General features: G+C 63.5%; 33 protein-coding genes (1 of these 33 cut by a window edge). 16 read left to right on the forward strand and 17 right to left on the reverse strand.

Annotated features, from left to right (window positions below; genetic code table 11):
- Window positions 1–275, reverse strand: partial view of an AAA family ATPase gene (locus EWM57_RS21130; protein WP_165370464.1) — the 5' end (the start) only. Its footprint begins 1,021 nt before the window's first position; 275 of the gene's 1,296 nt are visible here — the first part of the coding sequence; the start codon lies at window positions 273–275; its stop codon lies off the left edge, out of view.
- Between the two features lie 422 nt (window positions 276–697).
- Here EWM57_RS21130 and EWM57_RS09235 point away from each other — a divergent pair, with 422 nt between their 5' ends.
- The gene (locus tag EWM57_RS09235) at window positions 698–3,184 is read left to right on the forward strand and encodes a M1 family metallopeptidase (RefSeq protein ID WP_129920856.1); all 2,487 of its coding nucleotides are present in this window, start codon (window positions 698–700) and stop codon (window positions 3,182–3,184) included.
- Window positions 3,185–3,269: 85 nt separating this feature from the next.
- Here EWM57_RS09235 and EWM57_RS21780 read toward each other — a convergent pair whose 3' ends face one another.
- Together EWM57_RS21780 and EWM57_RS09240 are read right to left on the reverse strand one after the other, a co-directional pair.
- Entirely contained in the window at window positions 3,270–3,392 is a 123-nt protein-coding gene (locus EWM57_RS21780; RefSeq protein WP_262708238.1) for a hypothetical protein, read from the reverse strand.
- Between the two features lie 97 nt (window positions 3,393–3,489).
- Window positions 3,490–5,580, reverse strand: coding sequence for a sigma-54-dependent Fis family transcriptional regulator (locus EWM57_RS09240; RefSeq protein WP_129920857.1), 2,091 nt, complete (start codon window positions 5,578–5,580; stop codon window positions 3,490–3,492).
- Window positions 5,581–5,791: 211 nt separating this feature from the next.
- Here EWM57_RS09240 and EWM57_RS09245 point away from each other — a divergent pair, with 211 nt between their 5' ends.
- From EWM57_RS09245 to EWM57_RS09255, 3 genes are all read left to right on the forward strand, one after another.
- Window positions 5,792–7,117 (forward strand): TolC family protein, encoded by a 1,326-nt coding sequence (locus EWM57_RS09245; protein WP_129920858.1) that lies wholly within the window; start codon window positions 5,792–5,794, stop codon window positions 7,115–7,117.
- Between the two features lie 23 nt (window positions 7,118–7,140).
- Window positions 7,141–7,563, forward strand: coding sequence for a universal stress protein (locus EWM57_RS09250; protein ID WP_129920859.1), 423 nt, complete (start codon window positions 7,141–7,143; stop codon window positions 7,561–7,563).
- 61 nt (window positions 7,564–7,624) lie between these two features.
- Window positions 7,625–8,743 (forward strand): HlyD family secretion protein, encoded by a 1,119-nt coding sequence (locus tag EWM57_RS09255; protein ID WP_129920860.1) that lies wholly within the window; start codon window positions 7,625–7,627, stop codon window positions 8,741–8,743.
- A gap of 116 nt (window positions 8,744–8,859) precedes the next feature.
- Here the strand turns inward: EWM57_RS09255 and EWM57_RS09260 are convergent, their stop codons facing one another.
- Complete coding sequence (locus EWM57_RS09260) at window positions 8,860–9,231, reverse strand: four helix bundle protein (protein ID WP_129920861.1); 372 nt, start codon at window positions 9,229–9,231, stop codon at window positions 8,860–8,862.
- 81 nt (window positions 9,232–9,312) lie between these two features.
- Here EWM57_RS09260 and EWM57_RS09265 point away from each other — a divergent pair, with 81 nt between their 5' ends.
- Window positions 9,313–10,884 carry a DHA2 family efflux MFS transporter permease subunit gene (locus EWM57_RS09265; protein WP_129920862.1) on the forward strand — a complete coding sequence of 524 codons (1,572 nt, stop codon included), beginning with the start codon at window positions 9,313–9,315 and terminating at the stop codon, window positions 10,882–10,884.
- A gap of 552 nt (window positions 10,885–11,436) precedes the next feature.
- Here EWM57_RS09265 and EWM57_RS09270 read toward each other — a convergent pair.
- From EWM57_RS09270 to EWM57_RS09280, 3 genes are all read right to left on the reverse strand, one after another.
- Window positions 11,437–12,471: a hypothetical protein gene (locus tag EWM57_RS09270; RefSeq protein WP_207218290.1), complete on the reverse strand. Its 1,035-nt coding sequence runs from the start codon at window positions 12,469–12,471 to the stop codon at window positions 11,437–11,439.
- A gap of 99 nt (window positions 12,472–12,570) precedes the next feature.
- On the reverse strand, window positions 12,571–14,010 hold the full coding sequence (locus tag EWM57_RS09275) for a TonB family protein (protein WP_129920863.1): 1,440 nt from the start codon (window positions 14,008–14,010) through the stop codon (window positions 12,571–12,573).
- Window positions 13,979–14,395, reverse strand: a complete 417-nt coding sequence (locus EWM57_RS09280) for a BlaI/MecI/CopY family transcriptional regulator (RefSeq protein WP_129920864.1) — start codon at window positions 14,393–14,395, stop codon at window positions 13,979–13,981. Before EWM57_RS09280 ends, EWM57_RS09275 begins: the two co-directional genes overlap by 32 nt.
- Before the next feature lie 186 nt (window positions 14,396–14,581).
- On the opposite strand from EWM57_RS09280, the gene EWM57_RS09285 reads away from it, so the two are divergent.
- A complete protein-coding gene (locus EWM57_RS09285) occupies window positions 14,582–15,805 on the forward strand; it encodes an alpha/beta hydrolase family protein (RefSeq protein ID WP_129920865.1) in 1,224 nt (407 codons plus the stop codon).
- Window positions 15,806–15,899: 94 nt separating this feature from the next.
- Here EWM57_RS09285 and EWM57_RS09290 read toward each other — a convergent pair whose 3' ends face one another.
- The 3 genes from EWM57_RS09290 to EWM57_RS09300 form a co-directional block, all read right to left on the reverse strand.
- Window positions 15,900–16,286 (reverse strand): hypothetical protein, encoded by a 387-nt coding sequence (locus tag EWM57_RS09290; protein ID WP_129920866.1) that lies wholly within the window; start codon window positions 16,284–16,286, stop codon window positions 15,900–15,902.
- A 31-nt stretch (window positions 16,287–16,317) separates the two neighbouring features.
- Window positions 16,318–18,762 carry a penicillin acylase family protein gene (locus EWM57_RS09295; RefSeq protein WP_129920867.1) on the reverse strand — a complete coding sequence of 815 codons (2,445 nt, stop codon included), beginning with the start codon at window positions 18,760–18,762 and terminating at the stop codon, window positions 16,318–16,320.
- A gap of 137 nt (window positions 18,763–18,899) precedes the next feature.
- Window positions 18,900–19,718: a septal ring lytic transglycosylase RlpA family protein gene (locus EWM57_RS09300; RefSeq protein WP_129920868.1), complete on the reverse strand. Its 819-nt coding sequence runs from the start codon at window positions 19,716–19,718 to the stop codon at window positions 18,900–18,902.
- A gap of 346 nt (window positions 19,719–20,064) precedes the next feature.
- Between EWM57_RS09300 and EWM57_RS09305 the strand changes: the two genes are divergently transcribed.
- Both EWM57_RS09305 and EWM57_RS09310 read left to right on the forward strand, forming a co-directional pair.
- Window positions 20,065–20,979 (forward strand): DUF72 domain-containing protein, encoded by a 915-nt coding sequence (locus EWM57_RS09305; protein ID WP_129920869.1) that lies wholly within the window; start codon window positions 20,065–20,067, stop codon window positions 20,977–20,979.
- 70 nt (window positions 20,980–21,049) lie between these two features.
- Window positions 21,050–23,155, forward strand: a complete 2,106-nt coding sequence (locus tag EWM57_RS09310) for an IPT/TIG domain-containing protein (RefSeq protein WP_129920870.1) — start codon at window positions 21,050–21,052, stop codon at window positions 23,153–23,155.
- 91 nt (window positions 23,156–23,246) lie between these two features.
- Here EWM57_RS09310 and EWM57_RS09315 read toward each other — a convergent pair whose 3' ends face one another.
- On the reverse strand, window positions 23,247–24,194 hold the full coding sequence (locus tag EWM57_RS09315; RefSeq protein ID WP_129920871.1) for a 3-oxoacyl-ACP synthase III family protein: 948 nt from the start codon (window positions 24,192–24,194) through the stop codon (window positions 23,247–23,249).
- 161 nt (window positions 24,195–24,355) lie between these two features.
- Here EWM57_RS09315 and EWM57_RS09320 point away from each other — a divergent pair, with 161 nt between their 5' ends.
- Window positions 24,356–24,934 (forward strand): hypothetical protein, encoded by a 579-nt coding sequence (locus EWM57_RS09320; RefSeq protein ID WP_129920872.1) that lies wholly within the window; start codon window positions 24,356–24,358, stop codon window positions 24,932–24,934.
- Between the two features lie 8 nt (window positions 24,935–24,942).
- Here the strand turns inward: EWM57_RS09320 and EWM57_RS09325 are convergent, their stop codons facing one another.
- The gene (locus EWM57_RS09325; protein WP_129920873.1) at window positions 24,943–26,343 is read right to left on the reverse strand and encodes a carbohydrate porin; all 1,401 of its coding nucleotides are present in this window, start codon (window positions 26,341–26,343) and stop codon (window positions 24,943–24,945) included.
- A 169-nt stretch (window positions 26,344–26,512) separates the two neighbouring features.
- Here EWM57_RS09325 and EWM57_RS09330 point away from each other — a divergent pair, with 169 nt between their 5' ends.
- Window positions 26,513–26,989, forward strand: coding sequence for a nuclear transport factor 2 family protein (locus tag EWM57_RS09330; protein ID WP_129920874.1), 477 nt, complete (start codon window positions 26,513–26,515; stop codon window positions 26,987–26,989).
- A gap of 80 nt (window positions 26,990–27,069) precedes the next feature.
- On the opposite strand, the gene EWM57_RS09335 is transcribed toward EWM57_RS09330, so the two are convergent.
- Window positions 27,070–29,127, reverse strand: a complete 2,058-nt coding sequence (locus EWM57_RS09335) for a M13 family metallopeptidase (protein WP_129920875.1) — start codon at window positions 29,125–29,127, stop codon at window positions 27,070–27,072.
- A gap of 154 nt (window positions 29,128–29,281) precedes the next feature.
- Here EWM57_RS09335 and EWM57_RS09340 point away from each other — a divergent pair, with 154 nt between their 5' ends.
- Entirely contained in the window at window positions 29,282–29,716 is a 435-nt protein-coding gene (locus EWM57_RS09340; protein ID WP_129920876.1) for a hypothetical protein, read from the forward strand.
- Between the two features lie 70 nt (window positions 29,717–29,786).
- Window positions 29,787–30,191, forward strand: coding sequence for an alternative ribosome rescue aminoacyl-tRNA hydrolase ArfB (arfB, locus tag EWM57_RS09345; RefSeq protein ID WP_129920877.1), 405 nt, complete (start codon window positions 29,787–29,789; stop codon window positions 30,189–30,191).
- Between the two features lie 14 nt (window positions 30,192–30,205).
- Here arfB and mgtE read toward each other — a convergent pair whose 3' ends face one another.
- Window positions 30,206–31,588, reverse strand: coding sequence for a magnesium transporter (mgtE, locus tag EWM57_RS09350; protein WP_129920878.1), 1,383 nt, complete (start codon window positions 31,586–31,588; stop codon window positions 30,206–30,208).
- Between the two features lie 232 nt (window positions 31,589–31,820).
- Here mgtE and EWM57_RS09355 point away from each other — a divergent pair, with 232 nt between their 5' ends.
- The 3 genes from EWM57_RS09355 (at window position 31,821) to EWM57_RS09365 (ending at window position 35,514) form a co-directional block, all read left to right on the forward strand.
- On the forward strand, window positions 31,821–32,642 hold the full coding sequence (locus EWM57_RS09355; RefSeq protein WP_129920879.1) for a cyanophycinase: 822 nt from the start codon (window positions 31,821–31,823) through the stop codon (window positions 32,640–32,642).
- Window positions 32,643–32,778: 136 nt separating this feature from the next.
- Entirely contained in the window at window positions 32,779–34,026 is a 1,248-nt protein-coding gene (locus tag EWM57_RS09360) for an OmpP1/FadL family transporter (RefSeq protein WP_129920880.1), read from the forward strand.
- Window positions 34,027–34,050: 24 nt separating this feature from the next.
- Window positions 34,051–35,514, forward strand: a complete 1,464-nt coding sequence (locus EWM57_RS09365; protein WP_129920881.1) for an SGNH/GDSL hydrolase family protein — start codon at window positions 34,051–34,053, stop codon at window positions 35,512–35,514.
- 68 nt (window positions 35,515–35,582) lie between these two features.
- Here EWM57_RS09365 and EWM57_RS09370 read toward each other — a convergent pair whose 3' ends face one another.
- From EWM57_RS09370 to polA, 3 genes are all read right to left on the reverse strand, one after another.
- Entirely contained in the window at window positions 35,583–36,557 is a 975-nt protein-coding gene (locus EWM57_RS09370; RefSeq protein WP_129920882.1) for a YpdA family putative bacillithiol disulfide reductase, read from the reverse strand.
- A 56-nt stretch (window positions 36,558–36,613) separates the two neighbouring features.
- Window positions 36,614–37,033 carry a DoxX family protein gene (locus tag EWM57_RS09375; RefSeq protein WP_129920883.1) on the reverse strand — a complete coding sequence of 140 codons (420 nt, stop codon included), beginning with the start codon at window positions 37,031–37,033 and terminating at the stop codon, window positions 36,614–36,616.
- 137 nt (window positions 37,034–37,170) lie between these two features.
- Window positions 37,171–40,047 carry a DNA polymerase I gene (gene polA, locus EWM57_RS09380; protein ID WP_129920884.1) on the reverse strand — a complete coding sequence of 959 codons (2,877 nt, stop codon included), beginning with the start codon at window positions 40,045–40,047 and terminating at the stop codon, window positions 37,171–37,173.
- A gap of 85 nt (window positions 40,048–40,132) precedes the next feature.
- Between polA and EWM57_RS09385 the strand changes: the two genes are divergently transcribed.
- Window positions 40,133–42,434 (forward strand): delta-60 repeat domain-containing protein (locus EWM57_RS09385; RefSeq protein ID WP_165370465.1); only part of this gene is annotated, 2,302 nt, incomplete at its 3' end.

Here is a 42,434-nt window from a genome sequence, read left to right on the forward strand (position 1 = left end):
GCCAGGGTGGGGCGCTTGGTGGCAATGGTGAAGTCGAGCCGCTCGAGCACCTGATTGGTGGGCGCGCCGGCGGGCAGGGGCCAGGCGGCGTCGGGCTGCTGGGTGGCAAAGCGCCAGGCCTGCTGGGCCACGGCCCGCGGCGGGTAGCGCCGGCCCCGGTACACGAGGTCGTAGACGGTGCTGGCGGGCACGGCCAGGGCCGTGCGGTCGAGGTGGCGCAGGGCGCGCAGCACCTGCTCACGGCTGAGTTGGGAAGGGTCGAGGGAGGCCGGCATTCGGTTAAAAGTACGCGCAAAACCCCAGCAGGGTACGCAGAACTCCCGGCAGTACGCAAGGGCAGGTGAAAAAGCCGCCCGGACGACTGGGGCAGGCAGGGTCGGAGGGGAGAAAAGTTGGGTGCCGAAAATTTATTTAAGTCGGTACTTTGTTTTGCATAGTACTATAATATATATTTGTTCAGTTATTCAAGGTTGTCTTAACAACGTCGGAACCGCGGAAAAAGGGCGGTTTCGCCGCCGTAGCCTGCTTTCCCAAAAAATATAAAATTACTTTTAACCCGCTGCCGGGCAGCTTTTCCCTCCGCTCCGCCATCTATGGCAGCAGGCGGGGAGGCCCACCCGGTAGCCTGGCCGGAACCCTCCCTGCCGGCGCCCTACTTCGAACTCCTTACGCTCCTTCTTTCCTTCTTCCCTTCCGTATGAAACGAATTCTTACCGTTGCCGTGTGCGTGCTCAGCACGGCCGCCATGGCCCAGCAGGGGCCCTCGACCCCGGCCAATCCGGCGCTGAAAATCTACCGCGCTTCGGCCACCAAGGTCAACGACCTGGTGCACACCAAGCTCGACGTGCGCTTCGACTACGCCAAGCGCTACCTCTACGGCAAGGAATGGGTGACGCTCAAGCCTCACGGTTACGCCACCGACTCGCTGCGGCTGGATGCCAAGGGTATGGAAATTAAGTCGGTAGCGCTGATGAACGGGGAGCAGATGCAGCCCCTGAAGTACGACTACTCCGATGCCAACAACCTGCGCATCAACCTGGGCAAGTCGATGGCGCCGGGCACGAGCTATATCGTCTACATCGAGTACACGGCCAAGCCCGACGAGCTCAAAGTGCAGGGCAGCGCCGCCATCAGCGACGCCAAGGGCCTGTACTTCATCAACCCCGACAGCGCCGTGAAGGGCAAGCCGGTGCAGATCTGGACCCAGGGCGAAACCGAGGGCTCCTCGGCCTGGTTTCCGACCATTGACCGGCCCAACCAGAAAACGACCTCCGAAATCAGCATGACCGTGCCCAGCAAGTACGTGACGCTGAGCAACGGCCGCCTCGACTCCCAGAAGCCCGCCGGCGCGGGCCTGCGCACCGACACCTGGAAAATGGAGCTGCCCCACGCGCCCTACCTGTTTATGATGGCCGTCGGCGACTTTAAAGTGTATAAGGACACTTGGCGCGGCAAGGAGGTGAGCTACTACCTCGAGCCTAAGTACGCGCCCTACGCCAAGCAGATTTTCGGCAACACGCCCGACATGCTGGAGTTTTTCTCCAACCGCCTCGGCGTGGAGTATCCGTGGAATAAGTACGCCCAGATTGTGGTGCGCGACTACGTGAGCGGGGCCATGGAAAACACCTCGGCCACCCTGCACGGCGACTTCGTGCAGATGACCGATAAGCAGCTTCCCGACCGGGAGTATCAGAATGAGTCCGTTATTGCCCACGAGCTGTTTCACCAGTGGTTCGGCGACTACGTGACGGCCGAAAGCTGGAGCAACCTGACCGTGAACGAGTCGATGGCCGACTTCTCCGAGGGGCTCTACGCCGAGCACAAGTACGGCGCCGACGCGGCCGATTCGCATAAGCACCGCAACCTGCGCAACTACCTGCGCAGCCCCGCCGATGCCCAGAAGTACCTCGTGCGCTTCAACTACGCCGACAAGGAGGACATGTTTGACCTGGTGAGCTACCAGAAGGGCGGCGCCATTCTGGAGATGCTGCGCACCTACCTCGGCGACGACGTGTTCTTCGCCGGCCTGCAGAAATATCTCAAGGATAATGCCCTCGGCAACGGCGAGGCCCACCAGATGCGTCTGGCCATGGAAGCCGTGTCGGGCAAGGACCTGAACTGGTTCTACAACCAGTGGTACTATGGCGCCGGCCATCCGGTGGTCAGTATCGACTATGCCTGGGATGCCGCCAAAAAGGTGCAGTCCGTGACCGTGAAGCAGAACCAGCCCGGCCAGGTGTTTCAGCTGCCTTTCGCCATCGACTACTGGGTGAACGGCAAGGCCCAGCGCCAGCAGGTGATGATGACCGAAGGCACCCAGACCTTCTCGATGCCCCTGGCCGCTAAGCCCGACCTGGTGGACGTGGACGCCCAGAAAACCCTGGTGTGGCAGCAGACCGACAACAAGCCCCTGGCTTCGTTTGCCTACCAGTACGCCCACGCCCCGCTCTACGTAGCCCGGCGTGAGGCCCTGCTGGCCGCCGATGCCAAGCAAACCACCGACCCGGCCGCGCTGAAGCTGCTCGTGTCGGGCCTAAGCGACAAGTTCAACAACCTGCGCATGGTATCGGCCGAGCGACTCAAGCTCGACGACAAAGGCGTGGCCAAAGTGGCGGCCCCGGCCCTGCGCAAACAGGCCGCGGCCGAGAAAGACGTGCACGCGCTGGCCATGGAGCTGACGGCCCTGGCCAAGCTTAAGGATAAGAAGGACGAGAAGCTCTTCACCCAGCAGCTGGCTTCGAATCCGTCGTATGCCGTGCAGGCCGCGGCTCTGCAGGCGCTGGCGGCCGTGAACCCGAAAGCGGCGCTGCCCAAGGCTCAGGCGCTGGAAAGCACCGACCAGCCCAGCCTGAGCCAGGCCGTGGTGGGCGTGTACGCCAAAAGCGGCGGCGCCGCCCAGTGGAACTACGTTCGGGACCGGTTCGACGCGGCCCAGGGCCAGAACAAGTTTGCCTACTTTGAAGGCATGGGCACCATGCTCGGCCGCCTCGACGACCCCAAGGCTTTTGCCGAAGACGTGGAGCGCATCAAGTCCCTGGCCGTTACCTATAAGCGCTACGGAGTCGACCAGCCCGCCATCGGCATGATTCAGGCCGCGGTGGAAAGCCAGAAAGGCAGTGCCAACGCCGCCGCCAACCAGGCCACCGCGGAAAAAGCCGTAGCCGAAATTCAGGCGGCCAAGTAAGGCTGGCGAGTTACGCTGACTTTCAAGCAAAAGGCCCCGTCAACGCAAGTTGACGGGGCCTTTTGCTTGATTCAAATACTGTTAATTACTTTTTCTGCGTGGTTTTGTGCTTGCCGTCGGGCTTGTCCTTGATGGTTTCCTCGTTGGCCTTTTCCTTGTTCTTGGTGGCAGGATCCGTGTGTTTGGGGGTGGTGGTCGTTTGGGCCATGGGAAAGTGATGTAAGGTAAAGGGATACCGGCTATACGCAGCCCGCCGCCGCGCGACGATAAAGCTGGGCTTTTCCTGTTGAGGCCGCCGCTTTCTCCTAACTTTCCACGCCCACCGTTCGCCGGATGCCCAGCTTTTTCATGCGGGCTTCCAGGGTTTTGGGGTTGATGTCGAGCAGGACGGCAGCGCCGTGGGGGCCGCTGACCCGGCCGCCGGTGCGGTGCAGGGCCGCCAGAATATGGTCTCGCTCCTGGTCGCGCAGGGTTTTGATGGGCGCGTGGTCGGGTGCGGCGGCTGGCGCGGCCTGCTGGGCCACGGCCGAAAAGCCCGCAAATTCCAGAAAGGCTCCCGACGAGACAATGACGGCCTGCTCCAGCACGTGTTCCAGCTCCCGGATGTTGCCCGGCCAGCTGTACTGCTGCATGGCCCGTAAATCCCGCTCGCGCAGGCCACGCACGGGTTTGGCCAGCTGCTTGGTGAACCGCTCCAGAAAGTGGCGCATCAGCGGCTCAATATCCTCGGGCCGCTCACGCAGGGCGGGCAGCCGAATTGGGAACACGTTGAGACGGTAGTAAAGGTCGGCGCGGAAACGGCCGGCGGCCACTTCGTCCTCCAGCACCCGGTTGGTGGCGGCAATAACGCGCACGTCGGTGTGAATCACGCGCCGGCCGCCAATGCGCTCAAACTCCTTTTCCTGGAGCACCCGCAGCAGCTTGGCCTGCAAGTCGAGGGGCAGTTCCCCGATTTCGTCGAGGAAAATGGTGCCGCCGTCGGCCAGCTCAAACTTGCCGATGCGCCGGTCGTGGGCCCCGGTGAAGGCGCCCTTCTCGTGCCCGAACAGTTCAGATTCAATCAGCTGGGCGGGCAACGCGGCGCAGTTGAGCTTGATCAGGGCCCGGTCTTGGCGCGGGGAAAGGTTGTGCAGGGCCCGGGCCACGAGCTCCTTGCCGGTGCCGGTTTCACCGCTGATAAGCACCGTGGTGTCGGTGGGCGCCACCTGGGCAATGCGGGTCTGCACCTGCTGCATCACCGTGCTCTGACCCACGAAGTCCTCGAAGTTGCCGGTGGTGTTGATTTCGTCAATCAGGTAAGTGCGCTCCTGCTCCAGCTGAGTCCGCAGGGTTTCGATCTGCTCGAAGGCAAACAGGTTGCGCATGGCCAGGGCAATCTGCGGGGCCAGGCTCATGAGCAGGGCCAGGTCGGCGGGCTGAAAGTCGCTGCCGTGGTGGCGGGCCAGAATCAGGGCCGCGGCCTGGTCGTTGGTAGTGCCCAGGGGCGCAGCCATCATCGACTTGGTGCCGTGCTTGGCCTGGATGTGCTGCATCAGGCGGTAGTTGGTGGACAGCCGCTCGTAGTCGGGGCCGTTGTAGATGGCGGGCTGAAAAAACAACTCAAACGCCTCCGCCTGCATCACTTGGTACTCCGGAATATGGTCCCAGCGGTTGGGGTCAAGCACCGTAAAGTCGCCGTCGGGCTGCTTGGCAAACTCAGCAAAGGCTTTGACTGAGCCTTTCTGCTGCACCCGCACCCCGAAAAAGTCGCAGGGAATAACCCGGTTGATTTCCGTGGCCACGGTCCGAAACAGCTCGCTGCGCTCCTTAAGGCTGAGTAGGGCATTGTTGACGGCCAGCTGCATGGTTTTTTCCCGTTCCCGGCGCTCCACTTCCTCAAACGCCAGCGTGTTGCTCACGGCCACGGCCACCAGGCTCCCGATTTTTTCCAGCAACGCTAGGTCGGGCTCAGCAAACTGCGGGGAGCGGCGCGAGGCCAAGCACAGCACGCCCACCACCTGCCCGCCCGTGCGCAGGGGCACGGCCGTCATGTAGCCAATACCCAGGCTGTTCAGGAAATCGAAGGTGGGAAAGCTCGGATACTCGGCCACCAAGTCGGGGAGGGGGAGCGTGCGGGGGCGGGCATCGGTTAGGAACCGCTCCACGGGCGTGCCCACTATCGGCACGGCCCGGACCTGAAACGACTCGGCGGCGGGGGTATTCAGGTCGCTGAGGTAGTCGCGCAGCATCACCCGCTTGTAATTGCCGGCGTTGTCGACAGTGATGATGATGATAACGTCGAAGGGGAAAATCAGCCGCAGCTTCTCGGTCACAATCCTGAACAAGGCCTCCTTGCTGCGCGTAGTAGCAATGGCTTCGTTGAGGTATAAAAGCAGTGATTCTTCCTGGTTGGGCATGCTGATTTTCCTGAAATGGCAGGACTTAAAATGAGGTATTCCCTAAATATGAGGAAAACAGCAGGTGATGGCTTTTGTTCAGCGGGCGCAATGCAAAATTTTTTTGCCCCTTTTCAGGCCCGCCAAGGCTGTTTTTTGAAATTTTAATTCCCTTTTAATGCCTTGGCACACGGTTAGGTAAGGGGGCGGCACACACAAGTCGCATAATCCTATGCTTTCCCGACCAAAAATCACCGTGCCGCTGCTGACCCTAGGGTTGCTGGTGGGCGGTGCGGCCCACGCCCAGCAGGGGCCCATTATTGCTGATTCATTGTCGCTGGACGGTACCATCCGTTCGGTGCTGGACGCCAACCCGGCCATTACCACGCTCGAGGAAGAAGTGAATGCCGCCACCAGCCGCGTCACTCAGACCAAGGGCGGCTTTCTGCCCCAAGTGACGGGCACGGCCACCTACACCCGCCTCGACCCGGTGGTGAAGCTGCAACTCTCGCCCGACGGGCCCGCGTTTCAGTTTCAGCCCAACAACAACTACGACGCCCACGTCACTATCCAGTACGGCCTGCTCGACTTCGGTAAGAAGGACGCCACCTACAACCTGGCCGAAAGCCGCCGCGTAACGGCCGTCGACCAGATCAACGTGACCCGCCGGGACCTGGCGTACTCGGCGGCGCAGGTGTACTACAACATCCTGTTTGTGCGCGAAAGCATCAAGGTGCAGGACGCGCAGATTGCCTCGCTTAAGCAGCACCAGCGCGAGATGGAAAAGCGGGTGGAAGGCGGCGTCAGCACCCGCTTCGACGTGACGACCACCCAGGTGCGCATCACCCAGGCCCAGAACACCAAGATTGACCTCGAAAACCAGCTCCGCAACCAGCAGGTGCAGCTGGCCCGCTACCTGCACAAGCCCGAGTATGCCACTGTGCCGGTGAAAGGCACGTTTGCCTACCAGCCCGAGGCCGTGGATGTGAATGCGGCCCTAACCCAGGCCACCGAAAACCGGCCCGAAGTGAAGCTGGCCCGCGACGCCGAAGCCAGCGCCACGGCCAATCTGCGCCTGATTGAGAAAAGCAACCTGCCCCTGCTCGGCGTGGGGGCCCAGCTGGGCGGCAAAAACGGCTACCAGCCCGAGCTGGACCGGTTCCGGGCCAACTCGGCCGTGGTAGCCCAGCTTTCGGTGCCGATTTACGACGGCAACAAGAACAAGAACCAGCGGGTGGAAGCCCTGGCCAACATCCGCGGCTCCCAGTCGCGCATCCAGGACACCCAGGAGCAGGTGCGCGCCGATGTGCGGCAGGCGGTCAACAACCTGCAGTCCAGCGCCGCGCGCTACGACAACTCCCTGGTGCAGATTGCTCAGGCTTCCGACGCACTGACCCGGGCCCAGGGCCGCTACCGCTACGGCGTGGGCCAGAACCTCGACGTGCTCGACGCCGAAACCCAGCTGGCGCAAGCCCGCCTGGCCCGTTTGCAGGCCATCTACAACTACACGCTGGGCCAGTACCAGCTCAAGCGGGCCGTGGGCGCGCAGATCTGGTAAGCGCCGCTTATTCCCGCCGCATTATGACTCTGACCACTGTTTTATGTCCGCTTGACTTTTCGGCTGCTTCGGCTGCTCTGGTCACGTATGCGGCGGCCCTGGCCGTGGCTTCGGGCGCCGAGCTGCGCCTGGTGCACGTGCAGGAGGCCCAGCCCACCCTGGCAGCGGCTCCGGCCGTGACCCAGCAGCTGAACGCCCACCGCGCGGTGGCCGAGCAAAGCGGCGCCCGGGTCAGCACCACGGTGCTGCAGGGCGACGCGGCCGCCGAAATTGTGGCGGAGGCCCGCCGCTACCCCGCCGACCTGATCATCATCGGGGCCCACGGCCAGACCGGCCTGACCCGCTTTCTGATGGGCAGCACCGCTGAAGCCGTGGTCCGCACGGCCCCCTGCGCCACGCTGCTCGTAAAACCCAGCCCGGCCGACGAGTACCGCCAATCGGCCTAACCGGCCCGCTTTTCAGTTTTTCCTTCCGACATCATCCCTTCGCCTTCAACTAATTCCTGATATGGCAACCCCCGTTCACCAAGATCCGGCCGTAGCAACTCCCCCAGCCGGCGCCGCTCAGCCCCCGTACGAGCCCGAAATCGAAGAGCAGGCCGAAGGCCGCTCCAAACGGCCGATTATTTTCATCATCCTGGCCCTGGTGCTGCTCGTGGGCGGCTACTTCGGCTACCAGCGCTACCAGTTCGGCCAAACTCACGAGGAAACCGACGACGCCCAGGTCGAAGGCGACGTGTACCCGATTCTGCCCCGCGTGGGCGGCCCGGTGCTGGAAGTAAAGGTGCAGGACAACCAGGTCGTGAAAAAAGGCGACGTGCTGGCCACCCTGGACCCCGCTGACTATCAGCAGCGCGTGAATGCCGCCGAAGCCGCCCTCGCCGCCGCCCAGGCCAACGTGGTAGCGGCCCGCGCCGCCGTGGGTACGGCCCAGGCCAACGTCAGCTCGGCCCAGTCGTCGATTGGCGTGAGCGACGCCACCCGCGCCAAGCTCCAGAAGGACCTCAAGCGCAGCCAGTTTCTGCGTAAGGAAGACATCATCCCGCAAAGCGACCTGGATGCGGTGCAGGCCAACCTGAAGTCGACCAGCGCCCAGCGCGCCACGGCCGCCAACCAGGTGAACGTGGCCCGGCAGCAGGTGCTGGCCGCCCAGCAGCAGGTAGCCGTGGCCCAGGCCGTGGTGAAGCAGCGCCAGGCCGACCTCGACAATGCCAAGCTGCAGCTGAGCTACACCACGCTCGTGGCGCCCGGCAACGGCATCGTGAGCAAGAAAAACGTGCAACCCGGCCAGGTCGTCTCGCCCGGCCAGCAGCTGATGGGCCTGGTAGCCTCGTCGCAGACCTGGATTATTGCCAACTTCAAAGAAACCCAGCTCGAAACCATGAAAGTGGGTCAGCCGGTGAAAATTGAAGTGGACGCCTACCCGCACGAGGAGTTTGAGGGGCACGTGGAGTCGCTGTCGGCGGCTACCGGCGCCCGCTTCGCCCTGCTGCCCCCCGACAACGCCTCGGGCAACTTCGTGAAAGTAACCCAGCGCGTGCCCGTCAAGATCGTGCTCGACAAGCTCGACCCCGAGCACCCCCTCCGCGCCGGCATGAGCGTGGTGGCTACTGTGAAGGTGAAATAGTGAGATGGTGAAATGGTGAGTTTGACGTTTAGGATGCGCTAATGATGCAGAACCGCGCCGGCCGAACGACAACTCACCATTTCACAAGTTCACCACGTCACCGCTACTCCGCCGCGCTAGGGCCTTGCTTTTTTGCGGGCAGTAGCGAGTACTGCTAGAATCTCATGATACTCTTGGTGTAAGCTGATCAGGCGGTGTTTGGAAATGATGTTGGCATCGCCTAATAGCTCCAGCCAGAACAAGGTTTCGTCGGCTTCCTCTACGCAGATGCACAGCTTGGCATACCACTCCGCTGAAGAACGCCCCCTGCAGGCTGCCCGGAAATTGGCGGCCACCGAGGTAGCAGAGCGTAATAGCTGTTTGCCTAACACTGCTGCCTCACCTGTTCGGGGCAACTGTTGATACAAGCGAATCACCCGCAGTGAACCTTCTTTTGTGCGTGGCCGATAGGTTTCGTTGAATGGAGTTTCGGATATTAATTCTTCCATAAAGTGAATAGGTAAGGTTGATCGAATTACCTCAAGTAAGAACATCAAACTCACTATTTCACCATTTCACCATTTCACCTAATGGAAACCGGATTTACCAAGTGGATCATCGTCGTGACGGTGGTGCTCTGTTGCCTGCTGGAGCTCATTGATACCAGTATCGTGAACGTGGCCCTGACCCAGATGATGGGCAACCTCTCGGCCACCCAGCAGGAAGTGACCTGGGTAATTGCCTCCTACGGCATTGCCAACGTGATTGTCATTCCCATGACCGGCTTCCTGGCCGAGCAGTTTGGGCGCCGCAATTATTACTTCGTATCGGTGGTCATCTTCACGCTGGCCTCCATTGCCTGCGGGCAGAGCACCAACATCTGGGAGCTAGTGGCTTTCCGCTTCGTGCAGGGCATCGGCGGCGGGGCCCTGATGGCTACTTCCCAGGCCATTCTCATCGACACCTTTCCGCCCAAGCAGCTCCCGCTGGGGCAGGCCTTGTTCGGCATGGGCGTCATCATTGGCCCCACCATCGGCCCAACCCTGGGCGGCTACATCGTGGATAACTACGACTGGCCCTGGATTTTCTACGTCAACGTGCCCGTGGGCATCATGGCCTCCATCTTCACGCTGCTGTTTATCCGGGACCCCGAGCGGATTAAAAACGCCATTCCGCGGCCCCTGCGCGAAATCGACTGGCTGGGTATCGGCCTGCTGATTCTGGGCGTGGGCTCCTTGCAGCTCGTGCTGGAGCAGGGCGAAACCGAGGACTGGTTTGAAAGTGCCTACATCAACAGCTTCACGGCCCTGGCCGTCATTGGCCTCGTGGGCTTCGTGTGGCGGGAGCTGACGGCTGCCCAGCCCATCGTGGATCTGCGGGTGCTGGGCAAGAGCCGCAACCTGGCCGTGGGCGCGGTGCTCTCGTTTGTGCTGGGCTTCGGCATGTTTGCCTCGGTGTTCATCTTCCCGATTTTCACCCAGCGTATCCTGGGCTTCACTGCCGCCCAGACCGGCCTGATCCTGCTGCCGGGTGCTCTGGCTTCCGGCTTTATGATGCCCGTTATCGGCAAGATGCTGCAGGCCGGCGTGCCCCAGAAATACATGATTCCGACGGGCTTTCTGATCTTCTTCGTCTTCACCTTCTGGATGGCCAGAATCATTTCGCCCACGGCCGGGGAATCTGACTTCTTCTGGCCCCTGATGGTGCGCGGCCTGGGCATGGGCCTCATCTTCCTGCCCATCACCACCATGAGCCTGGCTGGTTTGAAAGGCAAGGACGCGGGCCAGGCCGCCGGCCTCACCGGCATGATTCGCCAGCTCGGCGGCTCGTTCGGCGTGGCCATCGTGGGTACCTACCTCGAGCGCAGCATCGCCCAGAACCGCATCAGCCCGCTGGCCCACATTTCGCTCTACGACACGAACACCGTGCAGCGCATTCAGGCCTTCACGGCCAACTTCATGTCGCGGGGCTTCTCCTTTGAGCAGGCGCAGCGCCAGGCCTACGCCGCCCTGGAAGGCATTCTGATGAAGCAGGTGTCCATCATTACCTACTCCCAGGTGTTCTCGATGATTGGCCTGTTCTTCGTCATCTGCCTGCCCCTGGTGCTGCTCATCAAGCGGGCCAAGAGCAACGAGAAAATCGACCTCAACGCCGCCCACTAGTGGTGAAGTTGTGAACTTGTGGCATGGTTAGGAACTAGCCCCAGCCAACTGTCTGCCGCCTAACCCGACCTGATATTTTACTGGAAAGCCCTTTTCTACAAGCAGTAGGAAAGGGCTTTATCTTTCAGGCGCAGCGTATCAACGGCCCCCACCTGCTGCGCGCAGTGGACAGCCTGACGCGCCCGGCCGAAGGGACACGCGCTTCCCGAGTTATAAATGGGCCTCCTGCCTGGTCGGGAGGCGCTACACGGTTCGCAAAAGGGCCTCCCGCCCGGGCAGGGCAGGCTTCGTAAGTACTGCAAAGGCCTCCGGTCTGGTCAGCAAGGGCTACAACAAGTGTAAAAATGCCCGCTGACCAGCCAGCCCGCACTACAGTACTTCCGGAAGCCCATGCTGACCAGCCAGCACGCCCTACAATGTTTCCGGAAGCTCCTGCTGACCAGCCAGCCGGATACAGCCGAAAGCAAAAGCCCCGTCGTGCTGCACGACGGGGCTTTTGTTACGTAAGAAGCAAGCGTCCGAACGACAACCCACCACTCCACAAGTTCACCACTACTGATACTGGATGTAGAGCGGCTTGGGAGTGAGCTGGGTCAGGACCTCGGTGGGGGTCATGATGTGGTGGGGCTTGGGCCGGGCGTCGTACTCGTAAAACAGCTTGAAGCCGGTGTACTGCACGGGCTCGGTCTGGATGTAGTCGTGGTAGGAGTCCTTTTTCAGGGTCGGCTCGCCGTGGCCGTCCATGTGCATCACAATCTGCACCCGGGGGTCGAGCTTGATGTTTTTGTAGTTGGTAATCATCTTCCGGGTGAAGCGGTGCACGGTCAGCACTTTCGGCGGCAGCTTGTTTTCGCTCACGATGCGGGCTAGGAAGTTGACCGTGAAGTTCACGTCTTTAGCATCCAGGGTGCCGATTTTCTGGTTGGGACGCACGCCGGGCATGGTCGAGAGCGAAAACTCGGGGTCGATGCCCAGGTGAATGTCGGGCTGCTTGAGGTACTGCTCTAGCTTGGGCAATTCGGCCTGCAGGGTGCTGTGGCCGGGCTGCACGTCCAGAAACAGGATGCACTTATGCTCCCGGGCCCAGGAAATAACTTCCTCGATGGTAGCCTTGGAGTTCATCAGGCGCCACTTGCCGTCCTTGCCGGGGGAGCCCTGGGCCGTGATGGTCACGTTGTGCAGAGCGGCCTGCACCGGAATGCTCGGGTCGGCGGCCTGCCACTCCTTCAGCACGCCCTCAAACTTGCGGAACATCTGCTCCTTGGGCTCCCGGCCCAGAATGCCCATGCCCTTCGAGCGGATGTTGCCATAAAAGGCAATGATGCGGTGACCCGGCAGGATGGCGCCCGGCAACTGCCCGTTTTTCTTGGCAATGGAGTCGGCCTTGAGCGAGTCGCGCTGCATGGCCATGGCCTTGAGCTTGATGGTGTCGACCACGACCGGGGCGGCCGCTTCGGCGGTGGCTTTGGTGTCGGCGGTTTCCCCGTCGGTGCGGGTGCCGCAGCCAGCCAGGGAAAGGGAGAAAATCAGGCCCAGCGCCGAAACGAAAGGCGCGGCAAAGCGGGTAGAGGAAGAAGGAAAAGTCACTGAAAAGAGAATGGGTGAAAGGCAGATAGGTCAGCAAGTTACGCCTTTTTGCCGCGAAAAAACCCGTCCCCGCTCGTTTCAGTACCGGCCCGCCCTGGTTTAGCAGGCCGAAAGGACCTGATTCCAGGTCTGCAGCGGCGAAATCAGGCTGGCACCGCCGGGCTCCACGTGCGGGGCGAAGCGCAGCGGAATGATGTAGCTCACGGCCACGGCTTTGCCGTGCAGACGGCCCGGCGTCCAGGTGGCCGTCAGCCCCCGCACCACCCGCAGCGCGGCCTCGTTCAGCGACCGGGCCGCCGCTTCCTGACCCGGCGCCACGATACCTTTCTTGATGGTTACGTCCGTCAGCCGGCCCTCGGCGCTGACTACAAACTCCACGAACACCACCCCGCCCAGCTTCGCCGCTTTGGCCGCCGCCGGAGATTGGAGGCGCAGGGCCACGTCCTGGAGCAGCTGGCTTTGCCCGCCGGGATATTCCGGCATCTGGTCGGCGTAGTCGTACACCTTTTCCTGCGGGGGCACGGGCGGCGGAGGCGGCAGGTTGGCTGGGGACACTGCGGATGGGGGAGGCGGGGCCGGAACCTCAGCCGGTACCGGCGGAGGCGGGGGCCCCGACTGGCAGGCGACGTTGACCAGCGCCAGCGCGGCAAGCAAGCCCAGCGTGGTGGGTACGGTCAGCCACTGCTTCCAGCGGCGGATGGGGTGGACGGGAGTAAGCATGGCAATTCGGCTCAGGATGGGCGAATACGTGAATGAGTGAGCAAGGCCGGCGGCGGACTGGTGCAGGCGGCGCAGGGCCAGGCGGGCCAGCAGGGCTCCGTAAGCCGTGGTGTCCGCCAGGGTTGGGCCGCTGCCCAGCGCGGCGGCATCGGCCAGGTATTCGTGGGTTAATTCGAGGGCGCGGGGGTAGCCGTGCACAAAGGGGTTCGGCCAAAGTACTGCGCGCAGCAGCTCCAGCAGCAGCCGGTCGAGGGAGTGGCGCTGGACGACGTGCGCCACCTCGTGGCGCAGCATCAGGGCGGCCTCGGCAGGGGTGAGGGCGGCGGTTTCGTCCCAGAAAATCCAGCGCCCAAACGAGCTTACGGGCAGCCGGCCCGCGGTGTACACCAGCACGTAGCCCGACCGCACCTCCCGCGGCAGGCTCCGGGTTTGGCGCCACAAGTTCAGCAGCTGCCAGGTTAGTCGCCCCACTGAGGCCGCCAGCCCGGTCAGGTACAAGGCCAGCAGCCAGTTCGACGCGGATGGTGCAGTACTGCCGGCCGCGGCCGAACTCACGGCGGGTAGCAGCACGCCCGGCAGCTGGGCCGAAACCCCGCCGCTGGCCGCTGCCGGTAGCCAGGCTTGCAGCGCGGGCGTGGCCAGAGTTAGCAGCGGGGGCAGCGCCAACGCCAGCACGGGAAGCAAAAGCAGAAAGTAGCGGTTGAAGCGAAAGTCCGGCTCCCGGCGCAGGGCCAGCTGGTAGCCCAGCCAGCCCGCGCCCAGCAAGGCCGTGCTTTGCCCCCACCAGCTAAGCAGCAGGGCTAGCGTCAGAGTCGGCATGGTTGGAAGGCGGTTGGGGAAGATCCTGCTGAGCCAGGCGCAGCAGCTGTTCGAGCTGGGTTGCGTCGAGGTCTTCTTCGCGGGCAAAAAACGAGACGAGCCGGCTGAACGAGCCCCCGAAATACCCGCCCAGCAGTTTGCGCAGCGAAAAGCGGCGGTAGTCGTCCTGGGCGACGCGCGCAAAGTAGCGGTGGGTGCGGCCAAAGGCCTCGTGGTCGACGAAGCCTTTCTGCTCCAGAATCCGGATGATGGTCGAGACGGTGTTGTAGGCCGGGGGCGGGGCGGGCAGCTCGGGCAGCACGTCCTTCACGAAGGAAGGACCACGTCGCCAGAGCACCTGCATTACCTGCTCTTCGGCTTTGGTGAGTTCGGGGAAGGTTTCCATGAGGGGACTTGCTTTGCTCTAATATACAACTAATATTTTAGTTATGAAACTATTTCGTTAGGTAAGATGGAAAATACACCTGCTCAGATAGTAGTGGGCCGGCGCCGGCAAATCCGGTGGGGCGGGAGGAAATCTTTTGGCGCCGGTGGTGTTACAGGAATACCAATCATCCCGCTATAATCTAACGTGACCGTCAACTTTCTCCACCGCCGCCTACTACGGCTGGCTTTTGCGCTCTGGGCCGGTGTCAGCACGGCATCGGGCCTGAGCTGCACCAAGGACGCCACCGCCCCGCAGGCCGTGCCCGCCGAAACTCCGGCCGCCGAAGCACCGCACCTGGTCAGCAGCACGCTGATCGGGGAGTATTCTGCCAGCAGCCTGGCCGCCCGGGTATCCGACATTCCCATTGCCGGGGCCCTGGTCAAATACCCCATCCGCGTCTACCGGCTCACGTACACCACCCGCAATACCGATGGGCAGCGCATCACGGCCTCCGGCGCATTGCTGGTGCCCGTCACGACCCAGCCGCTGCCGCTGCTGAGCTACCAGCACGGCACCATTCGGCCCGATGAGGAGTCCCGGGCCCCGTCGTACTACAGCTCCGGCAGCGAGGTCTGGTCGGCCGTGTCGGTGCTGGCCTCGACGGGCTACATCGTGTCGGCCCCGGACTACATCGGCTACGGGGCTTCCAAAAGCCTGCCCCACCCGTACGAGCACGCTGCTTCCCTGGCCTCGGCCTCGCTGGACATGCTGCGGGCCGCGCGGGAGTTTGCCGCCCAGCAGAAGCTGACCCTCAACCAGAAAAACTTTCTGCTCGGCTACTCCGAAGGCGGCTTTGCCACGCTGGCTTTGCACAAGCTGATGGAGGAAAAGGCCGCGGCCGAGTTCAGCGTGACGGCCAGTGCGCCCGGGGCTGGGGCCTACCACAAGTCGGCCTTCGCCGACTACATCCTGAGCTCCACTCAGCCGCTGAGCTTTCTGAGTACCTACGTGTGGGTGCTCGACACCTACAACCGCGTGTACGGCATCAACCGGCCATTTTCCTACTACTTCAACGCCCCCTGGGCTGCTCAGCTGCAGGCCGACCCCTTCGGGGCGGTGCCTTCGCAGGCCTCGGAGCTGTTCACGCCCGGTTTCCGCCAGGCCGTGCTGGGCAAGACGGATCAGTCCCTGCAGGCCTCCTTCCGCGACAACGACATCTACGATTGGCAGCCCAAGGCGCCCCTGGCTTTGTTTCACGGCACCGCCGACGACTACGTGCCGTTTTTCAACTCCCAGGATGCCTACAATGCCATGAAGGCCCGCGGGGCCACGCGGGTTGAGCTGCGCCCGATTCCGGGCGGCAACCACTTCACGTCCGCGCCTTCCTACACCCTGCAGGCCTACGCCTTCATCTCGCAGTACTATTAACAGCCCGATCAACGAAGCTTCTCTGAACAGCAGCGCCCCTTTCCACGGCCGGAAAGGGGCGCTGCTGCGTTAGGGCGAGAGGTAAAAAGGTAAATCAGTGCGTTAATACCTGGTCGGGCTTCGCCGCCGGGGCTTGGCGGGGCGTGAGCACGGCCTGCCGGAGCCAGCAGCCGGCCAGGGCAGCCAGGCCACCCACGAGTCCGCCGATGATAGCCGTGACGACCACCAGCGCCCAGCCCGAGCCGCCCAGCGGAATCAGCTGGGCCACGCGGTGGCTGAGGCGGCCGGCGTTCTGGGCCTGTTCCCAACCGGCCACCAGCAGCCAGCCCAGCCCAATGCCTGCGAAGCCCGCCAGGAAGGCCCGGCCGCCCGTGCGCCCCAGTGCCGCGCCGGCTGCCAAGGCCACAGGGGTAATAATCCACCAGGGTAGAAAGAACTGCGCGAGGCCGGCCAGCCCGAAAATCAACAGGAAAAGGCGCATAAGCAGGAGGAACTAGGCGGGGGAAAGAGAATTACTTAGCGGCTTGCAGGGTCCAGGCGGCTTGCAGGCGGGGATTGGGCTCGTCGGGGCGGCGCAGGAATACCAGCTCATCGAGCTTGCCCGCGCTCCAGGTGTCAATCATGTCGTCGTAGTAAACCGAGCCGGGGTTGCCGCTCTGCCCGCCGGGAAATACGCCGTAGCCCTGCACCCGCGGCCCCAGCGCCACCACCATCCGCCAGGAAGGGCCGTTGCGCTCCGAGGTGGCATTCACGATGCCGGCCCCGCCGCCCACGTTCAGGTCCATCCGGCCAAAGCCGGGCAGCTGAGCCATGTGCAGGATGTCGGTGCTTTTCTGGTGGGCCCAGCGCCACTCCGGCCCCACAGGGCCAAACTTGCGCTGCAGCGAGTCGGTGGCAAACTGCAGGGACTGAAGCACGAGCTGGTCCAGGGTTTCCCGGGCGGGGGTGCGCCGGTCGTCAATCCAGCGGGAGTTGGGCTCAGTAAGCAGCAGCGTATTGGACCGGTCCCGGCTGGGCGGACGCATTTCGCCGGCCCCGGCGGCTGGGCCGAAGTCATCATCCCAGAGGCGCTTGAGCAGGGTGCCGTACCAGAGTTCAAAGATGGTGGGCCCCACGGCGTCGGCTTCGTAGTAGTAGTTCCAGCGCCGCAGCTGCTCGAAAGCCGGGCGCTGGGCGGCGCTGAGCTGATCCGGCTTCACCAAACTCAGCAGGCGGGGCAGTACCAGCTGGGCATTGATGCCGAAGTTGTCGTTTTGCAGCATTCGCAGCGAGTCGGGCGTCACGCCGGTCATGCGCGCCAGCCGCTCATTGATGCGGTGCCCCCGGTCCCAGCCCCCGAAGCTCCAGTTCAGATAATAGGGGTAGTCGGGGCCCGTCGACGACTGGTTGGCGGAGCTGACGAAGCCCCGGGCCGGGTTTTTCACGTGCGGGTTCTGGGCCGCCGGAATCCAGCCCTGCCAGTCGTAGGCCGGGTCGGTGCCGTCGAGGATGAACTTGCCCTGGTCTTTCCACTTCAGCGGAAAGCTGCCGTTGGGCCAGATGGCAATGTTTTGCTGCTGGTCGGCGAAGATGAAGTTTTGGGCCGGGGAGCCGTAGGTGGCCAGGGCGGCGGTGTAGTCGGCGTAGTTTTGGGCGCGGTTGAGGCGGTAAAAGGTCAGATACTCATTGGCCGCGTCGTGGGCCGTCCAGCGCATGGCGTGCCGAATGGGCGTCTGGGAAAGGAAGGGCTTCTCGTCGTGGTCGTACACGATGGGGCCGTGGTGGGTGTAGAGCACCGTGTCGAGCCGGTCGGGCTGCCCGCGCACCACGATGCGCTCCACCACCCGGCGCACGGGCTTCCAGCGCCCGTCGTGCCAGTACTCGCGCATGGAGCCGTCCTTGAACTTGAGCTGGTACCAGTCCATCACGTCGGCGGCCACGTTGGTCACGCCCCAGGCCACCCGCTCATTGAAGCCGATAATGGCCAGCGGCGTGCCCGGAATGCTGACGCCGTACACGTTCACGCCCGGGGCCGCCAGCTGCACCTGGTACCAGATGCTGGGCAGGTTGAGCTGCAGGTGCGGGTCGTTGGCCAGCAGCGGAAAGCCCGAGGCCGACTTGGCGCCGCTCACCGCGAAGTTGTTGGAGCCCAGCTCGGCGTCGGGCTCGTTCTGCGGCGTTTTGTTTGACATGGCCGCCTGAAAGGAAGGCGGAGTGGCCGGCACCGGCAGGGGCTTAAAACCCAGGGGCGTGCCGGTAGGTACAATCGGGTCTTCGCGCTGGGGGTAGTCGGGAAACAGGTCCCGGACCACGGCCGGGCCGTATTTGCCCAGGGCGTTGCTCATGCGCAAGTCATCGGAGCGGCCGCTGAGGTCAAAGGCCATGTACTTCAGAATCAAGGCGCTTTTCAGCGGCTCCCAGGACTCGGGGGCATAGTCGAGCAGCTTGTATTCGAAGGGCTTGGTGCGCGGGGTGAGCGTGCCGATGTAGGCATTGACGCCGTCGGAGTACGAGGTGAGCACCGTGCGCACCACGGGGTCCTGCATGGCCGCGTCCAGCGACTTGCGCGCCCCGTAGGGCAGCCCCATGCGGCGGAAGAACCGGTCGGTTTCGAGCCGGGCCGGCCCCACAATTTCCGACAGCCGCCCCCCGGCCACGTGGGCAATGAAGTCCATCTGCCAGAGCCGGTCCTGGGCCGTGAGGTAGCCCTGGGCGTAGTACAGGTCGTGGTCATTCTGCGCGAAGATGTGGGGCACGTGCCGGTCGTCGTAGCGCACCTGCACCGGCTGCTGCAAACCCGGCAAACGCAGGGTCTGGGCAGCGGGAAATTCGTTGGTGGCGGCGTCGGTTTGCCAGAACCCCCCGAACGGGCTCAGGAATTTGCCGAACGGCGGCAGCTCCCCCTGCCGGGTATTGAGCACCCAGGTCAGCACCAGCGTCAGGAGCGTCGTCAGAATAGCTTTAATCCACTGCCACATAAAACGGAGTTAGTCGGACCGGTAAGTTGGGGGAAGTTTCCCGTCCGCGCAAACCCGCTCGCCGCCCACGAAAAAGGGCCGCTGTGCAGCGGCCCTTCTCAGTAGCTGCCGGCTGACCGGCGCCCGAACACAATACGCTACAGATTCTCGGTTTGCCGGACCAGGCCCGTAATGCCCCACTGCAGCAGGCGGCGGCGCACCAGCTCGGCCTCGGCGCGGTCGGCGTACTGCCCGATGATGACGCGGTTGAGCGGGCGGCCGTTAAGCTGACTCTGGGCCACGGTCACGTTCAGGCTTTTATCGAGCTGCTGAATCTTGGTTTGAATGGTCTGGGCGTTCAGGGCGTCGCCGAACGTGCCGGCCTGCACCACGAAGCTCGGGGCCGGAGCGGGCACTACTACCACGTCGGTGGCTTCCGTGGCCCCGGCCACAATGTCGGTGAGCGTAGCCACGGCCAGCGAGGTAGCGGCCGAGTCGGAAGCCAGAGCCGTCAGGTTTTCGGGCGCTTCGGCCGGGCCCAGGGGCGTGGTGTCGGGCACTACTTCGGCCACCACCGACACGGCACCGCGGCGCACAATATCGAGGGGGCGGGCCGCTACTTCCGATAAATCCAGGATGCGCTGGTGGCGAAACGGGCCGCGGTCCGATACGCGCACTACCACGGACTTACCGTTATCGGGGTTCGTCACGCGCAGGCGGGTACCGAAGGGCAGGGTTTTGTGGGCGCAGGTGTACTTCATCCGGTCAAACCGCTCGCCGTTGCTCGTGCGCATGCCCTGATGCTCGCGGCCATACCACGACGCGCGGCCCCGCAGCACGGTAGTGCGGGAGGCGGCAGTGGTTTTTTTGCCGTCGTCGCCGTGCGTGGCAGCCCGGGTAACGGGGGCCGTGAGCAAGGCAAAAGAGAGAGCCAGCAGGGTGCTGAAAACGTGGAGGCGTAGCGGTAGGAACTTCATAGGAATGAAGGGTGGTGAACACGACAAATCTAGAAGCGCCCCGCTAACCACCGCGCGTGGCCCGCCTGACCGCGCGCCATTGACTGGCTGATTATTGGCCTTTTCTAATAAAACTTGTATTAAAGTAATTGCCAGGAATCCAGTGAAAAGGGTGATTGTGTTTAGTTAAGGGTGATTTTGTATTATAGAAAGACCGATAAAGGCGGCCGCAAAAAATAAGACTATCCGCCGGATAAAAAATTTTGGCATTGCCGCCGCCACTACGTTTGGAGGCCGGTTGCAAAAGTCCCGGAATCTTCCTATGCGTAGGCCACGCCGGCCGCCGGGTTTTGCCGTACTTTGTCCTATGGATTTTGGCCGCCTTTCTGACCTGCGCTACGTTGACTTTCGCCTGCCCGCCGACCACCCCGAAACGGTCGCTGCCCTCGCCCGCGCGCAGCCGCAATCGGCCGGTCCGCCGGCTCTTTATATAGGGTGTCCGATCTGGACGAATAAGGCGTGGCTAGGCTCCTACTTTCCGGCCGGTATCAAGGACTCCGACTACCTGCACTACTACGGCCGGCAGTTCAACAGCATCGAACTCAATACCACCCACTACCGCATCCCCGACGCGCCCACCGTGCGCAAGTGGCGCGACGCGGTGCCGGCCGGGTTCAAGTTTTGCCCCAAAATGCCCCAGATTATCAGCCACGAGCGGGAGCTGTACAATGCCGACGAGCTGACGACCACCTTCTGCCGGTCTATCAGTGAGCTGGATGAGAAGCTGGGAATGGCGTTTTTGCAGCTGCCGCCCACGTTTGGGCCCGAGCACCTGCCGCGGCTGGAGCGCTACCTGCTCGACTTCCCGAGCTACGTGCCCCTGGCCGTGGAACTGCGTCACCCGGCCTGGTTTGCCGACAAAGGCCTGCGCGACTCGGTGGCCGCCATGCTCGAAGCGTTGGGCAAAACCCTGGTCTTGACCGACGTGGCTGGCCGCCGCGACGTGCTGCACATGCGCCTGACCACCGCCACGGCCTTTCTGCGCCTCAACGGCCACGGTCTCATCGGCTCCGACTACAGCCGCGCCGATGCCTGGGCCGAGCGGCTGGCGCACTGGCTGAGCCAGGGGCTGCAAACGGCCTACGTGTTCATTCACCAGAAAGACATCATGCATTCCCCGCTCTGGACCCAGTATTTCCTGGAAAAGGTCCGGGCGCTGACCGGCCTGGAAGTGGCCCCGCCGCGCATCATTCCCCAGCCGGTGCAGGGCAGCCTGTTTTAGCCACCTCCATCGTGCCGAAGGGCGGGCAAATCCTGTATCTTGTCAGGACGATCCTAGCCTGCCCTGCCCTATGATGTTCTTTTCTGCGCCCCGGCAGCTGACGGCCGCCTGCATCGGTCTGCTTCTGATGGGCCCGGTTTTGTCCGCGGCTGCTCAAAGCCCGCGCAGCGGCGCCGAAACGCATTGCTCCCTTACTCCCCTGGACCCGGCCCGCCGCAGCCAACAGGCGGCGCTGGTGGTGGAAGGCGAGGTGCTCAGCGCTGACGGGTTCTGGGACGCGGCCCACCGGCGCATCTACACCCGGCACCGGGTCCGGGTATTCAGCACCTTCAAGGGCGAGGCCCCCGCGGAGCTCATCGTCCTGACCGAAGGCGGCACGGTCGGCACCGACTGGCAGGAGTTGACTAACACCCTGCGGCTGCAAGTCGGCGACCAGGGTGTGCTCTTCCTGCAACCTGCCGCGGGCATCACCGCCGAGGCCGGGTGGCTGGCTTACGGCAGTCAGCAGGGCTTTATCCGCTACGACCTCGCCACGCTGTCGGCCGCGGAGCCCTTCCAGACGTACCCGGCCATTGATAAGACATTTTATACGACCCTGAGCGCGCAAACCGGTCAGCCCCGCCGAATTATGGGGGCTAATCAGCGCCTGGAAACTGCCCGGCAGCGCCTGGCCCAACCGGCCGCGGCTGCCAAAGGGCAAGCCCCCACCATTGCCTCCCTGACGCCCGCCACCATCACGGCCGGCACCGGCGCCGTGCTGACCATCGTCGGGAGCGGCTTTGGCAACACTCAGGGGACGGGCTTCGTGGAGTTTCGCAATGCCGACGACGGGGGCTCGACTTTCATCCAGCCCCAGGTTGCCGACTACGTGAGCTGGACCGATACCCAGATTCAGGTGCGCGTGCCTTCCTTCAGCCTCTCGGGAAACCCCGCCGGTACGGGCCCCGTGCGCGTGACGACGGCCGACAAACTACAGGCCACCAGCAGCCGAACCATAGTGGTGACCTACGCGCTGTCGAACGTGCAGGACCGGGCCAGCAAGGAAGTCGTGCGGCCCCGGCACAGCAACCAGAACGGCAGCGGCGGCCTCACGTTTCAGCAGGAAACCGGCTTTGCTTCCAATACCAACGCCTCCCAAATTCTGCGGCGCGGCCTGCTCGAAACCTGGCGCTGCCAAACCGGCGTGAACTGGACGCTAGGCAGCAACCGCAGCGGGCACGGGGCCGCCGACGACGGCGAAAACTCCGTGGGCTTCGACGTTGGCGCCGAGCTCCCGGCCGGGATTCTGGGCCGCACCACCAACTACTACCGGGGCTGCTATGGCCCGCGGGGTGAGCTGGTGTTCTACGTCAAGGAAATCGACATGCAGTTCGACGACGGCATCAACTTCCAGTTTGGACCCGGCTTTCCTACGGCAGTGCAATACGACTTCGAATCGGTGCTGGTGCACGAGCTGGGCCACGCCCAGCAGCTGGGTCACGTGATTCTGGAGGCCGCCGTGATGCACTACGGGGTGCGGGCCGCCCAGGTCAAGCGCAGCCTGGGCGCCGCCGACCTGACCGGGGCGCACCTGGTGCTGCGCACGCGCAGCTTTCTGGCCCCGGACTGCGGACCCGGCCCCATGCTGCCCGCCCCGCTGACTAGCACCGCCGCCCGCCGGCAGGGCGGCACGGCCGAAATTACCTGGACTACCCGCGACGAGTGCGCCGTGCAGCAGTTCGTGGTGGAGCGCAGCGCCGATACGACTGCCTGGCAGCCGGTGGGCACCGTGGCGGCCGGCGCCAGCACCCAGAGCTACCGCTTCCTCGACCCCCAGCCCTTGCCCCAGCTCAGCTACTACCGGGTGCGGGTGGAGCGGCCCGACAACTCACTCGACACGGCGGCACCCCTGCCCGTGTCGGCCGATGCTGCGGCGGCCGGCCACCTGGTGGTGTTTCCCAACCCTATCCAAAACGGGCTGCTGCGCCTGCAGTTTCCGAGTGCCGCCACCGGCACGCTGTCGGTATTTCTCTACGATGCGCTGGGGCAGTATTACCGGGGGCAGGCCCTGAACGTGGAGCCCGGCCTGAACATCCGCAGCCTGAACGTGGACAACCTGCGTCCGGGCTGGTACGTGCTGCGTTGGCGCGACTCAGCCGGCAACCGTGGGGCCACGCCTTTCGTGCGCGTGCAGTAGCTTCAGCTCGGGACTATGCCAAAAAAGTCCGCCCGGCCTGATTGCGCATTGCAGTCGGGCCGGGCGGACTTTTTTTGAGTCTCTGCGAGGCTTAGCGCTCCAGCAGCATGGCGCCGTAGGAGTAGCCCCCGCCAAAGACGGTAATCACGACCCGGTCGCCGGGCTTGATCTGGTCAAGGTGGTCGGCGAGGGCAATGGCGGCGCCGGCGCAGCCCGTGTTGCCGAGCTTCTCGATGTTGGAAACGGCCCGGTCGTCGGGCAGCCCCAGGTTTTCGAGCACGTTGCGGGTGATGCGCAGGTTGGCCTGGTGCGGAATCAGCCAGTTCAGGTCCGCTACTTCGAGCTTATTTCGCTCGAGCACGTCACGGGTCACGCGGGCCATATACTGGCAGGCGTGGCTGAACACGTCCTTGCCGTGGGGCATCACGATGCCGCGCTCCACGGGCTTGAGCGTCACGGCCGTGTCGGCCTTGCCCATGTTGGCTGCCCCGGCCGTTATCAGGTCCACCATGCGCAGGTCGGTGGGCGCCAGACGGTCCTTGCTGATGAGCAGCGCCGCGGCGCCGTCGCCCCAGAGGTGGCCGGCCACGGTGTCGTCCTCGTTGTTGTAGGCCGTGTTGTGCTCCGACACGACCACCAGGGCCCGGCGGGCCTTGCCCATGGCGAAGTAGCCTTCCACAATTTCAATGGCATTGAGCAGCGAGGAGCACGCCGACGATACGCTGACGACCGGAATATCGGCCACGTCCAGGTCGCGCTGCACGGCGTGGGCCACGGTATAAATCGTGTCGTGGGGCGTGTAGGTGGCGCCCACAATCAGGTCGATGCTGTCTTTGGGAAACAAGGGCGCCTGGGCCAGAACCCGCTGCGTGGCCTCTAGGGCCATGGTATTGGTATTTTCTCCGGGCGCTGCCTTGCGTCGCTCCTGGATGCCGGTCCGCTCAATAATCCACTTGTGGGAAAGACCATTGAGGCGAGTAAAGTGCTCGTTGGTAACGACGTGGGCGGGCAGATAGGCCGCCACCTGATGAATGTACACGGGTGGAAAATGGGCTGAAGGAGGCAGAAAAGATGCGGCCGCAAGGTACGGGGTTGGCGGGCAAGTTGGGCCGTTCGGGCGCCCGGCCCGTACTTTGCAGGGTCCGCTGCGCGTTCAAACGGCGCCCCGGCCCCCGGGTTTTCCCTAGCTCCCACAAGATTATGACGTTTCGCCTTCCTCGCTTTTTCTTGGGCGCCGGCCTGCTGCTCTCGGCCGGCCTGCTGGTCTGCCCGGCAGCCCAGGCCCAGAAATACCGTACCGCCGTCGGGCTGCGCCTGGGCAAAGACAACTACGGCCTGACCGTGCAGCAAAAAATATTCGAGAAAACCACCCTGGAAGGCCTGGCGCTGGTGGCCCCGCGGGAAGTAAGCGGCACCGTGCTGGCCGAGCGGCACTTCGGCATCCTGGGACCCAGCCTCAACTACTACTTCGGCCTGGGCGGGCACGTGGGCAACAATAAGGACACCGGCGCGTTCGGGGGCTTCGACGGGCTGGCGGGGCTGGAATACAAAACCGCGTTTTTCCCCTTCGTGCTGTCGTTTGACGTGAAGCCGACGGTGGAAATCAACTCCGCCGACTGGGCCCGGTTTCCGGCGGCCTTCTCCCTGCGCTACGTGCTGATCAAGGAAAAGAAAACCGGTCTGTTTAACGGCCTCTTCGGCGGCGGCAAAGACAAGGACAAGCCTCAGAAGGAGAAAAAGACGGACTCGGCTCCCCGGCGCGGCCTGTTCGATTTCTAGCCTCCGGGCTAAAAGGCTACGTGCAGGCGCAGGGCCAGCACGTGCACCGGACCCCGGTCTTGGTTGTAAGCCGGGTGCAGCACAAACTGATAGTCGGGGCTGATGGTGGCGTGCTGCCGGGGCAGATTGAAGCTGTAGTACGCCTCGCCGATAAGCTCCGGGGCGTAGCGCAGCTGCCCGTCGCCGATGATGAAGCCGTGGCCCCCGCTGGCCAAGAAGGCGCGGTGGGGCTGGGAAAGGCCGTTGGCTACGACGGCCAGTCCGAGCCGGTCGTCGGGACGGCGCCAGCGGGTGCCGGCGCTGGACAAGCCCAGACTCGCGGAACGGTCAATTTCGGTGAAAGCCCAGGTTTCGCGCCGGCCGTCGTTCCAGCTCAGGCGCCCAAACAGGCCCACCTCGTCCGTCAGCTCCTGCTCGGCACTGAGGCCGAACCCAGTCTTGGTGCGGCCATCGACGCGGGTCAGCGTCAGGTCCCGGTCGGGGCGCTGGGCGGCGGCGCGGTAGTCGCCCATGCCGGCCACGGTGCGGAAGCCCAGCGCGCGTACGGTGCCGGCGCGGCCGGCCAGGTGGTAAGCGCGGGTCAGCTCCAGGGTTTCGGAGTGGGCGGTGCCGTAGTGCTTGTCGAGGATGGGGCCGTTGGCTTCGGTGGGTACCAGCGAGGTGGCCGCGCGCAGGGCAAACGCGGGCGTCACGTACTCAACAACCGCGCCCACGGTGTAGCCGCGGGTGTTGGCCGGGTAGTCCCAGGCCCCGTTGCTCATCAGGCTCCAGTTCAGAAACTGACTGCGCGGGTCGTGGCTGTAGGAGTTCTGGTCGAAGTAGTCGGCGAGGCTGAATTTGCCCACGTTCAGGGCCAGAAAACGGGTGGGAGCGGGGCCGCCGAGCTGGTTGGGCGCGTCAGCCGCGGGGGCCTCGTCCTTGCCCAGCGCCCACACCTGCCGCAGATACAGCCGGGCCAGGTAGAGCTTAGGGTCGGCCGAGCCGATGCGGAAGGTTTCACCGTTGGGGAAGCCCGCCACACCCCGGGCCGCGCTCAGGCCGCTGCCTCCGGCCAGCTCGGGGTTGAACACCACCTGCCCGCCCCGCCACAGCCGCCGCCCGATGAAAAGGGTACTGGTGAGCGACGTTTTGGCCTTTTCCCGGGGCTGGAGGCTATAATCGGCGGAGTAGGGCGCAGTAAAGTTGGCGTGCCACTGGGTGATAACCGTTTGCTGGAAGTGCAGGCTCCAGCGGGCCGCCCGCGCGGAGTCGGCCGCGGGCTGCTGGTCGGGGGCGGCCGGGGGCGCAGCGGCGGGCTTGGCGGCCGGCACGGTAGCCGGGCCGGCGGGCGGGGTAATCTGGGCCTGGGCGCGGCCGGCCAGCAACAGCAGCAGACCGCTCAAGAGCCGCCAGTGGGAAATAGTGCGCATGGAAAGCAGAGGGAGCTTGGAAAAAGTAGCGCAAACCACCGGCGCCGGGATGGATAATAGATGAACGAAGCCGCCCCCGGAGAAAAAAGGCGCCCGGCAGTTTTGGGCCGGGGCGGCCGACCAACCCAGCCGGTTTTTCGTCACCTTTGGCAAAACCTTGCGCGCCCGTATGCATCCCAACGAAGAACTCCTGCACCGCTTCTACCAGGCTTTCCAGCGCCGCGACCACGCCGCCATGGCCGCCTGCTACCACCCGGAAGCCACGTTTGAAGACCCGGTTTTCCGGCTGCGCGGGGCCGAAATCGGGGCCATGTGGCGCATGCTCATCGAGCGGGGCAAGGATATGACCATGACCTACAACCACGTGCAGGCCGACGACCAGCTGGGCCGGGCCGTGTGGGACGCGCACTACACGTTTTCCCAAACCAAGCGGCGCGTCCACAACCACGTGCCCGCCCGCTTCACCTTTCGGGACGGCAAAATCCTGACCCACCACGACGAGTTCAACTTCTGGCGCTGGAGCCGGCAGGCCCTGGGCCCCATCGGCTGGCTGCTGGGCTGGACGCCGTTTTTACCGAAGAAAGTGCGCGCCACCGCCCGCCAGGGCCTCGACGCCTTTATGGCCCAGCGCGGCATCAGCGCCTGAGGAGGAGTATTTTTAGCCCACAAAAAAGCCTTTCCACCAAGCGTGGAAAGGCTTTTTTGTGGCCTGAGAAGGTCCGTGGCCTACCAGATTTTCACCCGGGCCGAGTCGGCGCGGTAGAGCTTGTCGCCGGGCTTCACGCCAAAGGCCTGGTAGAACTCGGGCACGTCGGCGAAGGGGCCGTTGACGCGCAGGTTGGCCGGGGAGTGCACGTCGGTGAGGATGCGCTGGGCCAGCACTTCGTCGCGCTGGTGGTTTTGCCAGCCCAGGGCGTAGCCCAGGAAGTAGCGCTGGGTAGGGGTGAGGCCCCCGATTTTCTCGCCTTTCTTGTACTGTTCAGTCTGCTTAAAGGCGTCGAGGGCAATGACGATGCCACCCAGGTCGGCAATGTTTTCCCCCGCCGTGGCCTTGCCGTTGATGTGCAGGGAGTCGAGTACCTGGTAGCCGTTGAACTGCCGCACAATCTGGTCCACGCGCTTGTTGAACAGGGGCCGGTCGGCCTTGGTCCACCAGTTGCGCAAGTTGCCTTTCTCGTCGTACTGGCTGCCTTCGTCGTCGAAGCCGTGGGTGAGCTCGTGGCCGATGGTGGAGGCGCCGGCGTAGCCGTAGATGGTGGCATCGTCGGCATCCTTGTCGGCCAGGCCGGGAATGGCGAAGATGGCCGCCGGCAGCACAATTTCGTTGTTCGACGGATTGTAATAGGCGTTGTAGGTCTGGGGCGTCATGTCCCACTCGGTGCGGTCCACGGGTTTGCCGAGCTTGCTGAGGTTGTAGCGGTAGGCCCACTGCCGGGCGCGCATCACGTTCTGGGCGTAGGAGCTGCGGTCAATGGTGAGGGCCGAGTAGTCTTTCCACTTGTCGGGGTAGCCCACTTTCTTGGTAATTTTGCCCAGCTTCACCAACGCCTTTTGCTTGGTCGAGTCACTCATCCAGTCGAGCTGGTTGATGTGCTGGCGGAAGGACACCACCACGTTGTCCACGAGCTTATCGTAGCGCTGCTTGGCTTCGGGCTTGAAGTACTCTTTCACGAAAAGCTGGCCCAGCATCTCACCCATGGCGTTTTCCTCCTCATCCAGCACCCGCTTCCAGCGGGCCCGCTGCTCCTTGCGGCCCTGCAGAATGGTGCCGTAGAAGCGGAAGTTTTCCTGGTCGAAGGCCCGGCTGAGCTTGTCGGCGTAAGTGTGCACGAGGTGCCACTGCAAATACGCTTTCCAGGTGTCGAGCGGGGCCGTCTGAAGCTGGCGGCCGGCTTCGCGGTAAAACTCGGGCTGCCCCACAATCACCGTGTCGGCCTTGCCGAGCTCGAGCTGGGCGAGCCAGGGCTGCCAGTTGAGGCCGGGCGTGAGCTTACCCAGGTCGCGCACGGCCATCTTGTTGTAGTTGGCGTACGGGTCGCGCAGGGCTTCGAGCTTGCGCGACGACTTCGCCAGGGCCGTTTCCAGGGCTACGACCCGGGCGCTGCTGGCTTTGGCGGCCACCGAATCCTGACCCAGCAGCGCAAACATGCGGGCCACGTGGCGGCCGTACTCCCGGCGGATGTTGGCGGTGCGCGCATCTTTGTTGAAGTAGTAATCCCGGTTGGGCAACCCCAGGCCGGCCTGCCAGAGCTGCAGGGCCATTTTCTCGCTGTTTTTGGCATCCTGAGCCACGTAGGGCCCGATCAGGGCATTAACGCCGAGCGGAATCAGACGGGCAATTTCGGCCTGCACGTCGGCCACCGACTGCAGGGCGGCAATGCGGTTGAGCTCGGGCTTGAGGGGCGCAATTCCCTGCTTTTCCACCGTGGCCGAATCCAGGCCGGTGGCGTAGAAGTCGCCGATTTTCTGCTGGTTGGTACCGGCCGCGGCGTTGGCTTTGGCGGCCTCAGCGTTGATGGCGCGCAGGCGGGCGTACACCTCGTTCTGCACTTCCTTGCCGATGCCCCAGGCACTTTCGGAGGCCGGAATCGGGTGTTTCTTCAGCCAGCCGCCGTTGGCGTACTGGAAAAAGTCGTCGCCGGGGCGCACGGTGGTGTCGAGGTTGGCCTGGAGCAGGTCGGGCGTGGCGGCGTCGGACTTACCGTGTGGCTGGCAGGCCGGAAAAGCCAGCAGGGCCACGGGCGCCGCCAGCAGCCAGCGGCGCAGAGAAGGAGGAACGGACATAAGGTTGAAAGAGGGAAAGTGGGGTTGGGAACGAAAGCTAGGCAATAAACCGGAGCGGCAACCAGCCAACCCGGGGCCGGATGCCTCGCGTAAGAACGGTTAGGTTTGTAGCCGGCTGCACGCGTGCGTGGTCCGTGCCCTTACTTTTTCGCCAATGCTGCTCAAGCTGCTACTGTTGAACCTTGCCCTGGCCGCTTACCTGACGGGCGTTATCTGGACCGTGCAGCTCGTGCACTACCCCGGCTTTGCCCGGGCTGCCCGCGACACGTTTGCTGATTTTCACCGCCAGCATTCCCGGCAGATCAGCTGGGTGGTGATAGCGCCGATGGTGCTGGAGCTGGGCCTGGCCGGCGCCCTGGCCTGGTTGGGTGCGGAGCTGGGCGCCGTCCGCTGGTGGGCCCTGGCCCTGGTGTTACTGATTTGGGCGGCCACCTTTTTTATCACGGTCCCGTTTCACCACCGCCTGGCCCAGGGCTACGACTACGTGGCCATCGACGGGCTGGTGCGCACCAACTGGGTCCGCACCCTGGCCTGGACTGCGCGGGCCGGCCTGCTGGGCGGGCTGCTTTGGCAGCAGCTCGGGGCTTGAAAACCCAACTGCCGACGCCAGCCGCCGTACCGCTTTCATATTCCTGTTCTACTTTCTTGTTTGCCCGCTCATGCTGCCCGCCGCCGAAGCCTTTCTGCCCGAAATCCAGTTCCAGACCAGCCGCAGCAGCGGCCCGGGCGGACAAAACGTGAACAAGGTGGAGTCGAGGGTGGAGCTGCGCTGGAAGCCCGCCGACTCCCAGCTGCTGAGTGAGGAGCAGAAGCAGATCCTGCTGACGAAGCTGGCCTCCAAGCTGACCACCGAGGGCGAGTTGCTGGTGGTGGCGCAGGAAGACCGCAGCCAGCTGCGCAACAAGGAAACGGCCCTGCTCAAGCTGCATCAACTGCTCACCAAAGCCCTGCACAAGCCCAAGGCCCGCAAGCCCACCAAGCCCAGCAAGGGTGCCGTGCGTCAGCGCCTCGAATCCAAGAAAAAGCACAGCGAGAAAAAGGCCAACCGCGGCCGGGTGGAGTAGGGGCGAAAGGCGCCTTACAGCAGCGTGCCGCGCAAAAACAGCACGGCAAACGAGAAGTAAATCACCAGGCCCGTCACGTCGACGAGCGTGGCCACAAACGGGGCGGAGGAGGTAGCCGGGTCGGCGCCGAGGCGCTTGAGCAGCAGCGGCAGCATGGAGCCCGCCAACGAGCCCCAGAGCACAATACCCACCAGGGAAAGGCCGACCGTGAAGCCGATAAGCAGGTAGTGCTGTCCGTAGTCTTTCGGGTACAGGTAGGCCCAGACCAGAATGCGGATCAGTCCTACGGTGCCCAGAATAACGCCCAGCATCAGGCCCGCGGCCAGCTCCCGCCGCATCACGCGCCACCACTCGCCGAGTGTGATTTCGCCCAGCGACATGGCCCGGATAATCAGGGACGTGGCCTGGGAACCGGCATTGCCGCCGGCGCTGATGATGAGCGGAATAAACAGGGCCAGCACCACGGCTTTGGCAATTTCGTCTTCGAAGAAGCCCATGGCCGTGGCCGTAAACATTTCTCCAATGAGCAGAATCACGAGCCAGCCGGCCCGCTTGCGCACCATGTTGAGCAGTGGACTGGTCAGGTAGGGCTCGTCGAGGGCTTCCGAGCCCCCGAGCTTCTGAATGTCCTCGGTGTCTTCCTCTTCCCGAATGTCGAGAATGTCGTCGATGGTCACGATACCGAACAGGTAGCCCTCGTCGTTGACGACGGGCAGCGCCACCCGGTCGTTGCGCCGGAACACCTCAATGGCCTCTTCCTGGTCTTGCATGGCCCGCAAACTCACGAAGCGCCGGTCCATGATTTCGCTCACGGGCTTGTCGAGCGGGGCCAGCAGAAACTCCCGGATGCGAATGTCGTCGATGAGCACGCCCCGGCTGTCGGTCACGTAAATCATGCTCAGCGTTTCGGACTGTCCGCCGTGGCGGCGAATATAGTCGAGCACCTGCTGCACGGTCCAGGTTTCGCGGATGGCAATGTAGTCGGGCGTCATCAGGCGGCCCACGCTGTATTCGGGGTAGCCCAGCAGCTCCAGCGTCACCTTGCGCTCGGGCTCCGACAGGGTCTGGATCAGCTCCTTCACGAAGTCGTCGGGCAGAAACTCGAGCAGGGCCGTGCGGTCATCCGGCGACATCTCGTTGAGGATGTCGGCAATCTTTTCCTGGGTCAGGTTGGCCAGAAAGTGCTTCTGCACCTCCAGCTCGAGGTATTCGAACACCTGCGTGGCCAGGCGCAGGGGCAGCAGCCGGAAAATAATGAGCTGCTCCCGCTCTTCCTCGGCTTCAATCAGCTCCACCAACTCCGAGGGCTCAAAGTCTTTAAGCGCCTGCTTGAGCTTGAAAAACTCGCCCTCCTGAATCAGGGACGTAATCTGGTCGGTAGTCGGATGCTGATTCATTAAGAAGAAGGAGGGAGGTTTTTCGCTAGGCAGGAAGATTTGGTCCGAAAACGGGCGCGCAAAAATAGCCGAAAAAACTCGCCCTGCCGCGCTGCCGTTTTCATTTTCACAACCGCCCGGACGTTATTTCCCGGCCTTTTTTCGTCCCGCCGCGTTCAGGTAGGCCTATCCGCGGGCAAGGGCTTTGCCCCGGCCCGTGTACATTTGACCTCCGCTCCCTTTTGCGTCACCTATGTCCCAGTCTTTTACTTCGCCGCTCGGAACGCTCGTGGCCCTCGGCGGGGGCGACGATGACGCTATGCTGGCCCTGCTCAGCGACCTGCTGCCCTCGCCCGACGCGCGCATCGAAATCCTGGCCATGGCCGCCAGCGACGCCACCACTACCGGCGCCAACTACATCCGGGCCCTCAAGGAGCTGGGCTGCACCAACGTGCGCCACCTCAAAATCGATGAGCGCCACTCCGCCGACAAGCCCGCCGCCCTGCGCCGCCTCCAGGAAGCCAGCCTGCTGTTTTTCACCGGCGGCGACCAGGAAATGATAACCCAGACCCTGCACGGAACCGAGTTTCTGCGTCAGCTCCGGCACCGCTACCAAACCGAGGCCGGCTTCTTCGTGGCCGGTACCAGCGCCGGGGCCTCCGTGCTCGGCGACCAGATGCTGGTGGACGGGCACGGCTGGCGGGCCCTGCGCAAGGGCGGCATTCGCACCGTGCACGGCCTGGACCTCGTGCCCCAGCTGCTGATTGACCAGCACTTCGTAGAGCGGGGCCGCTTTGGCCGGTTGGCCCACGCCGTGCTGGTACACCCCATGTGCCTGGGCATCGGGCTGGCCGAGGAAACGGGCATCATCGTGCGCGGGGGCACCGAGGCCGAGGTGTTCGGCGACGGCGTGGTGATGGTCGTGGACGGGCGCCACCTGAAGGGCAGCAACCTGGGCCGGGTGGGCCGGGGCGAGCCGGTGGCGGGCCAGGATTTGCGGGTGCACCTGCTCGTGGCCGGCCAGCACTTTCAGCTTCGCTCCCGGCAGGTGCTCGAAACCGACGAAAACCGCTGATCCGAACTCACTTCAGGAAACGGAATTCTTCTATCTTGCGGCGCTTCAAGAAATAGTCGGCACGCCGACTATTCAATGGATTTTCTCCCTACATTTAGTCCCAACAACCCAAAAATCCCACTTTTCTCTCTTTCATATGAAGTTTAAATCTCTACTCCTCGTGGGTGGTGCGCTGCTCACGGGCACGGCTGCTTCGGCGGGCGGTTATCAGGTAACGCTGGCCGGACAGAAAAACAATGGCATGGGCGGTGTCGGTGTGGGCTTGTCGCTGGATCAGGCCGCCATGTTCTACAACCCCGGCGCCCTGGCCATGGTCAAGGACCGCGGTGTGCAGCTGGGCGTGAATGGCACGCTGGCCCGCAACTCGTTTGTGGCCGAAGGCAGCAACACCCAGCGGGAGCTGCGCAACAGCGTGGTGACGCCGTTTAACTTCTACGCCGGCTTCGGCCCCGCCGAAGGCAAGTTCCGCGCGGGCATTGCCGTCTACACGCCCTTTGGCAGCAAACTCCAGTACGCCGAGGGCTGGGAAGGCCGTACTTCGCTCACCGACATCGACCTGAAGTCGATTTACGTGCAGCCCACCTTCAGCTACGCCGTAACCGACCAGCTCAGCTTGGGCGTGGGCCTGACGGTGCTGGCCTACGGGGCCGTCAACCTGCAGCGCGACATTGCCCTGCCCGATTCCTACGGCCACATTGAGCTCGACGGCAAAGCCAAAAACCGCATCGGCTTCAATGCCGGCCTGTTTTTCAAGCCTAACCCCAAGCTGAGCGTGGGCATCAGCTACCGCTCCAAGATTGACGCCACGGTGGAAGACGGCGACGTGAAGTTTTCCAACATCCCGGCCAGCTTTGCCACCCGCTTTGAGGCCACCAAGTTCAGCGCCACGCTGCCCCTGCCCGCCACCACCAGCGTGGGCATCGGCATCATGCCCACCGAAAAGCTGACCATCGGCTTCGACGTGAACTTCGTGGAGTGGAGCAAGTACCGCGCCCTGCAGTTCGACTTCGACCGGCAGATCAACGGCTCCACGGTCAGCACCTCCAAGCGTGACTACCAGGACGCCCTCACCTTCCGCCTCGGCGGCCAGTACCAAGTGACCAGCGGCCTGACCGTGCGCGCCGGGGCGGCTTACGACGAGTCGCCGGTGAAGGACGGCTTCGTGACCCCCGAAACCCCGGACGCCAACCGCGTGAGCCTGACTGGCGGCGCCTCGTACTCGTTCGGCAAATTCGGCGTGGATCTGTCGACCCAGTTCGTGAAAATCCAGAAGCGCACCCAGACGCAGGCCGACCTGATCAACAACGCCACCACGGACCGCATTGCGGGTACCTACAAGACCAACATCGTCATCCCGGGGATTGGTCTGAACTACAACTTCTAAGCGTCTTTCTGACTTCTTCCCACCATGAATACGACCTTTATCTTCCGCAAAACGGCACCCTTCCTGGCGCTGCTGGGGCTGAGCCTGAGTGCTTGCCAGCCCGACCTGGAGAATGACAATAAACCTAGTGCCGGCACCGCCGACTTCACGACCTACATTGCCGTAGGTAATTCCCTGACTGCGGGCTACCAAGATGACGGCTTGTACCTGCAGGGGCAGCAGAATTCCTACCCGGCATTGCTGGCCCAGCAGTTTAAGGCTGTCGGCGGGGGCGAATTCGCCCAGCCGCTGTTCAGCCCGGGTGAGTCTAATGGCACTGGCTACTTGCAACTCACTGGCTTTACGAATCCACCGGCACCCGCCACGCCCTCGCCCATCCTCACCCGCGTTACGACGAGCTTGGCCACCGGCCGCGGCCTTGGACTGGACGGCAAAACTACTTTGCTCACGCGCTACACCGGCACCGACAACCAGAACCTGGGCGTTCCTGGCATTCGCGTAGCCGATATTACCACGCCCGGCTATGGCCTGAACAATCCACAGGGCTTCAATCAGTATTTCGAACGGCTGCTGCCGGCCAACAGTACGACTTCGTACTTGGCGTACGTGCAGGAGCGGGTAACTACGCTGAAGCCTACGTTCTTCACCAACTGGCTCGGCAACAACGACGTGCTGGGCTACGCCACTACGGGTGGCGTCACCCCGTTGAGCACGGTAGCTGATTTCACCGCCAAGTACAACCAGATGGTGGATGTGCTGACCGCTAACGGGGCTAAGGGCGTGGTAGCTACCATTCCTAACGTGACGAACGTGCCGCTGTTCACCACCGTACCCACGGCAGCCGTTATTGCCCAGATCAACGCCACGCCGATTCCGGCTGCGCTGGTGCCCGTACTGCTGGCTCAGCTGGCTCCGCTGGGGGTAACTACTTTGCCCGCCGGCACCCGGTTTGGCCTGTATATCAAGACCAACAACACTGGTTCGGCCCGCGAGGCCACGGCCGCTGATCTGCTGCTGCTGCCCGCCAGCTCTTACATCAACACGCCTTCGGCGACCAGCCCCTTCCCCAACGGTATCGGAATCGTAATTCCCGGCGCTTCTGCGGCGCTGGCCGGCGCACTGGCCGCTAGTGCTAATGCTCTGCCAAACGTCATGGTACTGGATGCCGCTGAAATTTCCAGTGTCACCACCCGGACCAACGAGCTTAACACCGTAATTACCGCCGCCGCTGCGCGCAAGGGTTTGGCAGTTTTCAATGCCAACACGTTCTTCTCGCAAGTGGCTTCCAACGGCTTCATCACCAACAACGTGAGCAACAACGCCAGCTTTATTTCCGGCAATCTGTTCTCGCTCGACGGCGTACACCCCACGCCGCGTGGTTACGCTGTGGTCGCTAACGAGATGATCAAAGCCATCAACTCCACGTACGAGTCCCGCGTGCCCCAGTTGAACCCGAACGATTACCGCGGCGTACGCTTCCCGCAGTAAGCAGCTTCCCGTTTGCAACAAAAAAGCCTCCTTCCCACTCGGGAAGGAGGCTTTTTTGTTGTCCAGAGCTACCGCCGTGCTGCTAATTGCTCGGCAATGACTTTGGCGTGGTGGCGGCCGTTTTCGATAAACCAGCGGCTGGTGTTCAAGCCCCCGCAGACGGTACCGGCCACAAACACGCCGGGACGGTTGGTTTCAAACGTGTCCTCACTGTGCCAGGGCGTGCGGGCGGCGTCGGTGCGGCACTCGATGCCCAAGGCCGCGAGCAGGCGGTAGTCGGGGTGGTAGCCGGTGAGGGCGTACACGAAGTGGGCCGGAATGCGCTGAAGGCCGTCGGGTGTCAGCACCTGCACGGCGTCGGCGTCGATGGCCTGCACAGTGGTGTTGAAATATGCCTTGATGCGGCCTTCGGCAATGCGGTTGACCAGGTCGGGCCGGATCCAGTACTTCACCGATTCCGACACGGCGGCCCCGCGCACGACCAGCGTCACGTCGGCGCCGGCCCGCACGAGTTGCAGGGCGGCTTTGGCGGCCGAGTTCTTGGCCCCGATAACCACCACGTGCTGCCCGACGTGGGCATAGGGTTCCTTGTAGTAGTAGCTCACCTGGGGCCGGTCTTCGCCGGATACGCCGAGTCGGTTGGGTACGTCGAAAAAGCCGGTAGCCACGATAACGTAACGGGTGCGGATTCGGCCTTTCTCCGTGACGACTTCGTAGGCGCCCGGCGTGCCTTCCAGCGCCAGCACCCGCTCGTAGAGGCGCAGGGGCAGCTTTTCGCTCACTGCCACCCGACGGTAGTAGTCCAGGGCGTCTTCGCGCAGGGGCTTGTAGTGGGCAGTAGGAAAGGGATAATCCCCGATTTCGAGCAGCTCGGGGGTGGAGAAAAACTCCATGTTGGTCGGGTAGCCGACCAGGGAATTCACCAGCGCGCCCTTGTCCACAACCACGGCGGACAGGCCGCGCCGCTGCACTTCTAGGGCGCAGGCCAGGCCCACCGGCCCCGCCCCGATTACCACTACCTCGTAAGAAACTTCAGCTGTCATAGCCCTAATACCCGCTCCCGGGCCCCGGTGTTTTCGCCCGGCCGGCGGGAAGACGCTTACCGCTTCTGCCGCAACGCCTTAAGCGCGCCCGTCGACCACAGGGCCCAGCCCATCAGCACGGGCTGGAAGAACAGGCGCCCGAGCCGTTTGGTGTCGGTGTCGAGGCCGAAGGCGGAAAGGTGGTGGGTGTACTGGTGGACGTTGCCGGGAAATACGGCCGCGTAAAAAGCCGCCAGCCCTAGGCCCATTTGCGCCCGGCGCCGCTTAGCCAGCAGCAAGGCCAGCCCTAGCCCAATTTCCACCACGCCCGACTGCAGCACTACCGTGTCCTTATCGAGCGGAACGAAGTCGGGCACCTGGGCCTGGAATTCCCGGCGCGCAAACGTGAGGTGGCCCGTGCCAGCTACTACCATAAAAGTAGCCAGCCCGATGCGGGCAACATTTTGCAGGGTGGAAGTCGGAGCGGAGCGGAGCATAGATTCAGGGACGAGGCGACAGATACTGCTAGGCTATACGGTGCGCCACGGACTTTTGGGTACGCCTAAAACGCAAAAAAGCCTGCCTGGCAGCGCAACGGCTCCCGGGGGCAGGCTTCTTGGCAGAGGTTGTGGGGTTAGTGGGCCTGCAGCCAGTTCTGGCCGGTGCCGACTTCCACTTCCATCGGCACGCTGAGCGGCAAAGCACCAATCATCAGCTCCTGAATCTTGGGAATCACGTAGTCGACCTCGGATTTGGGCGCGTCGAAGACCAGTTCGTCGTGGACCTGCAGGATCATCTTGGTGCCCAGGTTTTCCTTGTCCAGCCAGTCGTGGATGCGGATCATGGCAATCTTGATGATGTCGGCGGCCGTGCCCTGGATGGGGGCGTTGATGGCGTTGCGCTCGGTGAAGCCCCGCAACGTGGCGTTGCGGGAGTTGATGTCGCGCAGGTAGCGGCGGCGGCCGAGCAGGGTTTCGGCGTATTCCAGCTCCCGGGCCTTGTTGATGCTGGCGTCCATGAAAGTTTTCACGGCCGGGAATTCTTCGAAGTAGGCGTCGATGATTTCCACGGCTTCCTTGCGGCCGATGCCCAAGCGTTGGGCCAGCCCGAAGGCCGAAATGCCGTAGATGATGCCGAAGTTGACGGTCTTGGCCTTGCGGCGCATCTCACTGTCCACGGCTTCCAGCGGCACTTTGAACACCTTGCTGGCCGTGGAGCTGTGAATGTCGATGTGGTTGCGGAAGGCCTCAATCATGGTTTTGTCCTGCGAGAAGTCGGCCATGATGCGCAGCTCAATCTGGGAGTAGTCGGCGGCAATCAGGATGTGGTCGGCGTCGCGGGGCACGAAGGCCTTGCGGATTTCCCGGCCCTTTTCGGTCCGAATCGGAATGTTCTGCAAGTTGGGGTTGGTGCTGGAAAGGCGGCCGGTGGCCGTTACGGCCTGGTTGAAGGAGGTATGCACGCGCCCGTCGAGCTCACACACCAGCTGGGGCAGGGCTTCCACGTAAGTACTGCGCAGCTTGGTGAGCTGGCGGTGCTCCAGAATCAGGCCGGCAATGGGGTTGTCGAGGGCGAGCACGCTGAGCACTTCCTCGCCCGTGGCGTATTGCCCGGTCTTGGTTTTCTTGATTTTACCCCCACCCAGGCCCATTTTATCGAACAAAACCTCCCCGAGCTGCTTGGGCGAGCCAATGTTGAACTCCTGGCCTGCGGCGGCAAAAATCTGCTGCTCCAGCTCGGTGATGTAGCCCTGGAGCTGGGCCGAGTACTCGCCCATGGCCCCGGAGTCGATGCGCACGCCTTCGTACTCGACGTCGGCCAGCACTGGCACGAGCGGGTTTTCCACCTCGTTGAGCAGCTTGAGCAGGTTCAGCTCCCGGAGCTTGGGCTCAAACACGTGCTTAAGCTGCAGGGTCACGTCGGCATCCTCGCAGGCGTAGTCGGAGACTTCCGCGGGCGGCAAATCGGCCATCGTCTTCTGCTTTTTACCCTTGGGCCCAATCAGCTCAATGATGGACACGGGCGTGTAGTGCAGGTAGGTTTCGGCCAGCACGTCCATGTTGTGGCGCATGTCGGGCTCGAGCAGGTAGTGAGCCAGCATGGTATCAAACAGCGGCCCGCCGATGCGGATGCCGTAGTGCTTGAGGATGGTCAGATCGTACTTGATGTTCTGCCCGACTTTGGTGATGCCCGCGTGCTCCAGAAACGGCCGGAACTCGTCGACCAAAGCCTGGGCGGCTTCGGGGCTGTCCTGGGGCACGGGCACGTAGTAGGCCTCGCCGGGCAGCCAGCAAAACGACAGGCCCACCAGGCGCGAGGTCATCGTGTCGAGGCCGGTGGTTTCGGTGTCAAAGCTGACTTCGGTTTGCTGGAGCAAAAACTTCAGCAGCTCCCGGCGCAGCTCCGGCGTTTCGACCAGGTGGTACTGGTGGGGTACCTCGGCCAGGGTGCGGCGGGGGCCGCGGGTGGTCAGGCTGTCGGGGTCTTCCTCAATGAACTCAGTGATGCCGGGCGCGGGCGCAAACAGCGAGGCCTGGTGGCCGGCGCCGGTCGGAATGCTGCTCTTGGTGCCCTTGGCTGGCCCGATGGGCGTGGCGGAAGTGCGCGTGGGGCCGGTTTTGAGCACCCGGGCCGCCAGCTGCCGAAACTCCAGCTCGTCGAATAGGGCGGTGAGCTTGGCCTCGTCGGGGGCGGAGCAGCACAGGTTTTCGGGCTCGAAGGGCAGGGGCACGTTCACGTGAATGGTGGCCAGCTCCTTGCTCATCAGGCCCTGCTCGGCAAAGTTGCGCACGTTTTCCTGCTGCTTGCCCTTGAGCTCATCGACGTGGGCAATCAGGTTTTCCACCGAGCCGTACTTCTGAATCAGGGTTTTGGCGGTTTTCTCCCCGATGCCGGGAATGCCGGGGATGTTGTCGGAGGCGTCGCCCTGCAGGCCCAGAATGTCGATAACCTGCTCGGCCCGCTCAATCTCAAACCGTTTGAGCACGTGGTCGAGGTCGAGGATTTCGGCGGCGTTGCCCATAAAGGCGGGCCGGTAGATTTTGATGCGGTCCGTCACGAGCTGGCAGTAGTCCTTGTCGGGCGTCATCATGTAAATTTCCTCGAAGCCGTGGGCCTCCGCGCGCTGGGCCAGGGTACCAATGACGTCGTCGGCCTCGAAGCCGTCCATAATCAGGATGGGAATATCGAAGGCCTGGATGATCTGCTTGATGTAAGGAATGGCCGTGCCGATGTCCTCGGGCATGGCCTGGCGCTGGGCCTTGTAGTCGGCGAACTGCTCGTGGCGGAAGGTTTTCTTGGCCGCGTCGAAGGCCACGCCGATGTGGGTGGGCTTCTCCTTCTGGAGCACTTCCACCAGCGTGTTGGTGAAGCCCAGAATGGCCCCGGTGTTCATGCCCTTGGAGTTGATGCGCGGATTTTTGCTGAAGGCAAAGTGGGCCCGGTAAATCAGGGCGAAGGCGTCGAGCAGAAAGAGCTTTTTGGGGGCCGGGGCGGGAGCGGTATCGGTCATAGTAGGGCGAAGGTAAGCAGCCCGCGGGGGCGGGCCGCACTGAATTTGTGGGTAGCTTTACGGGCTATACTGTAAACAACAAAGGATGAAAGGATTCTTACGTGTCGTCTTATTTCTGGGTACCTTTTTGGCCGTTTGCGGGCCCGCGGCGGCCCAAACCATCGACCCCACCTTCGCTGCGCCCGGCGTGTACCAAACGGCCGGCACCAACGCCTCCCTGCTGCTGCCCAACGGCCAGCGCCTGCTCTCGGGCGGGTTTAACCGCGTCAACGGGCAGGCCAGCTACAGCCTGATCCGGGTGAATGCCAACGGCGCGCCGGACCCCTCGTTTATGGCACCCCTGGGGGATGGTCCCAATGTGCTGCAGCGCACCCAAAGCGGCAAGATTCTGATTTTCAGCGGGGGCGGCCTGTTGTTTCCGGTGGGTGGCGGCTACGGCTTTCTGCACCGGCTCAACGCCGACGGCAGCCTGGACGGCAGCTTTAGCAGCATCAACACGCAAAACGGCTCGGCTTACACCATGCAGGTCCAGGCCGACGATAAGATCCTGGTCGGCGGCAACTTCACGGGCTTCAACGGGCAAGCCGCGGCCGGCCTCGTGCGCCTGCTGCCCGACGGCACCCGCGACGCTTCCTTCAGCGTGGGCACCGGCGCGAACGGCGCAGTAAGCTACACCTTGCAGCTCCCGGACGGCAAAATTCTGGTGGCCGGCAACTTCTCCACCTTCAACGGCCGCAACTGCCACGGGCTGGTGCGCCTGCTGCCTTCCGGCCAGTCGGACCTCACTTTCTACGATGCCGGCCTCGACGCGGGCACGATGGTGCAGGCTGTCACGGCCCAGCCCGACGGCCGCCTGCTGCTGGCGGGCCGGCTCTACGTCGACGGCAATCCGAACCTGCGCTTCCTGGTGCGCCTGCTCCCCGATGGCTCCTACGACTCCTCGTTTACACTGCCCTACTTCGGCGGCAACCGGGCCGGGGTGGGCACGGCGGGCACGAACCTGGTGCGCCTGCAAGCCGACGGCCGTATCCTGGTCGGCGGGGCCTTCACGAGCGTCAACTCGGTGCCGGCCTACAGCCTAGTGCGCCTGCAGCCCGACGGGGAGGTGGATGCGTCGTTTGCGCCCTCGCACAGTGTCCGGTCGGCGGTGGGCAGCCTAGAGGTGCACGCCAACAACACCATTTCCGTAAGCGGGCTTTTCAACGACTACACGCCCCAAAAGAAAAGCTTTCTGCTGCTCAACTCCGACGGAACCGAAATCAACACGGCGTGGCCTTTGCTCCAAGCGCCGGGCAGCGTGACGGCGGCCGTCACCCAGGCCGACCAGAAAATCGTGGTGGCCGGGCGCTTCGATGAAATTGCCGGCCGGGCGGCCGTGGGGCTGGCCCGCCTGCTGCCCAACGGCGGCGGCGACAACACCTTCGCCGCCGCCGCCCCCGCCCGCGGCGACATCTACGCCCTGGTGGAGCAGCCCGACGGCAAGCTGCTCGTGGCCGGCGCCCTGATTGAAGCCGGCCTGAGCTACTACACCCGCGGCGTCACCCGCCTGCTGCCCGATGGCGCCCCAGACAACACTTTCAGCGTGGGGCAGGGCTTCAGCAACCCCGTCAAGCATCTGCTCTTGCAGCCCGATGGCCGAATGCTGGCCGTCGGCACTTTCGGCAGCGTCAATACCCTCTCGACGCTGGGCGTGGCCCGCCTGCTGGCCAACGGCACCCCGGACGCCTCGTTTCGGGTGAATCCGCCCACCGTATTTATCCGGGAGCCCCACGCTGCCGTGCTGCAGCCCGACGGCAAGGTGGTGGTAAGCGGCTTTTTCAACAAGTTTTCGGGCGGCACTACGTTCGGCCTGGTCCGCTACCGCCCCGACGGCTCCGAAGACCCCACGTTTGCCAACAGCACCGAATTTACCAACGCCAGCGGCTACGTTCCGCTCTACGGCCTGGCCCTGCAGGCCGACGGCAAGCTGCTGGTCGGGGGCGAATTCAGCCGCTACGGCAGCCAGGACGTGCGTAACCTGATTCGCCTGCAGCCTTCCGGCCAGCTCGACCCCAGCTTCGCGCCCGATCTGAGCTGGCGCCGCCTCGGCGAGGCCACCGTGCAGGCCATCCTGATTCAGCCCAACGGCCGCCTGCTCACCAGCGGGACCATTTTCTCGACCAACATCGGCAGCACCGCTCCCTTCATGGCCCGCTTCCAGCCCGACGGCGCGCCCGACGCATCTTTCTCGGCGCCCATCTTCACCGACCGGACCGGGCCCGCCAGCATCTCGGTGCAGCCCTCGGGGGCCGTGCTGCTCTATGGCTACTTTGCCCGCCTGCGCTTCGGCACGGCTGGTCCTTACGTGGAAAGCCCGCTCGTGCGCATCGACGCCGGCAACGTGCTGG

The sequence above is a fragment of the Hymenobacter persicinus genome, from assembly GCF_004167665.1.
GTDB classification, from domain to species: domain Bacteria; phylum Bacteroidota; class Bacteroidia; order Cytophagales; family Hymenobacteraceae; genus Hymenobacter; species Hymenobacter persicinus.

What these genes read in the sequence shown, in the direction of transcription:
- EWM57_RS09235 (WP_129920856.1), top strand. Translation starts at nt 698, where the DNA reads ATGAAACGAATTCTTACCGTTGCCGTGTGCGTGCTCAGCACGGCCGCC.
- EWM57_RS21780 (WP_262708238.1), bottom strand. Translation starts at nt 3,392, where the DNA reads ATGGCCCAAACGACCACCACCCCCAAACACACGGATCCTGCCACCAAG.
- EWM57_RS09240 (WP_129920857.1), bottom strand. Translation starts at nt 5,580, where the DNA reads ATGCCCAACCAGGAAGAATCACTGCTTTTATACCTCAACGAAGCCATT.
- EWM57_RS09245 (WP_129920858.1), top strand. Translation starts at nt 5,792, where the DNA reads ATGCTTTCCCGACCAAAAATCACCGTGCCGCTGCTGACCCTAGGGTTG.
- EWM57_RS09250 (WP_129920859.1), top strand. Translation starts at nt 7,141, where the DNA reads ATGACTCTGACCACTGTTTTATGTCCGCTTGACTTTTCGGCTGCTTCG.
- EWM57_RS09255 (WP_129920860.1), top strand. Translation starts at nt 7,625, where the DNA reads ATGGCAACCCCCGTTCACCAAGATCCGGCCGTAGCAACTCCCCCAGCC.
- EWM57_RS09260 (WP_129920861.1), bottom strand. Translation starts at nt 9,231, where the DNA reads ATGGAAGAATTAATATCCGAAACTCCATTCAACGAAACCTATCGGCCA.
- EWM57_RS09265 (WP_129920862.1), top strand. Translation starts at nt 9,313, where the DNA reads ATGGAAACCGGATTTACCAAGTGGATCATCGTCGTGACGGTGGTGCTC.
- EWM57_RS09275 (WP_129920863.1), bottom strand. Translation starts at nt 14,010, where the DNA reads ATGCCGACTCTGACGCTAGCCCTGCTGCTTAGCTGGTGGGGGCAAAGC.
- EWM57_RS09280 (WP_129920864.1), bottom strand. Translation starts at nt 14,395, where the DNA reads ATGGAAACCTTCCCCGAACTCACCAAAGCCGAAGAGCAGGTAATGCAG.
- EWM57_RS09290 (WP_129920866.1), bottom strand. Translation starts at nt 16,286, where the DNA reads ATGCGCCTTTTCCTGTTGATTTTCGGGCTGGCCGGCCTCGCGCAGTTC.
- EWM57_RS09295 (WP_129920867.1), bottom strand. Translation starts at nt 18,762, where the DNA reads ATGTGGCAGTGGATTAAAGCTATTCTGACGACGCTCCTGACGCTGGTG.
- EWM57_RS09300 (WP_129920868.1), bottom strand. Translation starts at nt 19,718, where the DNA reads ATGAAGTTCCTACCGCTACGCCTCCACGTTTTCAGCACCCTGCTGGCT.
- EWM57_RS09305 (WP_129920869.1), top strand. Translation starts at nt 20,065, where the DNA reads ATGGATTTTGGCCGCCTTTCTGACCTGCGCTACGTTGACTTTCGCCTG.
- EWM57_RS09310 (WP_129920870.1), top strand. Translation starts at nt 21,050, where the DNA reads ATGATGTTCTTTTCTGCGCCCCGGCAGCTGACGGCCGCCTGCATCGGT.
- EWM57_RS09320 (WP_129920872.1), top strand. Translation starts at nt 24,356, where the DNA reads ATGACGTTTCGCCTTCCTCGCTTTTTCTTGGGCGCCGGCCTGCTGCTC.
- EWM57_RS09325 (WP_129920873.1), bottom strand. Translation starts at nt 26,343, where the DNA reads ATGCGCACTATTTCCCACTGGCGGCTCTTGAGCGGTCTGCTGCTGTTG.
- EWM57_RS09330 (WP_129920874.1), top strand. Translation starts at nt 26,513, where the DNA reads ATGCATCCCAACGAAGAACTCCTGCACCGCTTCTACCAGGCTTTCCAG.
- EWM57_RS09335 (WP_129920875.1), bottom strand. Translation starts at nt 29,127, where the DNA reads ATGTCCGTTCCTCCTTCTCTGCGCCGCTGGCTGCTGGCGGCGCCCGTG.
- EWM57_RS09340 (WP_129920876.1), top strand. Translation starts at nt 29,282, where the DNA reads ATGCTGCTCAAGCTGCTACTGTTGAACCTTGCCCTGGCCGCTTACCTG.
- arfB (WP_129920877.1), top strand. Translation starts at nt 29,787, where the DNA reads ATGCTGCCCGCCGCCGAAGCCTTTCTGCCCGAAATCCAGTTCCAGACC.
- mgtE (WP_129920878.1), bottom strand. Translation starts at nt 31,588, where the DNA reads ATGAATCAGCATCCGACTACCGACCAGATTACGTCCCTGATTCAGGAG.
- EWM57_RS09355 (WP_129920879.1), top strand. Translation starts at nt 31,821, where the DNA reads ATGTCCCAGTCTTTTACTTCGCCGCTCGGAACGCTCGTGGCCCTCGGC.
- EWM57_RS09360 (WP_129920880.1), top strand. Translation starts at nt 32,779, where the DNA reads ATGAAGTTTAAATCTCTACTCCTCGTGGGTGGTGCGCTGCTCACGGGC.
- EWM57_RS09365 (WP_129920881.1), top strand. Translation starts at nt 34,051, where the DNA reads ATGAATACGACCTTTATCTTCCGCAAAACGGCACCCTTCCTGGCGCTG.
- EWM57_RS09370 (WP_129920882.1), bottom strand. Translation starts at nt 36,557, where the DNA reads ATGACAGCTGAAGTTTCTTACGAGGTAGTGGTAATCGGGGCGGGGCCG.
- EWM57_RS09375 (WP_129920883.1), bottom strand. Translation starts at nt 37,033, where the DNA reads ATGCTCCGCTCCGCTCCGACTTCCACCCTGCAAAATGTTGCCCGCATC.
- polA (WP_129920884.1), bottom strand. Translation starts at nt 40,047, where the DNA reads ATGACCGATACCGCTCCCGCCCCGGCCCCCAAAAAGCTCTTTCTGCTC.